The organism is Azospirillum brasilense, assembly GCF_001315015.1.
GTDB classification, from domain to species: Bacteria; Pseudomonadota; Alphaproteobacteria; order Azospirillales; family Azospirillaceae; genus Azospirillum; species Azospirillum brasilense.
This window is the reverse complement of the sequence record NZ_CP012914.1, coordinates 334,738-392,408: the sequence shown is the minus strand read 5'-3', so window position 1 is coordinate 392,408 and position 57,671 is coordinate 334,738. Positions and strand designations below refer to the sequence as shown.

Below are 57,671 nucleotides of genomic sequence, written 5' to 3'. Positions count from 1 at the left end.
TTCGTTACCGAAAGCGTTCGGAACGGGAGTTCCGACCCGTGCTCGATGTCGTAGATCAGCACTTTGAGGCGGTTGGCGACTTTCTGGGGGCGCCCTCCGCGGGCGTGGAGCGCAACCAGCTGGCGGTCAAAGTCTTTGAGACGCTGGTAAGTGATGACCATTCGTGCGTAGTCCTCGCGCCGACCGCAGTGCCTGCGTCCGCCGGTTCCTATCCGGCGCACCCCCCTACGGCTTCTTTTCATCAAAGATTCTGTCAAAAAAAGTCGTGGATATACAAGTGCTTTCATGCACTAGGAGAGCGTGAGGTTGCCTTGTAACCCACGGATTGTATTTTTGTGGGGCTCCGACTGGCCGGCGCGGGCGGATGGTCTTCTCGCCCGGCCGGCCGTCGAGGGAGCTAATGTCCAAGAATCCACGTTCGAGCCGTTTCGCGGATTTCATCGGCGTAAACGGCGCCGAACGACCCGCCGGGGTGGTCGCGTGAGGTCAGCAGGCGGTCGCGGAAACCATGCCTGGTGTACCAGGCTTCCTTGGCTTCCCAGTCGTCGCGATAGCCCTTGTTGGCGAGCATGCCCAAGTGCTCCCAGTACCACGTGCGGCCGCCATGGACGATCGTGAAGTCCGGCAGGCAGAAGTCGTCGGGGTCGGTGGGGGCGCACAAGCGTTGCTCGTACAGCGGCTGCAGCCCGAGCCCCTTGAGTGCCTCGTAAACGATGATCTCGCTCTTCGACCGCATCGGCGTGCCGTCTTCGGCGCGGTGCACCAGGCCTTCCGGCCGGTAGCGCGGCGGCAGCGGCACGTCGGTCCCGACGTCGCCGAGCAGGAGGTCGAACATGTAGGTCGAGCGCCGCGCCGTCTCGGAGAGGGCGGGATTGCGCAGGCGCTCGAGCACCTCGGTGTCCTTCTCGGCCAGCACGATGAGCCTGCCGCGGTAGCGGGTCAGCGCGGTGTACAGCAGCTCACGCGACAGGGTCTGCGCCTTGCGCGGCAACACGAAGATCACCCCGCCGAAGTCGCTGCCCTGCGCCTTGTGCACGGTGAGCGCGTACGCGAGCTCAAGGCTCTCCTCGACCTCGCTCTTGAGGTAGCGGTAGGACGCCTTGGGCTGCGTCGAGAAGTTGACGTGAAGCTTGTCCTGGCCCTTCTCCTCCCCGGGCTTCTTCTTCCACGCCGCCGTGACGATGCCGATTTCGCCGTTTGCCACGAAGCGCATGCCCTCCGTGCCCTCCGGCAGCCACTTCGGCTCGTTGACCCTCTGCATCACCTTGTCGTGGAACACGATCCCCTGGTCGCCCATCGCGCGCGGCCAGCGGTTGGCGTTGTTGGCGTTGGTCAGTTCCCTGCCGCGGTAGCGCTCCTGCACCACGCGGTTGATCTCGCCTGTGCCGAACGGGTGGATGCGGGTGGGCGAGATGATCTGCCACGCCTCCGAGCGCTTCCATTCCTCCTCGCTTATGCCGAGCGAGCGGTCGAACGACTTGGCGTCTCCCGGCGTGATGTTGAGCATGGCGAACGCCTCGTCCAGCTTCGCCAGGAGGCTGCCGTGGTCGTTCCACGTCATCAGCGTCAGGTCGCCGTGGGTGGACGAGCGCGCGACACGGGAAATGACCATGTCGTCGCCGGGCGGACTCTCGTCCCGGTACCCGTTGGCCAGTTGCAGCCCGACGGCCATCCCTCCGGCCCCGTCGGTGCGCATGCAGGTGCCCAGGTCCGCAACGCAGCCCGGATGGGCCTGGCGCAGCCAGCGCAGCATGTCGATGAACGGCCGGCCAGGGCCAATCGGGGGCAGCTGGCAGGGGTCGCCGACGAAGATGAGGCGGGCAATCGCACCGGTGTTGATGGCGCGGAACAGCGCGGCGAGCAGTTCCACCGACGGCATCGAGCTTTCGTCGATCACCACCGTGTTGTAGCTCAACTTGCCCTTCTCGGGGGTTTCCAGGATGCGGTAGTTGGGGCCGAGCATGCCCGCATCGCTGAGCACCTGGTGGATAGTCGCGGCCGGCCGGCCGGTGCTGGTCTGCAGCTTGACGCGCGCCTTGCCGGTCGGCGCGGCGAGCAGGGTGGAGCGTGGCCCCTCGAGCGCGCGCAGGGTGCGCAGGAAGATCCTGAGGATGGACGTCTTGCCGGTGCCCGCACCGCCGGTCAGCACGCTGAGCCGGTTGCGGTACAGCACCTCGAGCGCCATGATCTTCTCGTCGATCGCGGCGTGTTCTCGACCAGTCTGCGGCTCGCCGAATCCGCCCTCCTCCTCGGGCACGGTGAGCAGCGCCCGCCAGTCCGGCCCCTCGGCCGGCAGGTCGGCCAGCGCCCCCACCTGCTTCTTGATCACCTGGGCGATTTCGAGCTCCCAGCGCCGCACGCTCTTGAGAGCCGCGAGGCGGAGGATCGGCCTCTCGCCCTCCGTAGGCTTGGCGGCACCGAGGTCCTCGCGCAGTTCGGCCAGTTCGTCGTCCGCTCCGTCCGCTGCCGCGTCGGCGTCGGCTCGCTTCCACGACTCGGGAGCGGGAGCGTCGCGGAACCAGAGGATCTGCTCGTGAAACGTGCGGTCCTCGCTGCTCCAGATCGTTTCGGCATCGGCGGCGCAGCGGCGCGACTCGGGAAAGAAGCTGGCAGCGCGTTGCACCAGCGTGGGGAAGGGCAGCAGGCTGTCGCCGGCGCTGGCGGCGCGCTGCAGCACGGCGACCATGGTGGCGCGCACGCGGCGGTGGTCGTGCGGCGGCAGCGGCGGGTCCGTGCGGAAACGCGCGGCGTCGCCCTCCGGCAGCATACCCTGGTCGATAACTTCGAGGCTAACCGGGGCGCTGCGCTTGGTGCCGCAATCCTGTTCGAACAGGCGGTACGGGTTCTCGAGAATGGCATCGTTGGTGGCGAGAATGCCGCGCTGCTTGCGCGTATCCTCGTTGAGGATGTCCGCGATCTGGTCGGTCGTCAGCTCGAAGCGCACGAGCAGGTCAATGAGCTTGTGCCGGCTCGGCATCTTGCGCCAGCAGAGGATTGCTTCGGCCAGGCTGTGCGCGTAGTCGGCCTCCGGCTGACGGCGGCCTTCGAACAGGTCCTTCACGTGTTGCCAAGGATCGCGGCCGTTGCGCTCGAGCTGACGCAGGACGGTGGCGTGGTACCCGATTCCTTGAGAGCAGCCGAGCGCGCGCAGCATGGCGCCGATGCCGGGGTAGGCGCCGCGCCCGGACCAGACTTCGTCGAGAGCGCCATCGAGCCAGGCAAGCGCGCCCGCCCAGTCACCATCGACGCCACGCCCCGCTTTGCGGTCGGCCTCCAGACGCTCGACTGTGGTCATGATGGCGAGCAGCGCCGAGACGGCTTGGCCGTCGCTGAGATGTTCGGCGACATACGAGAAGGGAAGAGACAGATCGCGGGGGGGCCGGCAGACGATCCCGTCAACGTCGAGATCGCGATGGAGGTATTCCTGGTACGGAATGCGAACCCCCTCCCGGGGGTAATGGTGGGTGACGCGGCGCGACCACACGGGAAACCGGCCCGGAAACGCGCTGCTCTGGCCGAAGTACGTTGGGTTTGCCACCTCTGCGATGCGCGACACGCCGACCAGCAGGCGGTTGGCTTCGTCGTCAACCGCGTTGCCACGGTTGCAATAGAAGAAGACGAGCGAACGGTTCTTCTCAAGCTTGCCCCAGAACCGCTCGAGCAGTTGGCGTTGGCGCGTGTCCTCTTGCACCCACGTGGCGGAAGGATTCTTGGGCGCTGGGATGAGCAGGTTTTCCGCCTCGCAGATGTCCCGGAAGTTCGACTCGAGCATCCAGCGGTACGGGGTCGGGCACACCGAAAACGCCGGTACGTCCTCCTCGACGCTCGGCAGGTTGCGACCGTCGAGAGGGTCTTGGTGACAAATGACGTATGCGTCTTCGCCGAACGCGTTCGCGTCGCGCTGGCAAGGCGGAAGGTAGCCAGTGACGCGCTTGAGGTCGACGAGCCCACAACCGGCGTGCGGCGCTTCGACGTCGAGCCTACGCAGCGCACGCACGTGCTCGTGCTCCATGCAAGCCGCGTTGGTGTCCGGGTTAGCGCAGAGGCGCCCGTTCCATGCGGTGTCGTGCCACGTCAAACGGGCGGTGAGATGAGTCGTCATGGAGTGGTTTCCAATCAACATCGGCGGCCCGCTTGCCGAGCATGCGTTGAGCCGCCGGGGATGTGGGCGCGCGGCGGCGGACCGGGTCTTCGGTCCGTCGACCGAACAGCGCCTGCAATTCGTCGGCCTAGGCGAGCGGCGCCGGTCCTCCCGACCGGGCTATCGCCGCGTTCAGCGCCTCCCGTGCTGCGGCAGCCTCCTCGGGCGATGGCTGGCGGCAGCGCGCGCAGCCCTGCGAATTGATCTCGTAGGTGGACTTGCCGCACATCGAACAGGACTTGTAATACATACTTTCCTCAACCTGCCGCTGAGGCGGGCTCAGGCGCTTGTCCAGATAGCTGGACCGATACCGCTCGACGATTTCGCCCGGCACGAGGTCCCAGGCATCCTGGTTGCGGGCGATGTTCGAGCGCAGCCGCACGGCGCCGCCGCTGCCGCGCGGTCGGGGGCTTCCAGAATCGCGGTCCTGCGTTCGGACGCCGTTGGTGCGCGTTTGGTCGGCGGCCAAGCCGAACTCAAGGTCATGGATCTCGACCGCCCGCTCGTCGCCGCGCAACGTTGAACGCGCACGCGCCGTGACGATCAGGTCGTGATCGACTTTCACGCTGAGTTCCAGCCGCTCGAAAAGCGGTCGAGCGGTCGCGTCGACGCCGAGCGCAAGGCTTGTGTAGACGTGCCGCGGGTCGGCCGGCTGACACCGCCCCGGCCATTGCGGGCGGGTGAACTGCAGTTTCGCCAGCCCGTCGCGCGGGTCGACGCAGTACAGGCCCAGTTCGTACGGATGAGTCTGATTTTCCAGCGGCAGGAACGTGCCCTCGTGGATGACCGGCACGTAGGTGTCGTCGGCGTGCAAGACCTCGAACGGCTTAGCGAGGCATAGGCGCAGCCCATCGTGGGCGATCCACGCCGCCCCTTCCGCGATGACACGGTCGCCGTTCCCGATGGTGGGCACGCGGGCGAGGCCGAACTTCTCGGTCAGGCGGTTTCGGATCGCCGGCATTTGCACCACGCCGCCGGTGGCGAGGCAGAGGGCGACCGCGGCTTCGGGAACGTTCGCCGAAGCGAGCAGGCGGTCGATGTTGGCCATGCCCTGATCGACAAGGTCGCGCGTCAGCCCTTCCAATTCCTCGCGGCCAACCGCCAGGTCCAGCGTGCGCTCCGGGCCGTCGGAGCGCAAGAAGTTGGCCATAAACACGGTCGCCGAATGGCGCTCCGACAACCGGATTTTGGCGAGCTCGCACTGCCCGATGAGTTGCGCCTCCGCGTTCGGCATTTGGCTGGGCCAGCTGGCAAGTCGGTAAACGTTCGCATGCCGGTCTTTCACATGGTTGACGAGGCGTTCGTCGAAGCGGTCGCCGCCGATGGTGTTGTCGCCCATGTTCTGGATCTGCACCAGCGTCCCGCCGACGAGCTTGACCAGCGTAAGGTCGAGCGTCCCGCCGCCCCAATCGAACACCAGCACGTAGCGGCCTTCCAGTTCGGCCAGCTTTTGTTTGAAGGACGATTGGGAGCGGAGATGGCCGTACAGAGCGGCCAGCGGCTCGTGGACGTACTGGACGATGTGCAGGCCCGCCTTGTAAGCCGCGTCCCGCAGCTCGCGTCGCGCGGCCCCTTTCATGTTCACCGGAATGGTGACGATCGCGCGGTCGAACCCCATGTCCCTCATTCCGGGGAGGCTTGTCGCATCGGTGCGCACGTGCCGCAGGATGTCGGCAACGACGTCGGACGGTTCGCGCGCTACGCCGCCGACGTGAATCGCCGCTCCGGTCCCGAGATAGGATTTCGGCGATCGCACCACATCACCAACCACGCCCGTGGCAATTTCCGTCAGCTGGTCTTTGGCGCGCCGTCCCGCGACAACCTCGGCGCCGTGATACCAGACCGCGGACGGGTGAGGTCGATCGGTCTCGCGGTCGGTCAGCACGGACACGCTGTCGTTCAGCACGATCGCGGCAAGGCTGTTGGTGGTGCCGAAATCTAGTCCGAAGACTTGAGCCATTCGATCTTTCTCCCGATTCGATCGCCTATCGTTTCGACCCGCTCGGCAACGACGTGAACCCGCGGTGGATTGAGGGAGGCCGCCTCCCCCGCGTCCGCCACGAGCGGCATGATTTGCGCCGTCAGAAATCCCTGGATGTCCGCTTTGACCTGGGTCACCCGGTGGCGTCCGCCGACCCGCTCCTCATCGAGCGCTTTCTCGAGCGACGCGACGCGGGATTCGGCTTCCGCGAGGCGGGCGCGGCTGGCGGCCAAGTCCGCTTGCGCGTCCGCAAGGGCCCGCTCGAGCGCCTCCTTGTCCCGTCGTAAGGCCGATGCGGCTTGCTCTTGGCGGGCCGCTTCCGATCGCATGTGCTGCGCCTGAGCGATCCAGGGGCCGATAAAATCGGCCAACGCCTTCAACGTCGCAGCCCGCGATCCAAATTGCGCAAGGAAGCGGTAATTGTTCTGCTGAATCTGCCGCGCTGTTGGATCCTGCTTCGTGTTGTCCGGCGGCTGCACCAGCTCACGCAGCGTGGTGATGACGTGCGCGTAGTCGAGCTGGCGCGTGCGGAACAGCCACAGCGCCGCCGCGAGCAGCAGCGCCATGGCGCGCTTTTCCAGCTTTTTGTCGGCGAGCGCCGGCTTGACGGCATAAGCCACAGCCTGGAAAACGTCGGGGGCCGGCGTCTCGAGGTCGATATCCAAATTGAACTCGGCTGCCAGACGCTGGCGCACCGCTTGACCAACAAACTGGAAGCAGGCGTGCGCCAAGCTGTTGCTCTTCTCGACCAGCGCCCGTTGCGCAAGCCCAAAGCATTTCTGAAATTCGGGGTCGGTCTCTGGCAGCGTGCGAAGCGCGGCTTGCACGTCGTCGGGCTCGAACCCCTTCGGCTTTGCTTTGCGCAGCCCGCTCAGGAAGGGACCCGCCGCCGGCTTCTCCTGGCGGAAATAGTCGTGCAAGGACAGGATCGGCGGCGCGCTGCCTTCGGCTGGCGCTTCCTGTGACGGTTCGGCTGCCTGCCCAACAATCCCGGCTGCAATATCGGGATGGCTCATGGCTCAAGCTCTCTCAATTGACGGTTGGCCCAGCGCGCAAAAGAGCCGTCGTTGGCGAGCATTCGCAGCGCCCGGCGGCTCAGATCCGCATCACCGGCCTGTACGCTGAACACCGCGGAGAATGCCAGCAGTTTCGACCGATCTTGGCTGGAGAGCAAACCGCTCTCGGCGCGTTCGATCAACGCCTGCCTCCGGTGCCGAGGCGCGTGCGTTCCCAGCGCTTCGAAGGCATCGAGCACCTCGTCCGTCAACCGGTCGATCGGGCAAGAGGCGATGCGCCGTCCCCCTGGGCAGTGAGGCCGTGTGGGCAGCGCCGCCTGGTCGCGGGCGAGAGCGGCCAGCGCGGCGAAGGCGGCATCGAGCACCGGCACGTTCGACCGAACGGCATCCCCCTCAAATTGATTGAGGTTGAAGCGAATGCAGGCCGTTACCGTCGCGGCAACGGAGCGGTCGAGCTCGTGCAGCACCGCCAGCGCCGACTTGTACTTTTCCGCAAAACGCTCGAACGGCAGCGTGACCCCGCTCGGCCGCCCTTGGTCCTTGATGAGCGTTCCCAGAACGTAGTCCGCAAGAGCGCTGCCGTACTCGCGAGCCGCGCGATCGCGGGGCAGTGCGTCGCCAAACCGAGTGACATCGGCCACGGTGACGTCGTCGGCGGCAAGCCGTTCCAGGAACAAGCGGTCGACCGCGTCAAGTTCCGCAGCCTCGGCCATCAACACGCTCACCGTGTAGCGGGCGGGCGCCGATGCACCGTCGGCGCGGCGGCCGTTTTCGAGCTCAAGCTGGAAATGCCCATCACGGCTGGCGGCGATGCGGGCGAGCGCGGCATCGATTGCGGCAACCGGCTCCCATTCGCCGTTCCTGCGCAGACGTATCCGCGTGCAGTTCTCGACGGCCAAGTCGCCGGCCGCACAGCGCTGCCGTAGCGTGACCGACGAGGGGGCCAAGCGCCCGCGAACGAACAGGAGCGGACGCTCGATCGGGTGCTCTAAACTGATGTGTTCGGAACGTCGCCGCTCGGACGGAAAGCTGGCCGCGCAGAATGGGCAGGCGAAGGCGGGCGGCTCACGCGCGCCAACCACCAGCGGGTGCGCAGCGTTCTCGAAGTCGACCGCATCGTCGACGATCCAGCCCAGGGTTGGCATTGGCTAGCGTTTCTCCCGCCTGCGAGCTGAGGCAGCTGAGATCAATGTCCGCGCTTAGGCGGTTTGCGTTGGAGAGAGGACAAAGCCGACCGTCCGTGTCTGGAAGTTGCTCATTGTGGGTGAACACCTTGCGCTACACAACGAATGCGAGAGCTTAGGCCTGATAACTTTCTCAAAGCAAGCGCACCTTGAGCCTAAACTTGTTGGTCGGGGATTGCTCCGATGGCCTAGTTCGGCGACGCGCCGCCTTGGCGTGTGTGAGCGCAAGAAAGCGCTTGCAGCGGGAGCGCCTTCCTTCCGAAAGAGGCGAGACCACCCGCATGAAGGCGACAAATCAACGATCACAATGGCACAACACCGGGCGGGGCACCTGCAACGATTGCTTGGAGCAAGACGATAAGCCCCATGGAACGGCCGGTACATCCTCCATCCAATCCTCGGCGCTGTGGGTGGCTCCGGCGCTCGAGCCCGAAGCGGCGGCCTTCGTCAGCAACGCGTACCCGGCGGCGCACGCCTTCGCCATCGTGGTGAGCGGCGATGCGCGCGCCGACCTCGGTAGCGCGCTGCGCAGACCGCTGGCGCACGCCGGTATTCCCGTGGACGACGTGGCCCTCGCGCTCGCCGGCCAACCGTGTCGCTCGCCGCGGCACCGCGCCTGAAGCATTCACGTCGTTCTCAGGCGGTTTTGGCGCGCCCCGTTTGCCTCAGCGCGGCGCCACCTCCAGAAACAGGCGGTGAATCCGATCGTCGAGCGGATGGCCGGCGGGCAGACCGACGTGCGCATCCTGGGCGGCCAGCGCTTCCGCCCATTCCGCGGCGGAGCCGGGGCAGGTCCGGCCAGGCCCACCGCGGTCGCTGACGAAGTGGATGAACAGCAGGCGCGCCGCAACGCCGTGTTCCATAAGGGCATGGAGGACGGCCACGCGGTTGCAGAGCTGGTAGTGCCCGGTGAGCCAATCTCGGTCGTGCGGCACACCGAGCTCCCGCTTCACGCGGTCAAGCGCCCGCTCGATCATCGGGCGCCCACCCTGCGGGCTGGCCCGGCAAGGAGTTGCGCAGATCCTCGAGGTTGGCCTTGGCCTCGACCAGCAGCCATTCCTCAACGCCGTCGTGCGTCGCATGGCCGATGGCGTCCCAAGTGGGTTGGCTGCCCCGCGGCGGCCAGAGGCCGGTCCAGGCCGTGCGCGTGGTGGAATCCTTGGGCAGGAAGTCGAGCCCTTGCCATTCGCCATCGCCCCACGTGCGGGAGGCATCGAATGGTTGGTCGAGCCACACGACACGCTCCGCCCCGATCGCCGCGCAAACGAGCTCATCGAGCAACCGCCGGTGCCGGCCAAGGAAGCGCAGCAGATGGCACTCCATCGACGAGGCGCACAGCGGCCAGAGTGGCAGCGCGCATCTCCGCCATGCCGTGCCTCTCCCTCCGGTGCTGCTCAAGCCATCTTGGGCATATATTACCGCCAGGAGGACAGCGGCTCGATATGCGGTGTTTGCCGAGCACGACGCCCGCGCGCCCTCGCCCGCCGTCACATCCCACTACCTCGCGACCATCGCCGCCCACCTCGCGGGAGGGTCCAGACCGCATGCGCAGACGGCGCCTCCCTCCACCACCGCAGGACTGCCCCATGACCGAGGAACCGCCCCGGCCCACCCCCACCACCGCCCGCCGTCCGTCCGCCGGCCGCGGCCCCACCGTCTGGCTGGTTAGCGGCGTGCTCACCGTTGCCGACACCAGCCTGCCCGCCGCTCTGCACAAGCTCGCCGACCACGCCCAGTTCTGCGCCGCCGGCTTCGCCACCGCCAACATTGCCGGCGTCATCTTGCACGGCCGCCTCAAGCTGGCGTGGAGTCTCACCGTGCCGACGGACGATCAATTGCCGGCGCTGGTCGACACCCCCGATCCGGACACCAGCTACCGTCTGCTGACGATCACAGTCACGCAGTACGCCGGCGACGCCTGAGCGCCCCGTTGTATGGCGGGCGCCGCGTATCCGCCTCGACAATCGGTATCCACGGCGCCGCAGAACCGCGCCGCGCGTCTGCCCTGGTGCCGACGATGGCATCTCCGTGCATTGAAAGGCACGAGCAGTGCTTCCGGTGGCGCCAGCAGCCGCTGGGCTCCCCGCAGCAAGCAGAACTCACCGGAGCGCCGACTCGCTTTCGCTCCGCCTGCAATGAGGAATCGAGAACCATGACTGAAGACAATGGAACCTTGAAGAGACCATCCAGCTATGGCGTCGAACCGAAAACCATCGCAGCCCTGGGCGGTGTCGGTGCCGTCTGCGGGGCGGTAAGCGCCGTCCTGGTCGGTAAAAGCGTCGCCAACATTCTCGGGACGGCGGCGGTTACCGGCTTGGCCTGCGCCATCGTCGGCGTCGTCGTGTCGCTGCACCGGAAAGACTCGGCAGAGATCATCCCGTCCGCCGACCGGGAGGGGCGGCTGAAAGATGCGGCTTGAACTGCCTTTGTTCGAGGTTGGGCAGGGCCACTGCCCGATGTCGCAAGCCGTAGCCAAGCCGCTGCCAAGTGACTAAGCCACGACGGGCGGGCGCGAAAGCGCCCGCTTGCGCTGAGCTGTTGCGCAAAAGGCGTGTTCCTTGGCGCTCAAGGACGTCGCCACTTCAAGTGATCTACGCTTTTTGGAAATGCAACAAGTTAATTCGCGGAAAAATCCCTCCCCGATATCACGGTCACTTTCCGCGTAATTTCCTCGATAAACGCAGGGATTTTATTACATACAATAATGGGTTATAAGTAATATATTAAATAGGTACCTATTATGCTATAGGCAAAGAAGCCTCATAGCATAATCTTGGAGAACTTCATGTACATAACCTACACCTACGACCCAGAGATCCTCAGCTGCATCAAACAGCGATTGGATTTCATGCTGGCACATCATTGCAAGGTTCTCTTCGTTCGCTTCGACGTGCGGTTTCCTCTGGGGACCGGCCATGTGGGCCGGAACACTGAGATGTCGCAGTTCATGAAGAGCTTGAAGGCGCACTACAAAGCCCAAGACATCACGCTTCATTACATCTGGGCGCGCGAGCAGGACAGCAGCGACGCGCCACACTATCACGTGGTGGTGCTGCTGAACGGCTCCAAGGTCCAGCACCCCATGGGCGTCTGGAACAAGGCGGCGGAGGTGTGGTCGGACATCACGAACGGGCCGCGTGCGCTGGTCCAGCAATGCCGCCCAATGGACGGAGGAAACAGTGGGAACTGGGGCATAATGATCCGGCGCGTCTCCGGGACGGCGGCCGGGGCCGACCTCATCGCCCAGCAGCATGCGTTTCAGCAGGCCTACACCGCCGCTTGGGGCTGGGCGTCGTATCTCGCCAAGGAGGTCACGAAAGGCAGCGCACCCTACCGCGTGCGCGAGTTCAGCGCGTCGCGTCTGCCGGTCGGGATCATCACCCCGCCGACCCACTGCGTCTTGCCAGCGCTCAACGGAATGAATGGCAGCACGCTTTCTTGGTGAAGCAGATTCAGCCCATCTGTGGTCGGCGGTTGGGCTCCCTCCCCGGCACGAGCGGAAGAGGCATCCCGCGGTTATCGTCGGACAGTCCTTTCGTCGTGAAACAACGTCAGAATCTGATCCGGTGTTGGAGATGCTCACGGCACTCCGCGTATGCGGACGGCCGCACCCCGCCGACCGCACCGCGGTTCGGTACGCCCACCTGAGTCAGAACTCCTTTCGGCGGGGCGCCGGCCACGTCTCAGTTGGGGTTCCGCAAGCTAAGGCTACTCAAGCCGTGCCTTCGGCGCCCCGGCATACACCGCGCCTGTGGCCGCGAACACGCGGCCGCATGGTGCAAATTTCTTAAGCCGGACAGCGTCAGAAGCGAGGCCTTGGCGTTCCGGCACGGGCGCGCGACGGCGCGTCGAGGGAACTCGCCGTAAGCCATTGACAAAAAAAGAATAAACCGATTCCGATCCCCGCGCTTGCGCACAGTTTGGGCGATTTGCGCGCGGCGACGGCCCTATTTTGGGCGCTTCGGCGGAGTTTTTGGGCGTTCGAGCGTTGGTTCTGGGCGGAAACACGCCGCCAACCAACCGGCCCACAAAGTCGACGGACGGCTGCACCCTCGGCATGGATCACGATCTGCAGGTGACGCTCGGTGGCATCAACCCGACCGCTTGATGGCCCTTCATACGGTTGAGCGATCTTCTGATTGGCGCGCGCCCGCGCCGGCGTGGCGCCCTGACGCATACGAACTTTCGGAACGCGGTCGACATCCACCGTGACTGGAGTGGCGAGCGCGCCAGCACGCTCCGCAGCGCGCCGGCGCTTGCCCCCGATTGTATCAACGGAGGATGATGTCCTTTTCCGCAGTCGCCGACAGACGATAGCGTGTTCCCCGCCCACTCCCCTCCTTGAGCACCATCTCCGCAGTCTCAAGCGGTTTGAGTACCGACCTTGCGGTGGACGCCGATACCTGTAGCGTATCGACGATCTCCGAGATGGTCACTCCAGAGCCCCTGCGCAGGTGGCATTCCGCGAGGCGGCGAAGGATGACACCGGCGCGGTGTTCGAAGCGAGTAAGGTAGGCGTCATTGAGGCGGCTTTCGGAAGGGTTCGGGCAGGCGACCCACGGCTTGTGCTGCTCATCTTCCGGAAGAACAGTCCACCACCGGGAACGCCCGGTCTCCTCGTCGCGATCCCAGTACAGGCGGAACGACGCCATCGATTTGCCATAGGTCGCGTCGTCGCGGTGTTTTTCAAACGTGACCAGCACCCCGTTGCGGGCGTCGGGAAGCGCTTCCAAGCGCAAGACGACGTCCACGTCGGCTTCGATCTGGCTGGTGCCGCGCTGCTTGCCGTCCTTGCCCGCGTGGTGCAGCAGCAAGACGGCCTTGCCGCGCCGCTTGAGAGGCTCGAGCCTACTCTTAATCTGGCGCCAACGCGGCTCGTCGTTCCGGCCGTTGGTGGCGTTGGTCAGATGGTCGATCACCACCAGGTCCGCCTCCTCGACCAGAGGCTCAAGGACACGCCACGCGTCCTCGGACATAAGGTTGAACTCCGCAGGCCCACCGCCGGGCGGCGGGTACAGGCTGATGGGCGGGGTGACGTCAGCGGACCCAATGGATGCCCACACGTCTTTAAACCGGTGGGCGATGGCGAGTTCCATCTCCGTCCCGATGAACAGCACCCGGCGCGGCTTTGGGGCGCACAAACGATCGCCGGGCAACGAGAGGCCGCCGGCCACCAGAGTGCTCAGCACCGTTGCGAACTGGGTTTTCCCGACCCCCGCCGGTCCGTAGAGGAGCGCCACCTGTCCCGGCATTACCACGCCGTCGAGCAAATACTCCGAGGAAACGAGCGGCAACGGATCATTGAAGTGCCAAGCCTCAACGCGAGGTCCCTCATCGGCACGGTTCATCCCGAACTGCGTGGCGGCAATGTCACGCAGTTCATTAATGCCAATCGTGCGCGTGGACAGCAGGGAGCCCGGGTCGACCACGCTTTGCGCCGACGACGGTTCCTGAAAAAGGAACAAAATCCGGGCTGCACCGGCGGCGAGGAGTTCGTCGTGCACATCGAGTGCATCGCGCACCCCTTCTTCGCTCCTCCACGTTAGAACCAGGGCATGCCGCCCGGCCAGCGCGCGCCAGTTCGTGTGCTCGGGGCGCGTGCCCGCCACCGCCTTCGGCCAAGCTACGGCCACCGCGGAGGGAACTCCGGACGCGTCGCACAGACGCGCGTTCATGCTGTCGGCCAAGGCAAGATTGTCGGCGATGACAACAACCATCGTGGAATGGCGGAGAGCTTTTTCGATGCCGAAGGGGCACACGCGGGTGTTGGAGCGAAGGATTTGCCAAGCCTGGGCCGGAGGATCCTCATCCTTCCGACACAGCGTGAACGACAGGGTGAACGGCAGAAGCAGGCCGCTCGTGGACCTTACAGTCCACTCGGCAATCACCTGTTGGAGGCGGCCCCGCTCATCCCGCAGATAAAAGATTGTGTGGGGGATCCCAACAAACGGCGCGCACCCGACGCTCTTGCCAGGCCAAGGGGCGCAGGAATCGAAGCCAACGAGGTCGATATCGGGGCTCGATTTCGACGCAAACTCCGCTTGGGTCCAGCCGCGGCGCACCGGGTCGAGCCGAATGGTGGGGTTCTCAGCGTCCATGCCGAGGCGCCGAGCCACCTCGGAGGTGGTTTCCTGAAGTGAGGCGTTGGGGGAGAACTGGGCCGCGATCTCGCGTTGAAATGCAACGTCCTGGGATGCCGCCCACATGGGCAGGCTTCGCAGGAAGGTGGCGAGGTCCAGCGGGGTTCCTCCACTGCATTGCGGGATGCCATTCGGCGCCCGGACTTCCCAGGAACCGGGCGCAATCGGATCTCCGTAAATGCTTGGCCGGCGCCAATGTCGGCGGATGCACACGGGGCCGAGCCGATAGACGGCCTCGCGGGCATCATGCGAAAGGATATGAGTTCGCTCAAGCATGAGGTGCTGAAGCCCCAACCCGGTCGACAGTTTGAGCCACATGGCCAGATTGAAGACGTCCTCTTGCGCAACCGGTGCACGGTTCGAACGCCAGGTCGATTCCGTTTTCGACGTCATCGTCCGACCTCCCCGTTCTGCAGGCGGGACAGGAAGTCAGCGATGTCGGCAGCCAGAAACAAGGTACGGCGGCCACATTTGGTTGCCTTGAGGTCGCCGGATTTCATGAATTCGTAAATGGTCGTGCGGCTTATCGGTATCAGCGATGTGAGTTCCTTGACGCTGACCGCAGGCTTGTCGAGGCCGACGATTTTGCAGCTTCCATCAAGATCCCGGTACGACTGTCCAACCCCATTGCAGAGATCTGATTTTATCCGACCTTGGGAAGCGGCCTTTGAACTGTACATGGTGTATGGCTCCGTCATCTGTTCGCGATGACACGCCATTCTTCACACAAGTCCGCCCGTGGCTATGGGAATATGTAAGGCGATTTTTCCCTCAACGGGCGCTGGGGGCGCGGAATGCAGCCTCATGCCGGCCGTCCAATGGCAGCGAACGCCATGGCTGATCCAGCGCCCCACTTGATCTCGGCGTTATTGTGTGTCCACGCCAGGGTTCTGGCCGAGGCCACTATGCGTCTTCGTAACGCTCGCGGCGAACGGTCTTGATCCAATCCACCACGCTTGTCTGGGACAACCCGCGCACTGCCACGCCCTCCACCAAGAGGCCTCGAGCCTCCAAATGGTCTTTTGCAATCATGGACGCGCAATAAATGAAATTGTATGACTTTGTCGTGTGAAGATGATTGTCAAAAAATATCGCGTAGGTGTCCATGAGATCAGAAACCAAAGTTGGGTAAAATGGATCGGCTCTTCGCCCCGTCTTCTTCGTGTATTTTCCTGCCAGAGAGTCCGCCGCAGCGTATATAACATCAAGATTGCGGCAAAACTCAGGCAAATCGAAAGGCTCCTGGAATTCATCCCGAGCTTCTTTTGTAATCTGCCAAAAGGCAAAACTCAACAGCTCCGCATTCTCTGCGCTCTTTATAGCCGCAACAGCTTCCCGTTTTTCATTTTCATGAAGCTTTTCCAACTCTTTCTCGTGCGGGCCGATCTGGCGACCGACAAATTTCTCCCCAGTCAGCTTCTCCAATCTATCCGTAAATTTAGTGACAGCATCTCTTATGGAAATGAGCGTATCCCTCAGCTCACGCGCGGACCTGGCGTCAGCGTAGCCCTTGATTGCCTGCAGGTAAGTGTTGACCGCTTCCTCTATTCGAACGCGGGCTTCCATTGGCAGAACGGCACCAGGGCCATGGGAGCTCTGGATTGCCTTATTAAGGTTTTCCCACTCTTTGTCTTCGATGTTTTCATACAGAAAAAAAGTGTGGTTCTCATAAATTTTTTGGGTCATCGCCTCGCCACCGGGATTGAGAGTTAGCACTGCGAGCAGTGGATATCAGCAATTCCCGCAAGGCAAGCACATGCTCTGGATAGAGGACTCCGCGGAAGCAGCGATAGCAGCGTGCACGGCCGGCGTGGTCCGGGCGTTGGGATGGGTCTGGTCCATGGCGGCTCCTCCATGGAAGCCACGGAGGCTGCGACTGCCGCCTTGGTCAAGGATCCCCGGCCCGTGCTCCCGGTCCAACCCTGGCCCTACGGGCCACCGCCCCGCGGGCGGCGATGCGGGTGACCGGGATCAGCGCGCCGGGGGGCTGGGGCTCGTCATGGCGGCGACCGACCGTTGTGTGCCCTTGCCCCACTTGGTGTGGCGCGCCTGCCGGGAGACGCCCGGGATCACCCGCCGCCATGGTTCTACCCCCTCCGGTGCAGCGGACGCCGGCACCGATCGGTGGCATGCTGGTCCATCCCCCACCGGCGGGAAGGCTGGATGATGGCGGCGCACGCAAACGTCAAGCAAGCGGCTTACGACGCCTTGGTGCTCCGGCGAAAGGCCTGCACGGCCTGCACGCCGCACCTGACCAACCCGGCGCGGCACCAAGCTGGCCGGTACGACAGCGACCAGATTGGTCCGTGGACCCTCTGGCAAGGCAATCTGTCGGCCGACGTGCTGGTGGTCGGTGAGGATTGGGGCGGCGTTGACACGCTGGAGGATTACGAAGGCCGCGATCCCGCCGACTTGGGCAAATTCCAGACCAACAAATCTCTTGTCGCGCTGCTCGCGCACCTTGGCGTTCCCATCGGGGCGCCGCAAACGGGCGGTCCCAACGTGGCGTTCTTCACCAACGCCGTTCTGTGCCTGAAGCCCGGCAACGCCACGGCAAACAGGGTGGGAAACCCAGCGTGCTTCGCGACCTGCGGCCGAAACTTCCTGAAGCCGACGATCACGATCGTCGCCCCGAAGCTCGTGGTCACGCTCGGCAAGAGGGCTCTGGGCGCGGTTCTTTCGGCCTTTGGCAAGGGCGAGGCGTTTTGGAAGGCCGCGGCAGCGACCCCGGTTCCGGCCCCTTACAAGGTGGGCCAGAAGCCGACGCTCTTTGAGCGGGCCGTCACCATGCCCGAGCCGTTTTGGCTGGAGCCGGGGATCGCCTTGGGAGCGGTGTACCATTGCGGCAGCAAGGCCAACATGAACCGCAAAGGGCGCCAGGAGGGCGACTGGGCGCGCATGCGGCCGTGGCTCATCCAGAAGCGAGAAACACCCCGTGAGCCCCGCCAGAGCCCCACAGGCTTCGCGCCCGAAGGAGCCATGGAAACGACCGAACGGACACCCCAGGGGGGCGGCGTGGCCGACGCTGCGAGCATCGCCTCACCCGTGGCTCAAAAGCCGGCAAGCGGCGTCCGCCCTCTGACGATGGTGGAGGCCAAACAGGGCCTTGCCGCCATGTACGGTGTCGACGTCGCCCAGATCGAGATCACGATCCGGGGATAGCCCGGCGAAACGGGCACGCCACCGCCCTTCACCGATGATGGTGCCGCGATTCCGCCGCCTGGGCGGTGCGTTTCTCCCCTGACGTGGTAGCGACACCCACGACCTCCGAGCGCGCCGCCGTCCATTTCGCGCTTCGGCTGTCCCAGCCATTTAAAAGTCGATGCGCATTCGTACTTTCAAGCACAGGCGGACATCATCCACGGCATCTTCGCAGGCATGCTCACCACGCCCACACGTGCAGCGCCCAGGGAGGCCGCCGACGCGATCCTCGCCGGGACGCTGTTCCTGGACGTGGAGGTCGATCGGGCCGAACAGCCGCGCGCCGTCGGCGCCGTGCTGGGTGACCGGGTGTTCCGCTGGGAGGGGCACCGCACGGCCGCGCTTGCCCGCTTGGCGGAGCTCGACGCGTTCGCCCGCGGGGCGGAGCGGATCGCCGGCCACAACATCCTGGACCACGACCTGCCGATTCTGCGCGACGCCGTGCCGGGCCTCGGCGTTCTGGCGCTGCCGGTGGTCGACACGCTGATGCTGTCGCCGCTGGCCTTCCCGGGCAATCCGTACCACCGGCTGATCAAGGGCTACAAGCTGGTCCACGACGCGGTGAACGACCCGGTGGCCGACGCCCGGTTGTGCCGCGACGTCTTGCGCGATGAGCTGTTTGCCTTCGCCCTCCTCGCGCGCACCCAGCCGGAGGTGGCCGCCTTCCATCGCTTCGCCTGGAGCGACGATCCCTGGCGGGGCATGGCCGACCTCCTGGCCGCCCTTGGCGCGCCGGGGCTGCCCACGCCGGCCGCCGCGCTGGAGGTGTGGGCGCGCTGCGCCGGTGCCGACGTCTGCGTCGGCGCCGTGGAGCGCCTCGACGCCCGCCAACTGGAGGCGGCGGCCGGCCGCCCGGCCTTCGCCTACGCCTTGGCGTGGCTCACCGTCGCCGGCGGCTCCTCGGTCGTGCCGGCGTGGGTGCGGCGGCGGTGGCCGGACACCGCCCGGCTGCTGGCGCACCTGCGCGACACGCCGTGCGGCAGCCCGCGGTGCCCCTGGTGCCGCTCGGCCTTCGACGCCGTGCACTGGCTGACGGCGACCTTCGGCTTCGACGCGTTCCGTCCCGAGCCCGCCGCGCCGGACGGCGGCAGCCTGCAGCAACGCATCGTCGAGGCCGGGCTCGCTGGCCGGCCGCACCTGGCGGTCCTGCCGACCGGCACCGGCAAGTCGCTGTGCTTTCAGGTGCCGGCGCTGGCCCGGCACAGCCGCACCGGCGTTCTGACCGTGGTCGTCTCGCCGCTGCAGGCGCTGATGAAGGACCAGGTCGACAACCTGGAGGCCAAGACCGGCCGGCCTGCGGCCGCGGCGCTGTACGGCACGCTCACGCTGCCGGAACGCGGCGCCGTGATGGAGCGGGTGCGCAAGGGCGACGTGGCGGTCCTCTACGTCTCGCCTGAGCAGCTGCGCAACCCGTCGGTCGCCCGCACGCTTGCGCAGCGCGACATCGCCACCTGGGTGTTCGACGAGGCGCACTGCCTGTCCAAGTGGGGCCACGATTTCCGCCCCGACTACCTCTACGCCGCGCGCTTCATCGCGGAACTGGCCGAACGCCAGGGCGTCCCGCCGCCGCCGGTCTCCTGCCTGACTGCCACCGCCAAGCACGAGGTGGTCGCGGAGATCATCGCGCATTTCCGCGAGCGCCTCGGCCAGGAGCTGGCCCTGTTCGTCGGCGGCGTCGAGCGGCCCAACCTCGCCTTTGCCGTGGAGGCCGTTGACGAGGCGGACAAGACCAACCGCATCGCCGAGCTGTTGGCCCGGCACCTTCCCCGCGGCGATTCGGTCGCGTGCGCCGTGGTCTACGCCGCCACCCGCCGGCGCACCGAGGAGATCCGCGACGACCTGACGGCGCGCGGCTGGGACGCCGCCGCCTACCACGCAGGCCTGCGCGCTCCCGAAAAGCTCGAAGTGCAGGAGGGCTTCGTCGCTGGAACCATCCGCGTGGTGTGCGCCACCAACGCATTCGGCATGGGCATCGACAAGGACAGCGTGCGGCTCGTCGTGCACGCCGACGTGCCGGGCTCGCTGGAGGCCTACATGCAGGAGGCCGGGCGCGCCGGCCGCGACCGGCGGCCGGCGACGTGCGTCCTGCTGTTCACGCCGGAGGACCTGGAGAAGCAATTCCGCCTCGCCGCCTTGTCCGAGCTGACCCGCCGCGACGTCGCCCAGGTGCTGCGCGGCGCGCGCCGGCTCGCCAAGGCACTCGGCCGGACCGAGGTGGTGGCGACCACCGGCGAGCTGATCGCCGACCCGGACCTCGACCTTGGCTTCGACGCTGAGGACGGCGACGCCGACACCAACGTGAAGACCGCGCTGTCCTGGCTGGAGCGCGCCGGCTTGCTCGAGCGCAACGAGAACCGCACCTGGGTGGTCACCGCCCGGCCGCGGCCCCTGTCGGTGGACGAGGCGCGGCAGACGATCACTGCGCTCGCGCTGCCGCTGCGGACCACCCAGCAGTGGATGGCCGTCTTTCGCTGCTTGGTGGCCGCCGGCGCCGATGCCGGCGAGGAGCGCTCGCTCACCATGGACGAGCTGGCCCGCCTGCCGGCGCTGGCCGAGGAAACCAACGGCGCCCCCTATCTGGCAACGGCGCGGGTGCAGGCGATCCTCGCCGCGATGGCGCGCCACGGCTTGATCGAGAGCGGCACGGTGCTGACCGCGCTCGTCCGGCCGGCCGGCAGCAGCGCGTCGCGCCGGGTCTTCGCGCACTTGGTCGAGATCGGACAGGCGCTGCTCGACCTGCTGCGCGAGGAGAACCCGGACGAGGCGCCGTTCACGCTGGAACTGCGCGCGGCCAACCAGCGGCTGCAGGACCGCGGTTGCGTGGACGCCCAGCCCGACCTCGTGCGGCGCCTGCTGAAGACGCTGAACGAGCCGGAACGCGCCGGCACCGGCGGGGCGCGGCTGCGCCTCACGGTGCGCGCGCATGGCCGCTACAGCGTGGCTCCGGTCGGCGGGTGGAGCGCGGTGGTCGCCGCCTTCCGGACGCGGAGCGCGGTCGCCAGAATCCTTTTGGACCATCTGCTCGGCAAGGCCAAGGCGGCCGAGACGGGCGGGCGGTCCATCGTCCCCTTCACCCTGGAGGAGCTGGCCGAGGCGGTCGGGGCCGACTTGCTGCTGGCCGCCGACTGCCCCGACCCGGTCGCCGCCGCGCAAGCGGCGCTGCTGATGCTGCACGACTGGAAAGCGATCATCCTGCAGGGCGGGCTGTCGGTGTTCCGCCAGGGCTTGACGCTGCGCCTGCCCGAGGCGGCGCGCGCGCGGCGCTACACCGTCGCCGACCACGAGCCGCTCGCCCGCCATTACCGCAGCCGCGCCTTGCAGATCCACGCGATGGGCGAGTTCGCGCGGCTTGGGCTCACCGACACGCGCCGCGCGCTGGCCTTCGCCGCCGACTACTTTTCGCTTCCCGAGGACCGCCTCGTCGCCCGGCATTTTCCCGGCCGCAAGACCGAGCTGGCCCGGCCGGTCACGCCGGAGACCTTCGCGCGCATCGTTACCGACCTCCGGAATTCCGCGCAGGAGGCCATCGTCACCGCGTCACCGGGGAGCAACCTGCTGGTGCTGGCCGGGCCCGGGTCGGGCAAGACGCGGGTCATCGTGCACCGCTGCGCCTGGTTGATGCGCGTGCGGCGCGTGCCGGCGCGGGCCATCCTGGTGCTCTGCTTCAACCACACGGCCGCGCTGGAGGTCCGCCGCCGGCTGCGCGATCTGGTCGGGGAGGAGGGTGCTTGGGTGGACGCCCACACCTACCACGCGCTCGCCTTGCGGCTGATCGGGGCGAGCTTCGCCGAGCGGGTGGAGCGCGGCGCCGACGCGACGGCGCGCCGCGGCCTCGACGGCGTTGTCCGCGACGCGACCGCACTGCTGCGCGGCGAGCGTGATCTCCCCGGCCTCGACGCGGAGGAGATCCGGGAACGGCTGCTGGCGCGCTACCGCTACATCCTGATCGACGAATACCAGGACATCGACGAGGACCAGTACAACCTCGTTTCGACCATCGCCGGCCGGCAGGAGAAGGAGCCCGAGGCGCGCATCACCCTGCTGGCGGTCGGCGACGATGACCAGTCCGTGTACCGGTTCCGCGGCGCCAACGTCGGCTTCATCCGCCGCTTCCGCGAGGATTACGGCGCGCAGGTCCACCATCTCGTGGAGAACTACCGCTCCACCGCCGCCATCATCGCGGTCGCCAGCGCGGTAATCGCCGCCAACGCCGAGCGTATGAAGCCCGATCACCCGATCCGCATCGACGGCGCCCGCGCCGGGCAGCCGGACGGCGGGCGCTGGGCGGCGCTCGACCCAGCGGGGCGGGGCCGCGTGCGGCGGCTCGCGGTGGACGACGCGGCCCACCAGCTCGGCGCGACACTCGCCGAGGTCCGCCGCCTGCGCACGCTGGCCCCGGAGACGGCGTGGAGCGCGGTGGCCGTGCTCGCCCGCACCCGGCACGACCTGATGCCCGTCCACGCCCTGTGCGAACAGGAGGGCCTGCCGTGCGCCCCAGCCTACGATCGCGACGGGGAGCGCTTTCCGCTGCACCGTCTGCGGGAGGTGTCGGCTTTGCTGGAGCGGATGGGGCGGGCCAAGGCTCGGATCACCGACGCCTGGCTGCGCACGCAAGTCGCGGCCGCGCAGGCCGACCTGGGCCCCTCCCCCTGGTGGCGGCTCGTCGCGGAGCTGCTCGATCAATGGGCGGTCCGGCAGGGCGGAGCACCGGCCGAGCCGGAGCGGGTGCGCGAGTTCCTGTACGAGGCGCTGGCCCAGCGGCGCCGCGAGCGCTCGACCGGCAGCGGGATCTTCATCGGGACGCTGCACGGCGCCAAAGGGCTGGAGTTCCGCCACGTCCTCATCCTCGATGGCGGCTGGGGCCACGCGGCGACGCGCGAGGAGGCCGAGGAGGAACGGCGCCTGTTCTACGTCGGCATGACCCGAGGGCGCGAGACCCTGTGCCTGGTGCGCCGCGGCGACGCGGGGCATCCGCACCTGCCGCTGCTGGACCGCCTCGACCTTGACCGGACGGAGGCGCAGGCCGCGGACCGCGCCGACCCGGCGCTGCTCAACCGCCGCCGCCACGTCATCGGCCTCAGCGACCTCTACATCGGCTTCGCCGGCGGACTGCCGCCGGGCGACCGGACGCACCAGGCCCTGGCGACGCTCCGGCCGGGCGATCGGGTGAGCCTGGACGCACCGGCGGGCACCCAACGGCGCGTGAGCGTGCGGACCGCGGACGGCGTCACCGTGGCGCGTCTGTCCACCGCCGCCAGCGAGCGGTGGGCCCGCCTCGCCCCGTCCATCGCGAAGGCCCGGGTGCTCGCGATGGTCAAGCGCTACCGAACCGATGCCGCGGAGGAATGGCGCGATCGGATGCAGGTCACCGCGTGGGAAATCCCGGTGCTCGAAGTCTGGACCGACGACGCCCGGTGATGTCGATTTAGTACCCCATCGCGGGCTCGTCAGCCGAACGGTCAACGCAGCTCTGTTGTCATCGCCCGTTCCGACGGCGGACCGCTCACCGCACAAACGTTCGTTCAACAAAACCCGCTAAGTTTGTTTATAAAATAAATACATATCGGAGTATGCAGCAAAACGCCCCCGTATATTGTACACACGCCACCATACCACCAACAGATATCGTCCCACATGGGCGTTGATATTTCAAAGCCACTCGTTCAACCTTAAAGAAACACTTAAGCGGCATGGACGCCTGGAGCCCGCTCCTGTGTGAGAGGGCAGAATGTATCCTTTTTCAGTTGGAGGTTAACCGCTCGGCCACTGACGAGTTGGAGAAGACTGTGCAAGCCGCGCATGCACATGTTCACGCCGACACGCCAGCTCCTTTGGTCGAGCGCCTTTGGCCACGCTGACAAGCCTTTTCCGCGAGCCGGTTTCGGCAATCACAACCACTGAAGGGCCGGCTTGAGCCGCTCTAAGTCGCAGCACAAGCCAACAGGGCGCCCTCAACGGCTCTCCGGAACGCGCCCTTAGGATGGCGAGCACGCTAAAAGTGGGGAGGAACCATGAGCAAAGCCGCTGTCAACGAGCGCCCTTCCAAGGGCAAAAGCGTCAAGCCGCACACCCCGAAAGAAACGGCGCCGCCCGTTCGCATCCTCAACTGCATCCCGTCGCGCGACACCGAGCGCGATTGGCAGGTCGCGCATGCCGAAGGCGCCGGGCTCCTGCGCGCGCAAGCGATTCCGCCGGCAAAGGACCTGCGCGAGGCTTGGTGGACGGTTGGCGACCAAGGATCGACCGGATCGTGCGTCGGCTGGGCGGTGGCCGACTCCCTGCTCCGCTGGCACCTCGTCAAAGCCGGCCGCGTCGCGCGCGACGCCATCCTGTCTCCTCGGTTCATCTGGATGGCCGCGAAGGAATTCGACGAGTTTGTCACCGCGCCGACAACCTTCATCGAGGCGGAAGGCACCAGCCTGAAGGCCGCTCTCGACGTCGCGCGGAAGTACGGCGCGGTGCCGGACGCCCTGTTGCCCTTCGGGTCCGGCGCGCTTTACCCAGGCGATGAGAAAACGTTCTACGCGACCGCATCGACGCTGAAGATCAACAACTACATCAACCTCGACCGCACGGCCGGCGCCTGGCGGCGCTGGCTGGCCTTCAACGGGCCGATCTTGACGCGCTTGGACGTCGACCAGACTTGGGATGACGCCACCAGCACGGGCGGGGTTCTGCAAACCTACCAGCCGATGACCGCCCACGGCGGCCACGCCGTCGCCCTTGTCGGGTACGACCAGGACCGCTTCATCGTTCGCAACAGTTGGGGCCGCGAGTGGGGCGACGGTGGCTTTGCCTATGCGTCCAACGCCTACGCAGCGGCGGCTTTCACCGAGGCGTACGGCGTCACCGTTGCATGATCCACGGCGTCACTCGACGCGGCCAAATCACGCAGATCGGACGCCGCGCGGCGTGGGAGGATAGACGATGAGAACACCGCTCGTTCGCGTGGTCATGCCCTCGATTTACACGAAGGACGGCCTACCGGTGCCGCTGCCAAGCCGGATGGCGGTCGCCACGCCGGACACGCGCCGAGCGCTGCTGTCTCTCCGCGCCGCATTGCAGGCCGCAGGCGGCGATCTCATCCTCTCCGACCTGTTCCGCAGCTACGATATGCAGTTGCAATCCCACAACGATTACGTCACGGGCAAGAAAAGCGCGTTCAGCCCTCCGCCGGGTGGGAGCATGCACGAGGCCGGCCGGGGGTTCGACCTCGACTTAGCAGCGCTTAGGATCAAGCTTTCCGATTTCTGGGACTTGGCGAACGAACTTGGCGTCTTCCCGATCATTCCGAAGCCCCTCGCCAAGGCGAGCGAAGCGTGGCATTTCGATGTCCGCGGCAGCCACGCTCTTGTCTACGACTACTACCGGGCTGGACAGGGAGGCAACATGAAGCCCTACACCGCTATGGCGGCGAGCGCCATCCTGGCCGTCGGCATACGGGTCGACGCCTTCGGCGACCGCCAGGACGAGGCTTTCCTGCAAAGTGGCTTGGTTCGGCTTGGCTACGGCCTCGGAAGCATCGACGGCAACATCGGGGCGAAGACCCACGCGGCGCTGCAGGCGGCCGGCATTCCCATTGGCCCCGTTCCAGACATGGTCACGGCGGTCGAGCACCAACTGCAGACGAAATTTCCCATTGAATTTGAGCCTCCGGAGTTGATGGTCATCGACCGGCGCAACGTGCGCCAAGTTGCGTGACGGTTTGTCCCTGCTACGGGCCACAGAAGCCGACCCCACCTTCGTCGCCGGCTGGCTGTGCAAAGCAAAGAAAGCGGTTTATCCTCGCGCTAACCGCCACAGGAAAGCACCTCAAATCTTCCATAAATTGCGGCCTTCTGAGCACAAAAGCCCCGTATATACCTGCAGTTTTGCACACAATTTGGAGATAACGATCCAAGCAAAATTTCCATGCCGAGAACACGGACAAAGGTATAGACTATGGCATTTCATCTCGAGCAGTTTCTCCAGAAAAAACGCTGGCCACCAAGCACCAGAATTTCGAAATAACTTGTAGTATTCCATGGCGTTCTCCGCGCAAGAAGCGAGGCTTGCTTTCAAATAAGGAGTAGTTAGCTCGAAGAATCCTTCCATCATCACATTGAAACAGCACGAAAAATGCTACACAGGCCCATCCCTCGCGATATTGGTAAAGGTAAGGAGCCGTGGGAGACATAACCCCGTTGGTCGTGGCAATTCCGCACCGGTCAACAGGTTTAACTACACAAAAGCCTGTCACAGATGGGGCAAAAGATGAGCCTTATTCTTAACGTAACCGGGCATGAAGCCAACATGTTGAAGCTTGCGTGGAGCAGCCAAGACTGGGCGCTTGCCCCGTACACGGTTGGAAGAGAGCTGGTGGAGTCACAAAGCGCAAACATCCGGCACATACTTTGTGAGCTCTCCTATCATTACGGGCACCACCCAAGCCCCGATTACACGCCATATTTCAAAAGATTGGTTGATGCAGGTCAAAAGTTGTCCACGGCTCTTTTTACCTCTGTCGGAGCCGGCGAGGAAGCTGCCGCACAAGCGGAGTTGATTGTTTCCGACATAAGAGAACGTCAACGCCTAACGGTATACTCAGATGCAACCGCGCATATTCCATGGAATTTCATATGCCGTGACATCGGTAAGTGGGAAGAATTTGCGCCAAGTGGGAATTTCGAAGATTTTAGTGACTTTTGGTCAAATCTATTCAGCATAACCGTAAGGTTCAACAAAACCGATTTCCTGCCAGACAAACCGCTAGAGCGGTCGAGTTTTAAGGTCCTTTATATCTTAAACAAAACCCATTACCAACAAGCACGAAAGCATTTGAACGAAGAAGAACAGGAGTGCTTGGACCGACTTCTCGAGATCGACGTCGGCAATGTCACTGACTGGGATTCCGGTCGCCAAAGGTGGCGGCAGATATCAAGCAATAACAGCTTGCTTTATATATTTGGTCACTCGGATGGAACAAGCATCGTTCTCGACGAGGACGCTGACCCTCACGACACCAAGTACCGCTTAGATGCGGCAGGTCTGATGCAGGTTTTTAGAAAACGCGAACGGCAAAGATCGGCAACCATCTGCTTTTTCAATGGCTGCCATACTGCCGCCGGAAAGATGGATAACAGCTTTTTGCCGATTACGTCGACACCCGGGTTCTATGGGTTTATCGGCACGGAAGCTGAGGTTTCGAACATTTTTGCAACCCGATACGGAATAAATTTCATGAAACGTGTTTGTGAGGAAGGCATGTCCGTTCAAGAGGCATACGATAGCCTCAAAACCGATCTCTTCCCGCAATCTCTTCTATATTCGTGCTTTGCGCATGCGAAATATCGTGTTGAGTCCTCAAAGCAATCGTGACAGGAGGCTTAGTCAATGAGCCATAGCCTCAAGCTACGACAGCCCGGAAAAAGCTTTTTCATTTGGCCTTCAGAACCTTATAAGGGCCTGAACTACTATACCGGGATGGATGCACCGTTATTTACCGAGAGAGAGGACGAGGTAGAGGACTGCGCAGTGATACTCGGCGAGTACAGCACTCGGCTTCTGCTTTTGCACGGAAGAACTGGCACGGGAAAATCGTCATTTCTTCGTGCCGGATTGGTTCCTAAGCTCGAAGAGCAGGCGTCCCGGTTCTACTTCCTCCGAGAAAGTGGAAATCACATCGATCCGATTTTTGTCCGTTGCACAAACGATCCTATTTCCCGCCTTCAACAAGCACTAAGGCGCGCGTACTATGGTGACCCGATATTAGCGGGTGTTGGAGATGATTGCAGGCGCAGAATGGCAGATGCGCTCTGGCCTGGCTTCATACAGAGCAAGAAAGAATTAGCTGATAGCGTTCTCCAAGCCATTTCGGCTGTGAGCTCAATGTTGCCCCAAACATTGGTGTTGGTCATAGACCAATGCGAAGAAATATTCACGTTACAAAACCTAGCAGATCCACAAAGCCGCAGAAGCGCATTCGTGTATTTCCTGGAGGAGTGCTGCCTGAGAAGTTTTGATGTGAAAGTAATATTGGCACTCAGAACGGAGTATTATGGACAGTTCTGCGACTCTTTCAGAGTTAATCCAACTCTTCGCATCACGTCTTCTCCACGTGTCGGATTTGAGCAGTTCATGCTGCTTGGTCTGCACGATAAAAAGTCTATTGTATCTGTCATACTAAGGCCGACCAGTGATGTACAAATCGGAGCTTATGGTTCCCCGAAAAATGTTTATGAATTTTCTTACGCGCCGGGTGTAGCCGACAAGATAGCAGAAGACTTACTGGTGACCTACGGCGAATCAAGCATCCTTCCCGTTTTGCAAATAGTATCCAAAGATTTGTACAAGAGGGCAAAACTAGAGGGAGGGGACTGCCTCGTAACAATGGCAAAATACCGCAACCTTGGAGGAGTCGGCGGCAGCCTTGATAACTATATCGATGAGGCGCTAAAGGAAGTCCTTTCCAATACTGCAAGCGGCGTCATCGACTCGCAGCAAATTACGAAGTGGCGGCGCGTACTGTCTATGCTCGTCGCGCGCCACGAAGGGGGGGCAATCACGAGCATAATTGAGGATGAAAAGGAGCTTATCAGCATCAGCAGACAAGAGGGAATTACAGGTGACCATCAGAAAATTCTCGAAGCCCTGTCTGATGATCAGTGGCGGCTGCTTAGGCAGATTGTCACTTTCGATGAAGACAGTGAGCAGGACGGCGATCATCGCTCGTGCGTTGAAACGCGACGTGATTACAGCCTCGGCCACGACGCAATTGCAATAGCGCTGTACCATTGGAGTGAAGCTGAGGCGAAAGTCGAGCGCGAACGCACTCTCCTCGAAGAGCAAGCAGCGCTTGAGCGCAAAAAGATTGAAGAGAAGTCAGCGGAAGAGCTGAAAAGGGTTGAGCGTCGAAACAACGAGGAAATGGAGCGTGCAAAAAGACAATTTAGAGCTTTAAAGTGGACGACGGCATGGGTTGGAACAGTTCTTGCGCTCCTGTTGTTGATCGTTTTTTGGCAAGCAACAGCAAAAAGGAACGAATTTGTGAGAAAAGCGGTCAGCATCTCCCAAGCTGACCAGACTCCAGACTTTAGGCGTCGCATACTGTTGTTGCTCACCTCGCTGTCGAGAGCGGATGGGCTTTGGAAGGTGCTGGTACCGTCTGGGCAGACGACGGAAAGACTTAGGTCTATTCTGCTGAGTTCGCCAGTGTCTGGTGGTGCATTCGAAGCGATCGGCCTGAGCAAGGATGGTCGCCAGCTGGCCCTACTCGATAAAAGTGGTGCAGTGAAAGTTCAAATAATGGGAGAACGCGACAGTGTAATTGCGGGACAGATTCCAAGCGATATGCTCTCCGCAAACATGCGTTGGCATTCTCCAGCGGTCGGGTTTGTCCATGGGTTCGATAAACCGGTCGCTGTGGCAAATGGACGCTTCGCATTCTGGAGCGAAGGGAAATACAGGTCCGTCTTGCTTGGCCAAATTATGCCTAGCTGGGGAGTCGAACCGTCCAGACCGTTTGTTGAGATCGCGGCTGGCAGCATCAGATTCACTTATTGGCTCCGTAGCAATGGAGCCGACGACGAATATCGAATTTACGTCGTTCGCCCCCAAATCACATCCGATGATTCTATCAAACCAATGGAAAATTCTACGCCCATAATTATTCCGGTAACAGCCGGATCGTCGTGGCCTGCACTTGCGGCGCGCTCCAGTTTGGCTGCTGTTATTGCGCGGCCAAGCAGAGGGAGCGCGGCGCAGCGTCAGTTGGAGATTATTGATCTTCAATCTGGGAGACTGGATGGTCCACTGGTTTTCGACTCGGATGGCCCTAGGAGGGATGGAGCCACAGAAGTCGACCCTCCGCGGCTTCTTGCTATTGCAGAGGATGGCCGCGGGATACTGGTGCGCCGTGAAAGAGGATTGCTGAACATGTTGCGCTACGAGGACGGGGTAATTTCACCAGCTTCGAACATCGAGCTGCCCGAGAACTTGCAGGAATTTTGGCGACCTCGAGGCTTCTCCACAAGCCTGGTCGGAGCCGCAGTCAAAGCGAGCGACCGAACCGAGGCCTGGAATTTCGCTTGGCTTAGCCCGAGTCGCGTTGTGCATGTTCATGTCGATGATGAACGCATTGTCGACACTCGAGAGCTTCTAAGTGGGTTGGACGGAGGAACAAGAATTTCCTACAGCGACGACGGAAATTACATCGTTCTAATAAATCGGGGTTGGGCGTCCGAATCTCATTACAGAGTATGGAACCTGTCTAAAGACCGTGAAGTTGCAATAAATAGAATTGTAGACAGTGGAGTTTATGACGATATTTTCCATGAGTCCTGCGAGGTTGCCCGTATCGCTGGTGATCCAACATTTTCAAAGCTCGAAAGGGCGATTTGGGTGGGTGATGATCCGACGGATCCATGTTTGTCATACAAACGCCAAGGGAGACAATAATGCCAACGCTTGCCGATCGCATCAAAACACTATTTGATACCATAGGCACTGGCAAGATGCCCGTGCCAGAAACCTTGGTCATTCCTCCTAAGCATTGTGAGCCTGCTACATCAGCCGGATATGAAATACGCCAGAACCGCGACTATTTTCAATTTAAGATTGATGAACTTTTTCTCGCTTCCGGTCGTGAATGGTGGGCGACTTACGATCCGATGGTCGTTGTCCTAATCAATTTCCTGTACGGCGACAAAATGATTGCCGTGCCAGCTGTTGTCGGAACGCAGTTGTTCGGTCAGCCTAGGGATATGGTGCCCCACGGTGCAGTACTGCACGATACGCACATTACAGGCCCCCATCCGTTTCGTGGTGGACGCATTTCTGTGAGCATTATTCTGTATAAGGTCAAAAGAAATGACTATGCTCGAAATCTTATGAAATTCATGGAAAATGTTTCAGGACTTCTCGCGGTTGGCGCCAGTGTCGAGATGGCGGCGAAGCTGGGCAACATCGTTGTCGACGGCCTCGAGTCCATTTTGGACCTTGGAGATACAACTCCGATCGTTGGTCACAGGTTCGAAATCGATACCTCGAGTGTTCGCGGCTTTGTCGCAAACTATTACTCCTTGATCAATTCCGCAGGGTCGGATGTATCAAAATTGCGTGTGGTTGATGGAAGGCTGCACCTTCAATCCGATGATGGAGGCTTCGAAAAGTTCATGAGCTCTGATTACGTGCTTTACAGTTTTTCTGGGATGGAATCTCGCAATGACGTGAGTTCCTTACCTTTTCATAAACTAAGAGATCAAGCACTTGAAGCAGCCATGATGGGTGACCAGGAGAACTATCAACGAGCAAAAGCGCTTCTTCTAACGCTTTTCCAACAGATGGTGCTCAGCCCTGATCTCTGCAGGCATCAAGTCCAATCTTTGTTTGAACAATTCAAAACAGAGTTGATGATCAAACATAAAGAAGCCACTGATGTGTTAACAATGTCTTCCAAGAAGGAAACGGCAAAGCCGGTTTCGAAGTTCATCGAGGTGAACCGAGCTCTTAATGAGCTTAGCCTTTGATCATCGCTGCGACTGAACACTTCGGTGGCGGGCTCAGGATCAGGCAAGCCGGACACCGGCATGGCGGCCGTCCTGCCCTCGCCACGACGCAATCACCACGCACTGCCCGCCCACTTGCCGTGCACCGCGGTCCTGCTCGGTATTGCCAAGAAGAACTGTCATTGCTGCAGCAGGACCTTGCATGAGACTGGCGCCGACGTGTCTGAAATGCTCAACATGATCCCGACGCAGTTCCCCGTGAGGGTGAGCCGGCGCCCACGTTACGGCTGCCCCCAATGTGCGAGCGCCATGGTGCAGGCGCCGACTCCCGATCATTCCCTCACCGGCGGCTTGGCCACCAAGGCGCTGGTCGCCCACATCCTTGTGCCGAAATGCGTGGCCGGTGATTATGGGCAGGTCGTCGGCGGCACTGCGGAGTTTTCCGACTCCGCCAGCATTTATCGGTCTGCTGGACTGCGCATAGCCGGAGGCTCTGGAGAAACGGCGTCAGTTGGTCGGGCGGTCGTCACCTTGGCCCGTCGATGTTCGGCAATGGCAGTCGATCCAGAGCGCGTTCCTCCATCAACCGATCGGACTCGATGTACATGCGCTTGGCCGTCGGCTCTCAGGGCCCAGCCACAGCGCGGTTACGGTGATGCCGATCCCGGACTGCAGCAGATGCATGACTGTCCGCCGACGTGCCGCGGTATTCACGAACGTTTTTCCGTACCGCTTCCGTACGGTGCATTTGAGGGGAATTGTTGGGCGCTAAGCCCTTGAAAAGCTTGGAGCGGGTGAAGGGAATCGAACCCTCGTCGTAAGCTTGGGAAGCTTCTGCTCTACCATTGAGCTACACCCGCGCGCCGCATGTTTATAGGCGACGCTTTCGCCGCTTTCAAGCGGTTCGAGCATGCCACAGGCGGGATTCGGCAAGTTCCCGCGGGGACGCGGCGAAAACCGACACCAGCGGCGAGATCAGTCGCGGAAACAAGGCGGTGCCGCCGGCCTCCTGCCGAACGTCCTCGTTCGCGGGCACGCCGTAGCCCTCGTCCACCGTCGGGACGGTCACCATGCCGGCGGCGCCGGCCAAGGCGCCGGGGACCAGTTCCAGGCCGAGGAAGCGGTCGAGATCCACCGGTCCCGGCAGGGCCATGTCCAGCGTCAGCTCCCGCGTGAAGCCGAACCGCGCGTAATAGGGCGCGTCGCCGACCAGGATCACCGCCCGGTGACCCAGCGCCGCCGCCTTGTTCAGGCTCATCCGGATCAGCTTGCTGCCGAGCCCGCCGCCCTGCAGCCGGTCCGACACGGCGATCGGGCCGAGCAAAAGTGCCGGCACCGTGCCGCCGATGGTCACCGGCCAGTAGCGGATCGTGCCCTCCAGGATCTCGTTGCCCAGTTCGTCATGCTCGATGGCGACGAAGCCGAGCTCCGGGATCGGGGCCACGCCCTCCCGCAGCTTGTAGGCGGTCTTCTTGAAACGATCCGGACCAAAGGACCGGTCGAGCAGGGCTTCGATCGCCGCGTCGTGCCGCGGCTCTTCCAGGGAGATCATCATGTCAAGGGGCTTCCCGGCAGAAAGACTGTGGTCGGAGGCGGATCGCGCCGCCGCGCCGGGGGAGCGCCGGATCAGTGCCGGCGGAGACCCGAAGCGTCCGCACGCGACCCAAGGACGGCCGCACCCGCGCGCTGCGCGGCGTGGCTTCGTCGTCGGATGCTGATGCTGTGCGGACGAGACATGGGCAAGGCTCTTCGGCCGTTGCAGGGACCTCGCATATACCACCGGTGGACAGGGGGTTCAAGCGATCGTGAAAGGGCCGGAACCGGACCCTCGCGCATGGCTTCCCGGTGTGTCCTGCATGCATCGCCGGGGCACCCGTCCCGCCGCTTCCGGGCATCCGGAGGGGGTGTCCCCCGCTCCACCACTGGACAGGGGCTTTCCCCCGCCCCTATTCTCAGGATCGGGAGTGCCGCCATGTACACGAAAGTCACCCGCGCGATCCGCGTCACCGTCCAGCCGGTCTTTCTCGACGAGCAGTCCATGCCCGCCGAAAGCCGCTATGTCTGGGCCTATCACGTCCGGATCGAGAACGAAGGCCAGGAAACCGTCCGGCTGCGCACACGCTATTGGCACATCACCGACGCGCTGGGGCGCGTGCAGGAGGTCCGCGGGCCGGGCGTGGTGGGCGAACAGCCGGTGCTGGAGCCCGGCGGCAGCTTCGAATACACCAGCGGAACCCCGCTTCCCACGCCATCCGGCATCATGGTCGGCTCCTACCGGTTCGAAACGGGCGGCGGTGAGGCCTTCGACGTGGCGGTTCCCGCCTTTTCGCTGGACAGCCCGCACCAGCCCCGCCAGCTGAACTGACGCCGGTCGTCCAGCGGTTGCCAGTGAAAGTCTGCCCGCCCCGCCCAACCAATCGCCGCAGCGCGGGCTGAAAGACCGAGCCCGGCGCCTTGACTGTGGGGCCTTCGAACCCACTTGCGCCATATTCCGCCCTGCCGCCTGCCCGCCTTCGCGAAGATCCTGGTGATCCGGGCAAGCTGCGGGTCGTATTCATACCTGACAGGCTGGCTCCGGCATTGTGTGCCGCGGCGACGGGCCGCATATGACCAGAACCTGTTTGACCGCGACCTGTCTGACCAGGAAATCGAAAGGCTTCGCCCCGTGACGGCTTCCAAGACCCCGCACGCCGACAACGTCCTCCGCGGCCCCGGCCACCCCACCGGCACCAGCCATGGCGAGACCGCGCGCCCCACCCGTGCCGAGGCCGAGGATGCCGTCCGCACGCTGATCCGCTGGGCGGGCGACGATCCGGCGCGCGAGGGCCTGGTCGGCACGCCGGACCGGGTGGTCCGTTCCTACGAGGAGTTCTTCGCCGGTTACGCCATCGACCCGGAAGAGATCCTCGCACGCACCTTCGAGGAGACCGACGGCTACGACGAGATGGTCGTCCTGCGCGACATCCGGTTGGAATCCTACTGCGAGCACCACATGGTGCCGATCATCGGCAAGGCGCACGTCGCCTACCTGCCCCGTCAACGGGTCGTCGGCATCTCCAAGCTGGCGCGTCTTGTCGAGGCCTATGCCAAGCGCCTGCAAATCCAGGAAAAGATGACGGCGCAAATCGCCAACGCCATCGATCAGGTGCTCCAGCCCGAAGGCGTCGCCGTGGTGATCGAGGCGCAACACCAATGCATGACCACCCGCGGCGTGCACAAGACCTGTGTCACCATGGTGACCAGCCGGATGCTGGGCGCCTTCCGCAGCGACCCATCCACCCGGCGGGAGTTCCTGTCGATGATCGGCAACCCCGGCTCGCGTGCCGAATGAGGCGTCGTCGCGCTAATCCGCGCGGATGCCGTGTTGGCGCAACAGGCTGTAAAGCGTCGGGCGGCTGACCCCCAGCAGGCGCGCCGTCGCCGACAGGTTGCCGCCGGAGCGGGCCAGCGTGTCGAGCAGGGCACGCCGCTCCGTCTCGTCGCGCAGGACGCGCAAAGTCGGCGGGGCGTCCCCGATGGCCAGCCGGCGCCCTTCCAGTTCCAGGTCGGCGCGCTGGAAGGCGCGCTGCACCACCCCCGCCAGCTCCTGCGCGTCGATCGGTTTGCCGCACACCTCGTGGGCGCCGCGGGCCACCGCGCGCACCGCCAGCACCCGCTGGTCGTGCGGGGCGAGCGCGATGACCTTGATCGACGGCGCCTCGCCCAGGATCAGCGACAGGGCGTCCAGGCCGTCGCCGCCTCCGTTTGGCGATTCCGCCAGTTGGGCCAGATCGACCGACAGGGCCACCACCGGGGGCCGGTGCGCCCGCACCGCCTCCAGCGCGTCCGCCACGCCGCCCGCGGCGACGATCCGGCACACCGGCAGGGCGTCCTGGACCCGGCCTTCCAGGGTGGGATCGTCATCGACGACAAGCAGCGTGCGTGGGACCATGATTCTCCAACTCTCCGACCGGGAAGCGGGCCGGCGGTCAGAATCGCGGCAGGCGGCCCGTCTGTCCAAGGCGCGTTGGCATGAACACCGACGCAATTTGGGCAAAATTGCGTCGTCGAAAGGGGTGCACCGCGGCGTTGCGCCTTCCCCTCGGTCCCCCTCTCCCCCTCGCCGGGGCGGTCTGCTAAGCTCCCGGCGTGAAAGGGCGAATCCGCGCCCGGGGGAGCAAGGTCGAGATGGCGGCGAAGGTCACACCGGCGGTGAACGCGGCGAAGGCGGCGGGAATGGCCCACCGCCTGATGGAGTATGAGTACGACCCCTCGGCGGACGCCATCGGCCTGCACGCCGCGGCGGCCATGGGGCTGGACCCGGCGGTGGTCTACAAGACGCTGATCGTCCAGCTGGAGCCGAAGGCGCTGGCCTGCATCGTCATCCCCGTCGCGGCGAAGCTGGACCTGAAGGCGCTGGCCGCCGCCGCCGGGGCGAAGAAAGCCGATCTCGCCGATCCCACGTTAGCGGAGCGCACCACAGGCTACATGGTCGGCGGCATCAGCCCGCTGGGCCAGCGCAAGATTCTGCCCACCTTCATCGACGCCAGCGCCGAGACCTTGCCGGAGATGGTCGTCAACGGCGGACGGCGCGGCCTGCAGATCGCCCTGGCCCCGGCGGATCTCGCCCGCGCAACCAAGGCCGTGGTGCGGCGGATCGTCGTGCAGTAGGCGAAACGGGCGGAAGCCGTCAGCGCCGCGCACCGGCCCACAAGGTGCCCAGCCCGGCGGCGGCGATCAGCCCCCCGCCCAACAGCACCGCGGGCGACGGACTCTCGCCCCACCACACGAAGCCGATGGCCGCCGAGGCCGCGATCCCCAGATAATCGATGGGCGCCAGCACCGCCGCGGGCGCCCGGCGGAAGGCGGCGGCGTTCAGCAGGATGGCCGCCCCCGCGGCGAGGCCCAGCAGCAGGAAGACCGGCAGGTCCGCCGGCTCGGGCATCCGGAAACCGGTCAGCAGGGCCGCCGGGGCGGTCAGCAGGCACCCCGCCAGCACGAAGACCAGCCCGGTGGCCGCCGGCCCGTCGGCCTGGGCCGTCCGCCGGGTCGCCAGGATGCAGACCGCGTTGAGGAAGGCCATGGCGAGCATGGCAAGGCTCCACGGCTCCAGCCGCGTCGGCGGGGCGATCAGGAAGACGCCGGCCATCCCCAGCGCGACGCAGACGGCGGAAGCCGCCCCCGCCCGCTCCCCGATGGCCGGGCCGGACAACAGCACCACGAACAGGGGCGCGGCATAGGACAGGGCGACCAGATCGGCGAAGGGCAGATGCTGGGTCGCCGCGTAGAAGATCAGCGCCGCCCCGACGCCGCTCAGCGCCCGCACCGCGTGGCCGCCGGGGCGGGTGACGGACAGGGCGCGCCGTCCGGCCATCGCGACGGCCGCCGGGGCGACCACCAGCAACGACAGCAGGAAACGCAGGAACAACACCTCCGCCGCGCCGTAGCGGGCGCCCAGTTCGCGGGCCAGCGCACCGGCGGTCAGCACCAGGGCGAGCGACGCCGCCATCAGCAGCGCCGCCCCCGCGATGCCGGGCCGCCTTTCCGCGCTCCTCCGAAAGGGCAGAGTCCGCTCAGCGGGCGGAACGCTCAAGCGTCGCGCACTCCCTCAGGAACTCCTCGCGCAGATCGCGCGACTCCAGCAACTCGCCGTGGAAGGAGCTGTTGACCATGCGGCTGTCATGGCCGGCACGCACGCCGCGGTGGGTTTTGCACATGTGCACGGCGCTGATCCGCACGGCCAGCCCGCGGGGCCGGGTGGCCTCGACGATGAAGTTGCCGATCTGCTTGACCAGTTCCTCCTGGATCTGAAAGCGCGCGGCGAAATGGTCGACGATCCGGTCGTACTTGGACAGGCCCAGGATGTTGCCGCCTTTGGCCGGCAGGATGCCGATGAAGGCCGTGCCGTAGATCGGCATCAAATGGTGCGCGCAGGTGGAGCGCACGGCGATCGGGCCGGTGACGATCAGATGGTCGAATTCCTCGGCGTTCCTGAATTCGGTCAGCGCCGGCGGTGCGGTGAAACGGCCCTTGAGAAGCTCGCGCACCAGCATCTTGGCGACACGGCGCGGCGTGTCGCGGGTGTTGTGGTCGTTGCGGTGATCGATCCGCAGCACGTCGAGCAATTCTTCGACCTTCCGCGCCGCGGCGTCGATCATGGCCGCCTCGCCCGCGGCGTCCAGCGGCGTGTCGAGCGCCTCGTTCGACCGGCGCGCCTCCATCGCCTCCTGCACGAGGGCGAGAACATTTGCCTGCACCGTCATAAAACCCGATCCCTTCTTCGTTGCTTATCCCCGGCGAGGCCCACGCCGGGTGTACTCATGCCTGGCTTGCCGGGTCCGGACGCGGCGCCAACCCGCCGACCCGTTCCGCCGGGAAATGGAGAGAGGCCCGAAGGCCGCAACCCGCCGCGCCTTCCAGCCGCAGCCGGCCGCCATGCGCCTCCATCAGGCTCTTCACGATGCTGAGCCCCAGCCCCGACCCCTGGAAACGGCGCGTCGCGCCGTCCTCCGCCTGATAGAACGGCTGCGCGGCCTTTTCAATCTGCTCCGGCGTCATGCCGATGCCCTGGTCCTGCACGGCAATGACGAAGCCGCCCTGCGGGTCCAGCCACGCCTGCACGTCGATCGCCGACGGGGCGGTGCTGAACTTCACGGCGTTGGACAGCAGGTTCAGCATCATCTGCCGCACCGCCCGCTCGTCGGCCTGAAGCACCGGCCAGACCGCCCCCGCCGCCGTCCGGATCGTCCGGCCCCGCCCGGCCTGGGTCCCCAGCACCGTGGCGATGGCGGTGCCCACCACCTTGCGCGGATCCACCGAATCGAAGGTCAGGTTGGCGTGGCCCGATTCCATCTGGGCAACCGTCAGGATGTCGATGACCAGACCCAGCATGTGCCGGGCACTGGTCAGGATGTAGCCCGCATACTGTGCGTGCTCCCGCTGGGCGTTCTCCCGGCGGGTGGTTTCCTTCGTGCTGCCGGGCGGGGGGGCGGGACGGCGGCCACCGCCGCCGATGTCGCCATCGTCGCGGATCAGTTCCGAAAAACCGATGATCGCGTTCAGCGGGGTGCGCAGCTCGTGGCTCATGGTCGCCAGAAAGCGGGTCTTGGCCTGGCTGGCCTCCTCCGCCTGGGCGATGGCCGTTTGCAGGGCACCGGCCATCGCCTCCATCCGGTCGTGCGCCTTCCGGATGGCCCGGTTCTGGATCAGCAGCACCGAGATGAACAGAATGCCGCAGACCGCCAGACCGGCCGACAGCATGGAGAACAGCCCATGCAGATAGAGCAGGTGATCGTGCCCCTCGTCCACCAGCTCCCCGCCGAACTGGGAAGCGACGGACGCGAAGGCGTTGAGTTCGCGGTCGACGGGCTCCAGAACCGCCAGGGCGGCCAGAGCCTTGTCCGCTGGCGGCAGCGGCCCGGCCAGGATCGTGCCGACGGTGTTCAGCGCCTCCTCCAGCCGCACCACCGTGCGGCGATGCTGCGGGTAGCGGTCCATGAAGAGGGAAGCCTGCCCCCGCCCCAGCACGGCGATGCGGTTGCGCACGATGTCCAGGCGGAGCTGCACTTCTTCCGCGTCGACCTTGGCCCCCGGAAGTGCGCTGGCCAGGATGCGCTGCTCCAGCCGCGTCACCTCGCCCACCGTCTGGCTGGCGGCCCAGGCGAAGTTGTAGGGCGCGGCCCCCCGCAGCGCCTCACCGTAATTCACCACCAGCAGCGAGAGATAGGCGGCGGCCAAACCGAATCCGCCGGTCAGGATGGCCAGCCAGAGCCCAATGCGGCGCGTGCGGTCCTCCGACGCCCAGCCCAGCAGGCGGGACAGCCGCGATCTCTCTTTCGGCGCGGTCTCGGTCGGCGGAGTCACGGGGAGTGCCTTCACTTCACGGTCAGACGGGCAACCTGCCAGACCGAGCGTCCGAAATATTTCTGCCGGTTGGCTTCCGGATCATGGTCGAAATCATAAACGATGAACAGCGGTCCCTTGTCGCTGACCGGCATGTAGGCCCCGTCGCGCTTCAGCGCCAGGATCACCTTGCGGTTGCGGACATCGTCCATGGGGATTTCGCCGGTGTAGTCGTTCAGCGCCGTCGCGGTCAGCGTCTCGCCGCGCGCCTCCACACGCTCCATCAGGCGGGCCAGCGGCACCCCCTCGAAGGTCACCGGTTCCTTGTACCAGGGGGTGGCGGTGGTGAAGGACACCATGCCCAGCGCCTCCAGCATGGGACGGTCGAAGACCGCAGCACCGTCGCGGTTGCTCACCCCGATCTGGCCCGACACGATCAAAATCGGCTTTTCCGTCGGCTCCGGCAGCGTCCCGGCACTGGCCGCACCGGCAAGTACAAACAACGCCAGGGCGATAAGACGGCAAACAACTCTATCCACCATATCGGCTAACCGTCCGCTATTCGGCCATGCAACCTTTATCATGATTGCTTTCTGCGAACGATCCAACGAAAATTCTGTAAAAATCAGCCCCTCAATTTTCACATACGGAAAGGCGTATCGAAATCCGTTCATATTTGGCTCGTGAAATGATCAGCCTGCAACGATTTGGCATCATCGTTTCTCTCCGACTTTTCACATCTTTCCCATGCACATCCCGACCGACGGAACGCTTATGGACGCATTGATTCCGGTTTCCTCCGCACCCCTGCCACCGGCCGGCTACATCCTGGGAATCGGAACGAATGTGGAGCCCGATCTGAACGCGGCGCGGATCGCCGCCCGTCTGGCCAACCTGTTCGGCTCGGTCCTGCTCAGCCGCTTCTACCGCACGGCCCCGGTCGGCATGACGAGCGCCCATCCCTTCGTCAACTACTGCGCCTATGTGCCGAGCACGCTGGAGCCGGCCTGCTGCAAGGGGCTGTGCGTGGAGATCGAGCTGGCGCTGGGCCGCGACCGCGCGCACCCCTGCTGCAAGACGCGCGACCGCCCCGCCGACATCGACCTGATCGGTCGGGTGGGCCGCGCCATCCCGCTGGACGGCTTGGCGGCCCTGCGTCCCGATGCCTATCTGGCCGCCCCCTTCGCGGAGATCACCGCGCTTCTGACCGGGCGCCCCGTCCCACCGCCGCGGGGCGAGCTGTGCATCACCGCCACGCCGGGTTGCCGGGGCGGCTCCCCACGGTTAGGCGAGGCGCCGGCCACCGTCCACCGCGACGACGGCGCCGGTCTGATAGTGGTTCTGGAGGACGGCCTCCACCGCCATGCCGATGGCCTCCACCCCGCCCTCTTCGCCGAGCAGCGTCTCTGACAGCACGCGCGCACGCGCGTCGGGACCGTGCCATTCCTTGAACAGGATCGGACCCGGTTGGACGACGTTGACCTTCACCTTGGGGGCCAGACGCTTGGCGAAGGACAGCGCGAGGTTCTGAAGCCCGGCCTTGCTGGCGCAATAGGCGTCGAAAGCGGGGTTGGGGTTGTCGGCGTAGATGTCGGTGATGTGGACGATGTCGGCCCGCCGCGCCGAACAGGCGCCCAGCAGCGGCGCCAGTTCGCGGTTCAGCACGAAGGGCGCGCGCACATGAACGGCGTGGAAGACGTCGAGCTGCCGCAGCGCGTCCGCGGTGTCCGACGCCGTCACCTCGAAAGCCGAGGCGTTGTGGATCACCGCCCGCAGGCTTCCCGCCACGGCCCCCACCGCCGCAGCCAGCCGCGGCCCGCCGTCCGGATCGGCCAGATCGCCTTGCAGGCAGACCGCCCCGGCGGCGCGCAGCCGCTCCACACCTTCGGTGTGCGTGCGGTAATGGGCGACGACGGGGTGCCCCAGCGCCATCATCCGCTCGGCCAGATGCAGACCAACGCGGCGGCCGGCACCGGTGACGAGAACGGCGTCCTGCAACAGGGATGCGGTCATGGGAAGGCCCTCCATCGGATTGCGGGGTCAGCAGACTGCGGACCCGGCCGCGGAAGGAGGTGGTGACCCCGGCTGGACTCGAACCAGCTGCCTACGGTTTAGGAAACCGTCGCTCTATCCAGATGAGCTACGGGGCCACGGCGCAGAACATAGCGGCTCCGCCGCGACTTGCCAACCGTCCGTCTCCGGCCCGTTCGGAGGCCCTGCAAGCCGGCATGCCGAAAAGGTCACCGATGCCAACCGCACGGTGCATGGCGCGGCCGGCGAATCCGCTGGGCATGGGCACGCCGCTGCGTATACTGCGCCCATGGCACGCATGCTTTACCTGCGCGACATCGAGGTCGATGTGCACGTCCGCTGCCGCGCCTGCGGCCACGAGGGCGTGCTGCCGCGCGCGGACATGAACCGGCGCTTCGGCCCCAATTATCCGGTTTTGTCCATCGCCCCCCATTACCGCTGTTCGCGCTGCAATTCCCGCGACACCGAAAGCCGTCCGGCGCCCCCGCCCTTCTCGACGCCCGTGACGGCAGCGACCATGCAGGAGGACGCCCCGTCCTTCGCCGGGCCGCTGGCCGCCCTGCAAGGGCTGCTCGACGCGGTGCGGACCCGCGGCGATGCGATGGACGAGCCGGAGGCGGAGGATGCCGCGCCAGCCATGCGGGCGCCCGCCCCCGCACCCTCGACCGTTCGGGTCGAACCCGCCGCGCTGGATCCGGACTTGGATCTGGAACTGGAGCGGCTGGCGGCGGACGGTGGCGCCGCTCCCGAGTCGGGCCGGCGCCCGCTGTGGGAGCCGGTGTCGCTCGCCGACCTTGCCGGCCACGACGATGCCGCGGCGGACGACGCGGAGCGGAACGACGACGGGACGGACTTCGACGACGACGAGGATTGGAGCCCGCGCCGCTGGACTCTTCTGGACCGGGACGCCGATCAGCATGACGGCGGGGACGACGAAGCGGACCGGGTCGAGGCCATCGCCCCGCCGCCGACACCGCCCATCCGGTCGAGCCGCCCGACGGTTGCCGACGATCCGGACGACGACGCCTCCCGCTCCTTCGACCGCACCATCGCGGCGCTGCGCAGCATCTTGGACGGCCGTGGCGACGGCACCCGCGCGGAAGAGGCTGCGTCTCCGCCGCCTGCCCTGCCGACAGCCTTTTCGATCACGGACGCCATCGATCAGCCGGGCGAAGACGCCCCCGACGACGACCCCGATGAGGCGGAGCCGTCCAACGACGACATCCTGGGCTTCGCCATCCGCGACCCGGACAAGGCCCCGCCCCCGTGGGAGCGCCCCCGGGAGCGCCCCCGGGAGCGCGACCTCGCGCCCTCCGGAAGCGAACCACTGGACCGCACCATCGCCGCCCTGCGCAGCATGGTTCAGAAGGCGGCCGCCGACCGCGACGAGGACGAAGACGAGCAGGACCGCGACGGCGGCGTCGTGACTCCGCTGTTCGGCCGCTCGCGCAAGCCGGCCGACAGTGGCGATGCCGACACTGGCGATATTGATGTTGATGACGGTCCGGAAGAGGACGGCGCGGAGGATCGGAAAGCCGACGCCGATGACGCCTTCTGGAACCGCGAGGATGTGGATGGGGACGACGGGCCGGACGAGGAGAGCCTCCCCGTGCTGCGCAAGTCCGCCCAGGAACAGGACATGGAAGAGGCGTTGCGCGCCCTGCGCGCGCTCGTCGAGGCGGAAAGCGATCTGGACGACCCGCCCCACCCTGCCTGGAAAAGCGAAGCGCCCACCCGCTCCGACGCGGACGCCTTGCCCGGCTTCAAGCCGCTGCCGCGCCGCGCGGCGGAGCCGGAAGCGGAACCGGACGATGCCGACGAGCCTCTGGACCTCGTTGAGCCGGTCCCTGTGAGCGCGTCGGAAAAGCCCAAGCCCGACGCCGTCAGGCAGGCGAAAGGCAACGAGGCGGGAAAGAAAACCGCCAAGGACGATTCGGGCACGCTCGGCAAGACCCTGGCCGCGCTGCGCAACATGCTGGAGTTGGACGGCAAGCAGGGGCGCTGAGGCCCCGCTTGCCGTCCCTCCGAATCAGCCGTTCTCCGCCAGCACCGTGCCGGCCAGATAGAGCGAGCCGCAGATCAGCACGCGGGCCGGCCCTTCGACCCGCCGCGTCATATCCTCCAGGGCGCTGCCCACATCCGCCGCCGCCGCGCTGTCGGCGATGCCGCAGGCGCGGGTGGCCGCGGCGGTGTCCTCCGCCGTCAGCGACGCCTCCTCGCCGGGAATGGCGACGGTGCGGGCGGCGGAGACGAAGGGCGCCAGCGGACCCAGGAACTCCCGCGGCTCCTTGCTCGCCAGCATGCCGTAGACCAGCAGCAGCGGCCGTTGCGGCTCCTCCTCCGCCCAGCGTGCGGCCTGGACGGCCAGAACCTCGCCCGCCGAGTCGTTGTGGCCGCCGTCCAGCCACAGGTCCCAGCCGGCGGGCAAGGCCTCGGCCAGGGGGCCGCGGGTCAGCCGTTGCAGGCGGGCGGGCCAGTGCACGGCGGCGAGGCCGCGGCGCACCGCCGCGTCGTCGACCTTGACCGGCAAATGGTCCAGGCAGGCCAGCGCCACCCCGGCGTTGAGGATCTGGTGCGCTCCGGCCAGCCCCGGCAGCGGCAGCTCGATGCGGCGGCGGTCGCTTTCGAAGCGGAAACCGCCCGCGGTCGGGGTGACCGACCAGCCGGGAACCGGCGCGCCCACCGTCTCGGCGCGGATGGCCAGGGTGCGGGCCGCCTCCTCCGCGGGCTGCGGGAAGATCACGGCGGGGACGCCCGGCTTGAAGATGCCGGCCTTCTCGCCCGCGATGGCCTCCAGCGTGTCGCCGAGGAACTGGCGGTGGTCGTAGGAGATGCGCGTGATGGCGGTGACCGCCGGGCGGTCCACCACGTTGGTGGCGTCCAGCCGTCCGCCCAGCCCGGTTTCCAGCAGCACCACGTCCGCCGGCTCCCGCGCGAAGGCGAGCAGGGCGGCGACCGTCGTCACCTCGAAGAAGGTGATCGGCCCGCCGCCGTTCGCCGCCTCGCATTCCTCCAGCAGGGCGGCCAGCCGGTCGTCGTCGATCAGCGAGCCGGCCAGCCGGATGCGCTCGTGGAAGCGCACGAGGTGCGGCGAGGTGTAGACATGCACCCGCAGCCCCGCAGCCTCCAGCATCGCCCGCAGGAAGGCGAGCGTGGAGCCCTTGCCGTTGGTGCCCGCCACATGGACCACCGGCGGCAGGCGCCGCTCCGGATGGTCCAGCGCGGCGAGCAGCCGGTGCACGCGGTCCAGCGACAGGTCGATGACCTTGGGGTGCAGCCCCTTCAGCCGGTCGAGAACCGGATCGGCGAGCGACTCAGCGAGCGGCATGGCGGGATCAGGCCGGCTGCTCGGAGCCGGTCCTCTCGGCGCCGGCCTGGGCCGGCGTCTCGTCGGCGGCCTCCGCCTGGCTACGCGGCTCCTCCGCCTGGACGGCCGTGGCCGGCAGCGCTTCCGGCGCCACGGCCAGGACCGGCTGCATCAGCAGGGTCAGGACGCGCGACAGGGTCGGGCGCAGGTCGCGGCGATGGACGACCATGTCCACCATGCCGTGCTCCTGCAGGTATTCGGAGCGCTGGAAGCCCTCCGGCAGGGTCTCGCGGATCGTGCTCTCGATCACGCGGGCGCCGGCGAAGCCGATCTGCGCGCCCTTCTCGGCGATGTGGATGTCGCCGATCATCGCGAAGGAGGCGGTAACACCGCCGGTCGTCGGGTCGGTCAGCACCACGATGTAGGGCAGGCCGGCTTCCTTGACCATCTCCACCGCGATCGTGGTGCGCGGCATCTGCATCAGCGACAGGATGCCTTCCTGCATGCGCGCCCCGCCCGAGGCCGGGACGACGATCAGCGCCGCCTTCTGGGCGATGGCGGTGCGGGCGGCGGCCAGGATGCCCTCGCCCACCGCGATGCCCATCGAGCCGCCCATGAAGCCGAAGTCGAAGGCCGCGACGACCGCCGGCTGCCCGCCGATCAGGCCGGAGCCGACGACGATGGCGTCATGCCGGCCCGTCTTGGTCTGGGCCTCCTTCAGGCGGTCGGTGTAGCGCTTCTGGTCGCGGAACTTCAGCGGATCGACCACCGACTTCGGCAGCTCGACCGACTGGTAGTCGCCCTCGTCGAACATCGAGGCCAGCCGCTTGATCGGGTCTAGCCGCATGTGGAAGCCGCAATGCTGGCAGACGTTGAGGTTCTCCTCCAGATCGCGGTGGAAGAGCATCGCCTCGCAGCTCGGGCACTTGTGCCAGAGGTTGTCGGGAACCTCCTTGCGGGCATAGAGGGCGCGGATCTTGGGGCGGACGTAGTTGGTAAGCCAGTTCATCGCATTCTTCCTGATATCCCGCTCAGCCGGCGCTCGCAGCCCGGCGATCTAGGCCCGACGCACTCAGACGCGCGCGCCGCGCACGCCGCCGGCCAGTTCCCGGACGAAGCCCAGCACATCCTCGGCCAGACCCGGACGGGCCTTGCCGTCCGCGTCCAGCCCGCCGGCGAGCCGCGTGACGATGGCCGAGCCGACCACCGCCGCGTCGGCGACGCGGGCGACCTCGGCCGCCTGCTCCGGCGTCTTGATGCCGAAGCCGACCGCCACCGGCAGGTCGGTGTGGCGCTTCAGCCGCTCCACCGCGGCGCCCACCGCGGCGTTGTCGGCGCTGGCAGCACCGGTGATGCCGGCGATCGACACGTAATAGACGAAGCCCGAGGTGTTCTGGAGAACCGCCGGCAGGCGCTTGTCGTCGGTGGTCGGCGTCGCCAGGCGGATGAAGTTCACCCCGGCCTTCAGCGCCGGGATGCACAGCTCCTCGTCCTCTTCGGGTGGCAGGTCGACGACGATCAGCCCGTCCACCCCGGCCTCGATGGCGTCGGCCAGGAAGCGGTCCACCCCATAGGCGTGGATCGGGTTGTAATAGCCCATCAGGATCACCGGCGTGTCGGCGTCCGTTTCACGGAAGCCGCGCACGAGGTCCAGCGTCTTGCGCGCCGTCGTCCCGGCGTGGAGCGCGCGCAGGCTGGCCGCCTGGATCGCCGGGCCGTCGGCCATCGGGTCGGAGAAGGGCAGCCCCAGCTCGATCAGATCGGCGCCCGCGGCGGGCAGGCCGTGCAGGACGGCGCGGCAGGTCTCCAGGTCCGGGTCGCCCGCGGTGATGAAGGTGACGAGGCCGGCGCGGCCCTCCGCCTTCAGCGCGGCGAACCGCCGGGCGATGCGGCCATTGTCAACGGACTTGTCGTTGAGGGCGCTCACAGCTTCACTCCCAGATGCTGGGCGACGGAGAAGATGTCCTTGTCGCCGCGGCCCGACAGGCAGAGCACCATCAGGTGGTCCTTGGGCAGTTTCGGGGCGCGCTTCACGATCTCCGCCAGCGCGTGCGCCGATTCCAGCGCGGGGATGATGCCCTCGGTGCGGGCGCAGAGCTGGAAGGCGTCCAGCGTCTCCTGGTCGGTGGCCGAGACATACTCGACGCGCCCGATGTCGTGCAGCCAGGAATGCTCCGGTCCGACGCCCGGATAGTCCAGGCCGGCGGAGATGGAATGGCCTTCCAGGATCTGCCCGTCCTCGTCCTGCAGCAGGTAGGTGCGGTTGCCGTGCAGGACGCCGGGGCGCCCGCCGGTGATCGAGGCGGCGTGGGCCAGCGGCCCCTTGTCGATGCCGTGGCCGGCGGCCTCGACCGCGACCATCTGCACCGACGGATCGTCGAGGAAGGGATGGAACAGGCCGATGGCGTTGGAGCCGCCGCCGACGCAGGCGACGAGGCTGTCCGGAAGACGGCCCTCCAGCTCCTGCATCTGCACGCGCACCTCGTCGCCGATCACCGACTGGAAGTCGCGGACCATGGCGGGGTACGGGTGCGGGCCGGCGGCCGTGCCGATCAGGTAGTAGGTGTCGGCGACGTTGGTGACCCAGTCGCGCAGCGCCTCGTTCATCGCGTCCTTCAGCGTCCGCGCGCCGGAGGTCACCGGGACCACCTCGGCCCCCAGCAGCTTCATGCGGAAGACGTTGGGCTGCTGGCGGGCGATGTCGGTCTCGCCCATGTAGATGACGCAGGGCATGTCGAACAGCGCGCAGACCGTGGCGGTCGCCACACCGTGCTGGCCGGCGCCCGTCTCGGCGATGATCCGCTTCTTGCCCATGCGGCGGGCGAGCAGGATCTGGCCGATGCAGTTGTTGATCTTGTGCGCGCCGGTGTGGTTCAGCTCCTCGCGCTTGAAGTAGATCTTCGCGCCGCCGAGCTTCTCCGTCAGGCGTTCGGCGTAGTAGAGCGGGTTCGGGCGGCCGACATATTGCTTGAGCTGCTCGCGGATCGCGCCCTCGAAGGCGGGATCGGCCCGGGCCTCGCGGTAGGCTTTCTCCACCTCAAGGATCAGGGGCATCAGCGTCTCGGCGACGAAGCGTCCGCCATAGATGCCGAAATGCCCGCGCTCGTCGGGACCGGAACGGTAGGTGTTGGGTCTGGTCATGGCCTGGGAAACTGCCTGAAGCGGGCCGCGCGGCGCCCGGAAGGCGCCACCATAGCGGCGGATCGCCCGGATTTGAAGCGTTCGCCGAACCTTTCGCCGAACATGCCCACAAGATGGGAAAAGCCGGCGCGAAGGCAATCCGGCGGGGCGGCATGGCAGAGCGCCGCCGCCCTCATCCTCCCAGCGGCGGGGCGTAGTGCAGGCCGCCGTTCATCCACAGCCCGTTCATCCCGCGGTCGATGCCCAGCGGCGAGGCGGCGCCCAGATGGCGGTCGAAGATCTCGCCGTAGTTCCCGACCTGCGTGACCACGCGGAAGGCCCAGCCGTCGTCCAGCCCCAGCCCCCAGCCGACCCCGGCGGTGGCCCCGAGGAAGCGGCGCACCTCCGGGTCCTGGGCCTCCTCCTTCAGGCGGGCGGCGTTGGCGGTGGTGATGCCCTTCTCCTCGGCCAGGACGGTGGCCAGGAACACCCAGCGCACGACGTCGAACCACCGCCGCTCGTCCGGACGGACCATCGGCCCCAACGGCTCCTTGGAGATCGCCTCCGGCAGGATGACATAGTCCTCGCGCTCGGGGGCCTTCAGCAGGCGCTGGGCGTGCAGGCCGATGCGGTCGCTGGTGTAGAGGTCGCAGTGATGGTTGAAGAAAGCCGACAGCGCCCCCTCGGTCGAGCGCACCGGCTTCAGGCGGAAGCGCAGGCCGGTGCGGGCCATCCAATCCTCCAGGTTGCGCAGGGTCGTGGTCTGCTCGATCACGCAGACCGAGGCGCCGGGCGGCAGGTCGGACAGGCGGGCGATGCCCTGGGCGCGGTGCGCGATGAACCCCTGGCCGTCGAACAGGTAGACCGCCGGGAAATCGATGCCGAAGGTGGCGTCGCGCTGCAGGGTCCAGGTCGTCCCCTCCATCACCACGTCCACCTCGCCGTTGCGCAGGATGGCGAAGCGGTTCTCGGAGTTGGTCTCGACAAACTCCACGCGGTCGGCCTTGCCGGCGACGGCGGCAGCCAGCGCCCGGCACATGTCCACGAAGAAGCCGCGCCAGTTGCCGTTGTCGTCCACCGCCGCCAGACCGGCCCCGCTGGACGAGACGCCGCAACGCAGCAGCCCGCGCTCCCGCACATCCTCCATGGTTTCGGCCCGCGGACCGCCGGATGGCGCGGCCAGCGCCGCCGCCAGAACCGCGGCAACCACCGCGGCGCGCGCGAAAGACCGGACCAAGCCCATCGACCATCCCTCTTTGCCGCCGGCACCTTTGCCACCGGCGGTCAGCATTGGTCCGGCAACCGGCGCGGGTCAAGCCCGCCGGGCACCCGCTTGCCCAGCGTCCGATCGCGGCGCGGGGGTGTGAATTGCGCCCGGTCGATTGCCCGTGTTATCTCAAGCGGACGACAAAAATCGAGGGACGGGCATGCGGCTTCCCCGGCTGGGCGTGGCGTTTCGCATCCTGGCGGGTCTGACCGTGATCGCCGGCCTGACCGCCGCCACCGGCGTGGTGGCCGTCTCACTCTTCGGCCGCTTCCATGAGGGGTTCGAGCAGATCGCCACGGCCAAGGTGCCGGGCCTCGTCAACGCTTCCCAACTGGCCCAGCAGAGCGGCACGCTGGCCGCCAACGCCCCGGCCCTGGTGGCAGTGCAGAGCCAGTCGGTGCGCGAATCGGTGATGGCCCGGCTGAGCGATCAGATCGCCCTGCTGGAAGACCTGATGACCCGGCTGCGCGACCGCGGCACCGACGTGGCCGACGTGGTCGAGCTGCAGCGCCGCAAGAACGAGCTGATCGCCAACCTGATGACCCTGAACACCCAGGTGGAGCGCCAGCTCGCCGCCGCCGCGGAGACGGGTGGGCTGGTCGGCCGCCTGATGCATCTGGCCGAACGCGTCCGCAACGCCGAGGAAGCGCTGCGGGACAAAACCACCACCCCCAGGACCCTGGAGGAGTGGGGGGAGGCCCGGGACGTCGAACGGCGAATCGACCTGTGGACGGCGGAGGCCCAGCACGCCATCCTGCTGATGCTCGCCGCCTCCCGCGCCGACCACGAGGCGCGGGTGGACCGGCTGCGGCAGGACTACCGCGCCGCGATGGACCGCGCGGCGGAGGTCGTGGCCGCTTTGCCCTCCGGCGCCGCCTTCGACCTGGAGCCGCTGTACCGGGAGCTGGAGGCGCTGGGGCTTGGGGAACACAACCTGTTCAACAGCCGCCTGACCGAAATCGGCTTGGCCCGCGCCATCAAAGGCTCCATCGCACGCAACCAGAACGTCTCCGACCGGCTGGTCGGCGCGGTGTCGGACCATTTCCTGGCCATCGAGCAGGACATCGCCGCCCGCTCCGGCGAGTTCGAGCGGGTGATCCGCGACGGCAAGAACGCCATCCTGGCGATGGCCGTGGTGTCCATCCTCGGTGCCCTCGGCATCTTCCTCTACATCCACCGCAACGTGGTGCGGCGGCTGCGTGGGCTGCAGACGGCCATGGCCGCGTCGGCCGCCGGGCGGTCCGTCGCCATCCCCACCCATGGGCAGGACGAGATCGCCGACATGGCGCGCGCCCTGCACTATTTCGTCGCCACCATCCGTTCGCGCGAACACGCCCTGTCGGACAGCGAGCGCCGCCTGCGCGCGATCCTGGAGCAGAGTCCGGTCGGCGTATCGATCGGGCGTCCCGACGGCTCCGTGGCCTTCGCCAACGCCCGCGCCGCTGAACTGGCCGGGCTGCCGCCGGACGCCTTTGTCGGGCGCCGCCACGCGCTGGCCCTGCCCGGCGCCACCCTGCAGGGACGTGCCCTCCCGCAGGAGGGCCCCGGGCTGGTCGCCCGCGACGTCGAGGTGGCGGTCGACCGGCCCGACGGCAGCCGCGTCTGGGCGCTTCAGACGCTTCAGCGCACGGAGTTCGAGGGGGAACCGGCGATCCTCGCCTGGAGCTACGACATCACCGGCCGCAAGCGCGCCGAAGAGGACCTGCGCCACGCCAAGGACCAGGCGGAGGTCGCCGCCCGGTCCAAGTCGGAGTTCCTGGCGACCATGAGCCACGAGATCCGCACCCCGATGAACGGCGTGCTGGGCATGCTGGAGCTGATCGCCCTGAGCCCGCTGGACGCGGAGCAGACCGAACTCGTCACCACCGTGCGCGACAGCGCGACGGCGCTGCTGCGGATCATCGACGACATCCTGGACCTGTCCAAGATCGAGGCGGGCAAGCTCGACCTCGACGAGATGGACCTCGACCCGCGCGAACTGGTGGAGGGGGTGGCGGAGCTGCTGGCTCCGCAGGCCCACCAGAAAGCGCTGCTTCTCGTCTGCGACCTCGACCGCAAGGTGCCGGCGGCGGTGCGCGGCGATCCCGGACGGCTGCGCCAGATCCTGTTCAACCTGACCGGCAACGCCATCAAGTTCACCGACGCGGGCCGGGTCGTCCTGCGCACCCGGCTGGAGCCGTCCGACGCCGGGTCGGACCGGCTGCGCCTGCGCTTCTCGGTGGAGGACACCGGCATCGGCATCAGCGCCGCCGGGCAGGCCCGCCTGTTCCAGCCCTTCAGCCAGGCCGACAGCTCGACCACCCGCCGCTTCGGCGGCACCGGGCTGGGGCTGGCCATCTGCGCCCGCCTCGTCGAGATGATGGGAGGGCGCATCGGGGTCGAATCGGCCCCGGGCTGCGGCGCCACCTTCTGGTTCACGGTCGATCTGCTGGCGGGCGATCCGCGAACGGTGCCCGGCGACGACACCGACCTGACCGGCCTGTCGATCATCGTGGCCGAGCCGGACCCGGTGCAGCGCGCCGTCCTGATCCGCGCGCTGGAGGACAAGCGGGCCGCCGTCGCCGACGCCACGACGGCGGACGAGGCGGTGGAACTGCTGACAATGGCCGACGCCGACCTGCTGGTCCTCTCCGACGGCCTGCTGGAGCACCATCCGGACGACGCGCCCGGCGCGCCCAACCCGCGGCTGTCGGCGCCGGCGGTTCTGGCCCGCATCGCCGCCGCCGGGGTCCGCCCTCCCCCGACCCTGCATCTGATCGACGGGCGGGAGCAGCCCGGCGACTGCCCGCCGGAAAGCGGCGAGGACGGTGCAACGCCCGCTGGACAACCGCCGCGCCACGACCATCTCGGCCGCCCGATCCGCCGCGATGCCCTGTTCCGCCGCCTGACCGCCCTGGCCGGACGCGCCGTCTCCCCGCTTCCCGTGACGGAGGACAGTCCGCCAGCCCTCGACATGGCGGCCCTCGACATGGCGGACCCCGATGCGGCCGCGCCCCCGCCGATCATCCTGGTGGCGGAGGACCACCCGACGAACCAGCAGGTGATCCTGCGCCAGCTCCGCCAGCTCGGCTTCGAGGCCGACCTTAGCGGCGACGGGCTGGAGGCGCTGACCGCCTGGCGGTCACGGCCCTACCGGCTTCTGATCACCGACTGCCACATGCCGCGCATGGACGGCTACGAGCTGTCGCGCCAGATCCGCAGCGCTGAATCAGTCTTCAAATTGGCACCCGATCCGCGTCCTCGCACCGCCATCATCGCCATGACCGCCAACGCCCTGGCCGGGGAGATGGAGCGCTGCACCGACGCGGGCATGGACGACTACATCGCCAAGCCGGTGACCCTGAAGCAGCTCGCCGCCGCCCTGAACCGGGCGCTGGGCGAGGGCAGCGTCGCGGCTCCCGACGATCCACCCGCGGCGGAGCCCGCCGGGACGGCGGAGCAGACGCTGGACCTCGACCATGTCCGCACCACCTTCGGCGGGCTCGACGCGGCGTCGCTGGACATGCTGGATTTCTTCCTGGAAACCACCCGCCCGCTGCTGGACGAGGCCGCCGCCGCCCTGGAACGGAGCGACCTGGAGGCCGTCCGCGGCACCGCCCACACGCTGGCCGGGGCGGCGCGCACGGCGGGGGCCAACCGGCTGGGCCGCGCCGCGTCCGCCCTGGAACTCGCCGCCCATCGCGGCGATCCGGACGGGACCGGGCACGCCCTGACGGCGGTGCGCACCGCCTTCCCGGCGGTCGAAGCGGCGATCCGCGCCCTGCGGATCGGGGAGGCGGTGTAGCTGGGAGAAAGGGCCGCACCACCCCGAAAGTGGCACCACCCCCGGCCCGCCTTGCTCCGCCGGGAGGCGTGGACTAGTCTCACCCGCGTGAGTGTCCTGACCCGATCATACGCCTTTGCCGCGCTGGGGCTGGCGGTGGGAGTCGGCCTGATGGCCGGGCCCTCCGGCTCGCCGGCTGTGCTGGGCTTTGCCGGTGTCCTCGGCGCCGCCGGATTCGGCGGGCTGTTCTGGACCGGCAAGGAGCGCCGCCGCAGCGACCGGCTGGCGGCCGACGTGGCGCGTCTGGAGGCCCTGCTGGCCGCATCCCCCCATCCCTGGTGCGCCTGGAACGCCGAAGGCGCCGTCAGCGCGGCGCCGGGCTGCGCCGGATTTCTGGGGACGGAGCCGGGCCAGGACATCGCGAGCGCCTTCGCCGACAGCGACGCCCCCCGAGTCGCCGAGGCCGTCCGCCGCCTGCGCGGTGGGGGCGAGGACTTCCGAATCGAGGCGACGACCCGCAGCGGACGGCGCCTGTTGCTGAACGGGCGGCGGGCCGCCGGGCATCAGAACGCCGGGCATCAGAACGTCGTCTGGCTGGAGGACATCACCGACCGTTGCGCCGAACAGGAGGGACTGACCCGCGGACGGCACGACGCCGAATCGGCGCTGGCCGAGCTGCGCGCGGCGGTGGACGCCCTGCCGCTGCCGGTGTGGCTGCGCGGCGCCGGGCAGACGCTGTCCTGGTGCAACCGCGCCTACGCCCGTGCCGTGGATTCCGACCCTGCCGCCGTGCCGGACAGCGGCAAGGAGCTGAGCGACGCCGGGCGCGCCCTGGCGCAACGCGCGCTTCGCAGCGGGGTCGCCCAGTCGGAGCGGGTTTCCGCCGTCATCGGCGCCGAGCGGCGCCTGCTGGAGGTCACCGAGGCCCCCCTGCCCGCCCCGGACGGCGGCGGCACGCTGGTCGTCGGCTACGCGCTGGACGTCACGGCGGTGGAAGAGTTGCGCGGCGAGCTGAGCCGCCACCTCGCCGCCCACGGCGAGGTGCTGGAGCGGCTGGGCGCGGCCATCGCCATCTTTGGCGCCGACACGCGGCTGACCTTCTTCAACCAGGCCTACGCCCGGCTGTGGGACCTGGAGGAGTCGTGGCTGCGCAGCCAGCCCACCCACGGCGAGATCCTGGAGGAGCTGCGCACCCGCCGCCGCCTGCCCGAATACGCCGACTACCAGAGCTACAAGCGCGAGCGGCTGAGCCGCTACACCCGCCTGCTGGAGCCGGTCGAGGAGCTGATGCACCTGCCGGACGGCACGACTCTGCGCAGCCTCGCCGCCCCGCACCCGCTGGGCGGGCTGATGCAGATCCTGGAGGACGTGACCAACACGCTGGCCCTGGAATCCTCCTACAACACGCTGATCGCCGTGCAGCAGGAGACGCTGGACAATCTGGCCGAGGGCATCGCGGTGTTCGGCGGCGACGGGCGGCTGAAGCTGTCCAACCCGGCCTTCGCGCGCGTCTGGGACCTCGACGACGAGGACCTGCTGGGCGAGCCGCACATCTCCGGCCTGTTCGAGCGGATGCGGCCCTTCCTGGAGAATGGCGGCGACTGGGACAGCCTGAAGGACGAGATGATCGGCGCGACGCTGGAACGCGCCGTGCGCTCGGGTCGGCTGGAGCGGGCCGACGGGTCGGTGGTCGAGTTCTCGACCCTGCCGCTGCCCGACGGGGCGGTGCTGAACAGCTATCTCGACGTCACCGACAGCGCCCGGCTGGAGCAGGCGTTGCGCGCCTCCAACGCCGCGCTGGAGGCCGCCGACCAGTTGAAGAGCGAGTTCATCGCCAACGTCTCGCACCATCTGCGCAACCCGCTGAACGGCATCATCGGCTTCGCCGAGGTGCTGGCGAACCAGTATTTCGGGGAGCTGAACCCGCGCCAGATCGAGTATGTGAAGGGCGTCCTCAACGCGGGCGAGCGGCTGCTGGAGCTGATCGACGACGTCGTCGACATGACCAGCCTGGGGGCCGGGGTGACCACGCTGGACCGCGCCGTCGTGGACGTGCCCGACCTGCTGGAGACGGTGGGCGAGCTGACCCGCGAATGGGCGCGGCGCGAGGGGCTGCGCCTCGACCTCGCCGCCCCGTCGTCGCTGGGCGAGGCGGAGGGCGACGCCCGGCGGCTCAAGCAGGCGCTGTTCACCCTGGTCGTCGGCGCCATCCGCCACCCGCCGGCGGACCGCCGCATCCTGCTGTCCGGGGAACGGACCGCCGGGACCATCGTGCTGACCGTGGGCAGCGGCGCCGGGCCGGGCGAGGCCGCCCTGCCCTCGCGCTACGACCGCAACGACCCGCGCGGCGCCGCGGCGCTCGGCCTGTCGCTGGTCCGCAACGTCATGGAGCTGCACGGCGGGCGGCTGGAGGTCGAGGAGTGGCCGGGCCACGGCACCCGCTTCCGCTGCGTCCTGCCGCTTCCCCCCGCCTCCGGTCCAAAGCCCTCCTGATCCGAAGCCGTCAGCCCTGGCCGCGCCTCACGTCCCGGAAGGGTTCGGCGCTCCCGCCATGCGGCGAGGTGACGGATTCCGCGACCGACACCGGGCGGTCGGTGGTGATCAGCCGCGCGCCGCGCTGGTAGGTGGCCCAGCGCCACAGCCACTGCATGGTGACCAGCATCCGCTTCTGGAAATTCACCAGCAGATAGACGTGGATGATCGCCCACAGCACCCAGGCGAACCAGCCCTTCAGCTTGCGCGTTCCGAAATCGAAGACGGCGGCGCTGCGCCCGACGATGGCGGTGTTGCCGCGGTTGCGGAAGCGGAAGGGTTCCAGCGGCTGACCGCGCAGCAGGCTGGCCTCCAACCCGCCGCCGAGATGCTCGCCCTGCTGCTTGGCGACCTGGGCCAGACCGGGCAGCGGCTTGCCGTCGTCGCCGGCCAGCGCCGCCGTGTCGCCCAGCGCGTAGACGTCGGGCACGCCCGGCACCGCCATGTCGGCGTCGACCGGGATGCGCCCGCTGCGGTCGGTCTCCACCCCCAGCCAGGAGCCGGCGGGCGAGGCCTTGACCCCGGCGCCCCACACGATGGCCCCCGCCGGGATGAAGCGCCCGCCGACCGTGGCGCCCTCCGGCGTGATGCTCTCCACCGCCTGTCCGGTCAGCACGACGACGCCCAGCTCCTCCAGCTTGCGGCGGGCGTATTGGCCGAGGTCTTCCGGGAAGGTGGACAGGATGCGCGGCCCGGCCTCGACCAGCAGGACGCGGGCGGTGCGCGGGTCGATGCGGCGGAAGTCGCGGGCCAACGTAAAGCGGGCCAGTTCGGCCACCGCCCCGGCCATCTCCACGCCGGTGGGACCGCCGCCGACCACGATGGTGGTCATCAGCGCCTTCTGCCGGGCCGGGTCCTCGCTCATCTCCGCCTGCTCGAAATTCATCAGCAGCCGGGCGCGGATCCGCCGGGCGTTCTCGATGGTCTTCAGGCCGGGGGCGATCTCCGCCCAGTCGTCGTGCCCGAAATAGCTGTAGGAGGAGCCGGTCGCCAGCACCAGCCGGTCGTAGGGGACGAAGCTGCCGTCGGCCAGTTCCACCCGCTTGGCCGTACGGTCGACCCCGGTCACCTCGCCCATCACCACGTCGATGTTGGGGTGGCGGCTGACGATGCGGCGGATCGGCTCGGCGATGTCGGCGGGCGACAGGGCGGCGGTCGCCACCTGATAGAGCAGCGGCACGAACAGGTGATAGTTGTTGCGGTCGATGATGGTGACGCGGATGTTCGTCCCGCCCAGGGCCTCCGCGCAGGCCAGCCCGCCGAACCCCGCCCCGACGATCACGACATGGGGGCGGAGGTCCACGGGCGAGGGGGTGCGGTCGATCTGCGGCACGGCGGCAACCTCCGGTGACGTTGATCCTGCACCGTTAAACGCCGATGCGCCGCCGATGTTGCGGTGCATAATCCCTTCTCCCCCCTGGAGAGAAGGCTGGGGAGAAGGTCAGGATGAGGGGGCGGCCGCAGGCCGGAAAGGCTCTGCAATGAGGCTGCGTTTCCGCCCTTCGGACGCCCCCTCACCCAACCCTCTCCCCGGAGGGGCGAGGGCTTTGACGCACCCTGCCATCACCGCGGCAGGGTCACCGTCACCCGCAGCCCACCTTCCGGGCGGTTGGACAGCGCGATGTCGCCGCCATGGCCGCGCACCACCGTGCGGGCGGTGGCCAGACCCAGCCCCACCCCGCCGGTGTCGCGGGAGCGCGAGCGCTCCAGCCGGTAGAAGGGGGCGAAGACCTTCTCGAACTCCGCCTCCGGAATGCCGGGACCGCCGTCCTCGATCTCCACCCGCAATTCCCCATCCACGGGCCGCAAGCGCACGGTGAAGCCGCCGCCATAGGCGATGGCGTTGTCCATCAGGTTGGCAAAGGCGCGGCGCAGAGCCACCGGGCGCCCGTCCACCGTCGCGTGCGCCGGCCCCTCGTAGGCCGCCGCGTGCCCGGCGTCCGCCCGGTCGTCGCACAGGCTCTGCAGCAGGTCGGCGAGGTCGAGCGGGCCGCGCGGCTCGTGCTTGGCGTCGTCGCGGGCGAAGGCCAGCGTGGCGTTGATCATCGCCGCCATCTCGTCGAGGTCGGCGAGCATCTTGCGCTGCATCTCCGGGTCCTCGACCAGTTCGGCGCGCAGGCGCAGGCGGGTCAGCGGCGTGCGCAGGTCGTGGCTCATCGCCGCCAGCATCTGCGTGCGGTCGGCGACGAAGCGGGCCAGACGCGCCTGCATCCGGTTGAAGGCGCGGGTGGCGGCGCGCAGCTCCTGGGGGCCGGCTTCCGGCAAAGGCGGCGCCTCGCCGTCCACGCCCAGCCGCTCCGCCGCGTCGGCGAAGCGCGCGATGGGGGCGGTCATGCGGCGCGCCGTCCAGACCGAGACCAGAGCCACCGCCCCGACGATGCCGGCCATCCACAGCGCGAAGCGCAGCAGCCGGAACGGCCCCTCCAGCGGGTCGCCGCCGACGAAGGTCAGCCAGGACCCGTCCTTCAGCCCCACCGACAGCCGGACGTCGGCGCCCCAGCGATGCTCGTCCACCGGGAAGGGGCCGGGCATGGGGCGCTCCCGCCGGACCTCGACCACCACGGCGCGCTCGGGATCGTCCAGCTCGCCGCGGATGGCCCGGCGCAGCCGGTCGAAGGGAAAGCCTTCGCGCTGGTTGGCGAAGCGCGGAGTCTCGGGATTCCAGTCCACCCGCAGCACGGGG

Annotated in this window: 42 protein-coding genes, 2 tRNA genes and 1 pseudogene (2 of these 45 only partly in view); 19 read left to right on the top strand and 26 right to left on the bottom strand. The window is 66.6% G+C overall.

Annotated elements, in window-relative coordinates; all coding sequences use genetic code 11:
* The 5 genes from AMK58_RS01805 to AMK58_RS01785 form a co-directional block, all read right to left on the bottom strand.
* Positions 1 to 161, bottom strand: the 5' end (the start) of a protein-coding gene (locus AMK58_RS01805; RefSeq protein WP_051141022.1) for a UvrD-helicase domain-containing protein. 2,527 nt of this gene lie to the left of the window's left edge; 161 of the gene's 2,688 nt are visible here — the first part of the coding sequence; its start codon is at positions 159 to 161; the stop codon falls past the left edge of the window.
* A 236-nt stretch (positions 162 to 397) separates the two neighbouring features.
* Positions 398 to 4,102 (bottom strand): ATP-dependent DNA helicase, encoded by a 3,705-nt coding sequence (locus AMK58_RS01800; RefSeq protein WP_158283123.1) that lies wholly within the window; start codon positions 4,100 to 4,102, stop codon positions 398 to 400.
* A gap of 127 nt (positions 4,103 to 4,229) precedes the next feature.
* Complete coding sequence (locus tag AMK58_RS01795; RefSeq protein ID WP_035683422.1) at positions 4,230 to 6,101, bottom strand: Hsp70 family protein; 1,872 nt, start codon at positions 6,099 to 6,101, stop codon at positions 4,230 to 4,232.
* On the bottom strand, positions 6,080 to 7,138 hold the full coding sequence (locus AMK58_RS01790; protein ID WP_059398534.1) for a hypothetical protein: 1,059 nt from the start codon (positions 7,136 to 7,138) through the stop codon (positions 6,080 to 6,082). The genes AMK58_RS01795 and AMK58_RS01790 overlap by 22 nt, the downstream gene beginning before the upstream one ends.
* A complete protein-coding gene (locus AMK58_RS01785; protein WP_035683425.1) occupies positions 7,135 to 8,283 on the bottom strand; it encodes a hypothetical protein in 1,149 nt (382 codons plus the stop codon). Before AMK58_RS01785 ends, AMK58_RS01790 begins: the two co-directional genes overlap by 4 nt.
* 320 nt (positions 8,284 to 8,603) lie before the next feature.
* Here AMK58_RS01785 and AMK58_RS01780 point away from each other — a divergent pair, with 320 nt between their 5' ends.
* Positions 8,604 to 8,942 carry a hypothetical protein gene (locus AMK58_RS01780; protein ID WP_137165162.1) on the top strand — a complete coding sequence of 113 codons (339 nt, stop codon included), beginning with the start codon at positions 8,604 to 8,606 and terminating at the stop codon, positions 8,940 to 8,942.
* A gap of 45 nt (positions 8,943 to 8,987) precedes the next feature.
* On the opposite strand, the gene AMK58_RS01775 is transcribed toward AMK58_RS01780, so the two are convergent.
* Positions 8,988 to 9,299: a hypothetical protein gene (locus tag AMK58_RS01775; protein ID WP_035683428.1), complete on the bottom strand. Its 312-nt coding sequence runs from the start codon at positions 9,297 to 9,299 to the stop codon at positions 8,988 to 8,990.
* Positions 9,280 to 9,645: a hypothetical protein gene (locus AMK58_RS01770; protein ID WP_059398532.1), complete on the bottom strand. Its 366-nt coding sequence runs from the start codon at positions 9,643 to 9,645 to the stop codon at positions 9,280 to 9,282. Before AMK58_RS01770 ends, AMK58_RS01775 begins: the two co-directional genes overlap by 20 nt.
* Before the next feature lie 263 nt (positions 9,646 to 9,908).
* Here AMK58_RS01770 and AMK58_RS01765 point away from each other — a divergent pair, with 263 nt between their 5' ends.
* The 3 genes from AMK58_RS01765 to AMK58_RS01755 all read left to right on the top strand — a co-directional run bounded on the left by AMK58_RS01765 (position 9,909) and on the right by AMK58_RS01755 (position 11,767).
* Positions 9,909 to 10,244 (top strand): hypothetical protein, encoded by a 336-nt coding sequence (locus AMK58_RS01765; RefSeq protein WP_059398531.1) that lies wholly within the window; start codon positions 9,909 to 9,911, stop codon positions 10,242 to 10,244.
* 230 nt (positions 10,245 to 10,474) lie between these two features.
* Positions 10,475 to 10,741: a hypothetical protein gene (locus AMK58_RS01760; protein WP_035683433.1), complete on the top strand. Its 267-nt coding sequence runs from the start codon at positions 10,475 to 10,477 to the stop codon at positions 10,739 to 10,741.
* A 366-nt stretch (positions 10,742 to 11,107) separates the two neighbouring features.
* Positions 11,108 to 11,767, top strand: coding sequence for a YagK/YfjJ domain-containing protein (locus AMK58_RS01755; RefSeq protein WP_059398530.1), 660 nt, complete (start codon positions 11,108 to 11,110; stop codon positions 11,765 to 11,767).
* An 826-nt stretch (positions 11,768 to 12,593) separates the two neighbouring features.
* Here AMK58_RS01755 and AMK58_RS01750 read toward each other — a convergent pair.
* From AMK58_RS01750 to AMK58_RS01740, 3 genes are all read right to left on the bottom strand, one after another.
* Positions 12,594 to 14,855, bottom strand: a complete 2,262-nt coding sequence (locus tag AMK58_RS01750) for an AAA family ATPase (RefSeq protein WP_079285283.1) — start codon at positions 14,853 to 14,855, stop codon at positions 12,594 to 12,596.
* A complete protein-coding gene (locus tag AMK58_RS01745) occupies positions 14,852 to 15,142 on the bottom strand; it encodes a helix-turn-helix domain-containing protein (RefSeq protein WP_104675371.1) in 291 nt (96 codons plus the stop codon). Before AMK58_RS01745 ends, AMK58_RS01750 begins: the two co-directional genes overlap by 4 nt.
* A gap of 223 nt (positions 15,143 to 15,365) precedes the next feature.
* The gene (locus AMK58_RS01740) at positions 15,366 to 16,148 is read right to left on the bottom strand and encodes a hypothetical protein (protein WP_035683438.1); all 783 of its coding nucleotides are present in this window, start codon (positions 16,146 to 16,148) and stop codon (positions 15,366 to 15,368) included.
* Between the two features lie 477 nt (positions 16,149 to 16,625).
* Here AMK58_RS01740 and AMK58_RS01735 point away from each other — a divergent pair, with 477 nt between their 5' ends.
* The 8 genes from AMK58_RS01735 to AMK58_RS31900 all read left to right on the top strand — a co-directional run bounded on the left by AMK58_RS01735 (position 16,626) and on the right by AMK58_RS31900 (position 31,927).
* On the top strand, positions 16,626 to 17,624 hold the full coding sequence (locus AMK58_RS01735) for a uracil-DNA glycosylase family protein (RefSeq protein WP_035683439.1): 999 nt from the start codon (positions 16,626 to 16,628) through the stop codon (positions 17,622 to 17,624).
* 216 nt (positions 17,625 to 17,840) lie between these two features.
* Positions 17,841 to 23,081: a RecQ family ATP-dependent DNA helicase gene (locus AMK58_RS01730; protein ID WP_059398528.1), complete on the top strand. Its 5,241-nt coding sequence runs from the start codon at positions 17,841 to 17,843 to the stop codon at positions 23,079 to 23,081.
* Between the two features lie 593 nt (positions 23,082 to 23,674).
* On the top strand, positions 23,675 to 24,523 hold the full coding sequence (locus AMK58_RS01725; RefSeq protein WP_079285285.1) for a C1 family peptidase: 849 nt from the start codon (positions 23,675 to 23,677) through the stop codon (positions 24,521 to 24,523).
* 67 nt (positions 24,524 to 24,590) lie between these two features.
* Positions 24,591 to 25,364, top strand: coding sequence for a D-alanyl-D-alanine carboxypeptidase family protein (locus AMK58_RS01720; RefSeq protein ID WP_059398527.1), 774 nt, complete (start codon positions 24,591 to 24,593; stop codon positions 25,362 to 25,364).
* A gap of 552 nt (positions 25,365 to 25,916) precedes the next feature.
* On the top strand, positions 25,917 to 27,020 hold the full coding sequence (locus tag AMK58_RS30210; protein ID WP_137165161.1) for a hypothetical protein: 1,104 nt from the start codon (positions 25,917 to 25,919) through the stop codon (positions 27,018 to 27,020).
* 15 nt (positions 27,021 to 27,035) lie between these two features.
* Positions 27,036 to 30,098 (top strand): nSTAND1 domain-containing NTPase, encoded by a 3,063-nt coding sequence (locus AMK58_RS30205; protein ID WP_137165160.1) that lies wholly within the window; start codon positions 27,036 to 27,038, stop codon positions 30,096 to 30,098.
* The gene (locus AMK58_RS30200; protein WP_137165159.1) at positions 30,098 to 31,168 is read left to right on the top strand and encodes a hypothetical protein; all 1,071 of its coding nucleotides are present in this window, start codon (positions 30,098 to 30,100) and stop codon (positions 31,166 to 31,168) included. The genes AMK58_RS30205 and AMK58_RS30200 overlap by 1 nt, the downstream gene beginning before the upstream one ends.
* Before the next feature lie 60 nt (positions 31,169 to 31,228).
* The gene (locus AMK58_RS31900) at positions 31,229 to 31,927 is read left to right on the top strand and encodes an IS66 family transposase zinc-finger binding domain-containing protein (RefSeq protein WP_079285286.1); all 699 of its coding nucleotides are present in this window, start codon (positions 31,229 to 31,231) and stop codon (positions 31,925 to 31,927) included.
* A 6-nt stretch (positions 31,928 to 31,933) separates the two neighbouring features.
* Here the strand turns inward: AMK58_RS31900 and AMK58_RS01710 are convergent.
* Both AMK58_RS01710 and AMK58_RS01705 read right to left on the bottom strand, forming a co-directional pair.
* Positions 31,934 to 32,007: transfer RNA gene (locus AMK58_RS01710), tRNA-Gly, on the bottom strand.
* A gap of 35 nt (positions 32,008 to 32,042) precedes the next feature.
* Positions 32,043 to 32,702, bottom strand: a complete 660-nt coding sequence (locus tag AMK58_RS01705) for a GNAT family N-acetyltransferase (RefSeq protein WP_035669510.1) — start codon at positions 32,700 to 32,702, stop codon at positions 32,043 to 32,045.
* Positions 32,703 to 33,119: 417 nt separating this feature from the next.
* Here AMK58_RS01705 and apaG point away from each other — a divergent pair, with 417 nt between their 5' ends.
* Positions 33,120 to 33,512, top strand: coding sequence for a Co2+/Mg2+ efflux protein ApaG (gene apaG, locus AMK58_RS01700; RefSeq protein WP_014238636.1), 393 nt, complete (start codon positions 33,120 to 33,122; stop codon positions 33,510 to 33,512).
* A gap of 300 nt (positions 33,513 to 33,812) precedes the next feature.
* Complete coding sequence (gene folE, locus AMK58_RS01695) at positions 33,813 to 34,478, top strand: GTP cyclohydrolase I FolE (protein WP_035669512.1); 666 nt, start codon at positions 33,813 to 33,815, stop codon at positions 34,476 to 34,478.
* A 12-nt stretch (positions 34,479 to 34,490) separates the two neighbouring features.
* Here folE (AMK58_RS01695) and AMK58_RS01690 read toward each other — a convergent pair whose 3' ends face one another.
* The gene (locus tag AMK58_RS01690) at positions 34,491 to 35,078 is read right to left on the bottom strand and encodes a helix-turn-helix domain-containing protein (RefSeq protein WP_035669515.1); all 588 of its coding nucleotides are present in this window, start codon (positions 35,076 to 35,078) and stop codon (positions 34,491 to 34,493) included.
* Positions 35,079 to 35,314: 236 nt separating this feature from the next.
* On the opposite strand from AMK58_RS01690, the gene ybaK reads away from it, so the two are divergent.
* Positions 35,315 to 35,797 carry a Cys-tRNA(Pro) deacylase gene (gene ybaK, locus AMK58_RS01685; RefSeq protein WP_035669518.1) on the top strand — a complete coding sequence of 161 codons (483 nt, stop codon included), beginning with the start codon at positions 35,315 to 35,317 and terminating at the stop codon, positions 35,795 to 35,797.
* A gap of 19 nt (positions 35,798 to 35,816) precedes the next feature.
* Here the strand turns inward: ybaK and AMK58_RS01680 are convergent, their stop codons facing one another.
* The 4 genes from AMK58_RS01680 to AMK58_RS01665 are packed head-to-tail and all read right to left on the bottom strand — an operon-like array spanning position 35,817 to position 39,402.
* Positions 35,817 to 36,719, bottom strand: a complete 903-nt coding sequence (locus tag AMK58_RS01680; protein WP_137165158.1) for a DMT family transporter — start codon at positions 36,717 to 36,719, stop codon at positions 35,817 to 35,819.
* Positions 36,700 to 37,389 carry a GTP cyclohydrolase I gene (gene folE / locus AMK58_RS01675; RefSeq protein ID WP_059398525.1) on the bottom strand — a complete coding sequence of 230 codons (690 nt, stop codon included), beginning with the start codon at positions 37,387 to 37,389 and terminating at the stop codon, positions 36,700 to 36,702. Before folE (AMK58_RS01675) ends, AMK58_RS01680 begins: the two co-directional genes overlap by 20 nt.
* Positions 37,390 to 37,444: 55 nt before the next feature.
* Complete coding sequence (locus tag AMK58_RS01670) at positions 37,445 to 38,989, bottom strand: sensor histidine kinase (RefSeq protein ID WP_051139992.1); 1,545 nt, start codon at positions 38,987 to 38,989, stop codon at positions 37,445 to 37,447.
* 11 nt (positions 38,990 to 39,000) lie between these two features.
* Positions 39,001 to 39,402, bottom strand: a complete 402-nt coding sequence (locus AMK58_RS01665; protein WP_236778157.1) for a putative pterin-binding protein — start codon at positions 39,400 to 39,402, stop codon at positions 39,001 to 39,003.
* A 313-nt stretch (positions 39,403 to 39,715) separates the two neighbouring features.
* On the opposite strand from AMK58_RS01665, the pseudogene AMK58_RS31195 reads away from it, so the two are divergent.
* Positions 39,716 to 40,099: pseudogene (locus AMK58_RS31195) on the top strand (2-amino-4-hydroxy-6-hydroxymethyldihydropteridine diphosphokinase); the annotation flags it as partial.
* A 153-nt stretch (positions 40,100 to 40,252) separates the two neighbouring features.
* Here the strand turns inward: AMK58_RS31195 and AMK58_RS01660 are convergent.
* Together AMK58_RS01660 and AMK58_RS01655 are read right to left on the bottom strand one after the other, a co-directional pair.
* Positions 40,253 to 40,981, bottom strand: coding sequence for an SDR family NAD(P)-dependent oxidoreductase (locus AMK58_RS01660; protein ID WP_035669524.1), 729 nt, complete (start codon positions 40,979 to 40,981; stop codon positions 40,253 to 40,255).
* 60 nt (positions 40,982 to 41,041) lie between these two features.
* Positions 41,042 to 41,118 (bottom strand) — tRNA-Arg (locus AMK58_RS01655).
* A 170-nt stretch (positions 41,119 to 41,288) separates the two neighbouring features.
* Between AMK58_RS01655 and AMK58_RS30195 the strand changes: the two genes are divergently transcribed.
* On the top strand, positions 41,289 to 43,004 hold the full coding sequence (locus AMK58_RS30195) for an ICP22 family protein (RefSeq protein ID WP_059398524.1): 1,716 nt from the start codon (positions 41,289 to 41,291) through the stop codon (positions 43,002 to 43,004).
* A gap of 24 nt (positions 43,005 to 43,028) precedes the next feature.
* Here the strand turns inward: AMK58_RS30195 and AMK58_RS01645 are convergent, their stop codons facing one another.
* The 5 genes from AMK58_RS01645 to AMK58_RS01625 all read right to left on the bottom strand — a co-directional run bounded on the left by AMK58_RS01645 (position 43,029) and on the right by AMK58_RS01625 (position 48,663).
* On the bottom strand, positions 43,029 to 44,327 hold the full coding sequence (locus AMK58_RS01645) for a bifunctional folylpolyglutamate synthase/dihydrofolate synthase (RefSeq protein WP_035669528.1): 1,299 nt from the start codon (positions 44,325 to 44,327) through the stop codon (positions 43,029 to 43,031).
* Between the two features lie 7 nt (positions 44,328 to 44,334).
* Positions 44,335 to 45,315: an acetyl-CoA carboxylase, carboxyltransferase subunit beta gene (accD, locus tag AMK58_RS01640; protein ID WP_035669530.1), complete on the bottom strand. Its 981-nt coding sequence runs from the start codon at positions 45,313 to 45,315 to the stop codon at positions 44,335 to 44,337.
* A gap of 63 nt (positions 45,316 to 45,378) precedes the next feature.
* The gene (trpA, locus tag AMK58_RS01635) at positions 45,379 to 46,233 is read right to left on the bottom strand and encodes a tryptophan synthase subunit alpha (RefSeq protein ID WP_051139993.1); all 855 of its coding nucleotides are present in this window, start codon (positions 46,231 to 46,233) and stop codon (positions 45,379 to 45,381) included.
* A complete protein-coding gene (gene trpB / locus AMK58_RS01630) occupies positions 46,230 to 47,447 on the bottom strand; it encodes a tryptophan synthase subunit beta (protein WP_014238652.1) in 1,218 nt (405 codons plus the stop codon). The genes trpA and trpB overlap by 4 nt, the downstream gene beginning before the upstream one ends.
* Before the next feature lie 172 nt (positions 47,448 to 47,619).
* The gene (locus AMK58_RS01625) at positions 47,620 to 48,663 is read right to left on the bottom strand and encodes an amino acid ABC transporter substrate-binding protein (protein ID WP_158283121.1); all 1,044 of its coding nucleotides are present in this window, start codon (positions 48,661 to 48,663) and stop codon (positions 47,620 to 47,622) included.
* Between the two features lie 190 nt (positions 48,664 to 48,853).
* Between AMK58_RS01625 and AMK58_RS01620 the strand changes: the two genes are divergently transcribed.
* Both AMK58_RS01620 and AMK58_RS01615 read left to right on the top strand, forming a co-directional pair.
* Positions 48,854 to 52,477: an ATP-binding protein gene (locus AMK58_RS01620; RefSeq protein WP_059398522.1), complete on the top strand. Its 3,624-nt coding sequence runs from the start codon at positions 48,854 to 48,856 to the stop codon at positions 52,475 to 52,477.
* A gap of 87 nt (positions 52,478 to 52,564) precedes the next feature.
* Positions 52,565 to 54,949: a sensor histidine kinase gene (locus AMK58_RS01615; protein ID WP_059398521.1), complete on the top strand. Its 2,385-nt coding sequence runs from the start codon at positions 52,565 to 52,567 to the stop codon at positions 54,947 to 54,949.
* Between the two features lie 10 nt (positions 54,950 to 54,959).
* Here the strand turns inward: AMK58_RS01615 and AMK58_RS01610 are convergent, their stop codons facing one another.
* Both AMK58_RS01610 and AMK58_RS01605 read right to left on the bottom strand, forming a co-directional pair.
* Positions 54,960 to 56,321: an NAD(P)/FAD-dependent oxidoreductase gene (locus AMK58_RS01610; protein WP_059398520.1), complete on the bottom strand. Its 1,362-nt coding sequence runs from the start codon at positions 56,319 to 56,321 to the stop codon at positions 54,960 to 54,962.
* A 230-nt stretch (positions 56,322 to 56,551) separates the two neighbouring features.
* Positions 56,552 to 57,671 carry the 3' portion of an ATP-binding protein gene (locus AMK58_RS01605; protein ID WP_059398519.1) on the bottom strand. It continues 260 nt past the right edge of the window, so the window shows 1,120 of its 1,380 coding nt (coding positions 261-1,380); the start codon falls outside the window, past its right edge — the gene reads right to left on this strand; the stop codon is at positions 56,552 to 56,554.

Excerpts from the sequence above, each read along its gene's own strand:
- AMK58_RS01800 (WP_158283123.1), bottom strand. The coding sequence starts at position 4,102 with ATGACGACTCATCTCACCGCCCGTTTGACGTGGCACGACACCGCATGG.
- AMK58_RS01795 (WP_035683422.1), bottom strand. The coding sequence starts at position 6,101 with ATGGCTCAAGTCTTCGGACTAGATTTCGGCACCACCAACAGCCTTGCC.
- AMK58_RS01790 (WP_059398534.1), bottom strand. The coding sequence starts at position 7,138 with ATGAGCCATCCCGATATTGCAGCCGGGATTGTTGGGCAGGCAGCCGAA.
- AMK58_RS01785 (WP_035683425.1), bottom strand. The coding sequence starts at position 8,283 with ATGCCAACCCTGGGCTGGATCGTCGACGATGCGGTCGACTTCGAGAAC.
- AMK58_RS01780 (WP_137165162.1), top strand. The coding sequence starts at position 8,604 with ATGAAGGCGACAAATCAACGATCACAATGGCACAACACCGGGCGGGGC.
- AMK58_RS01775 (WP_035683428.1), bottom strand. The coding sequence starts at position 9,299 with ATGATCGAGCGGGCGCTTGACCGCGTGAAGCGGGAGCTCGGTGTGCCG.
- AMK58_RS01770 (WP_059398532.1), bottom strand. The coding sequence starts at position 9,645 with ATGGAGTGCCATCTGCTGCGCTTCCTTGGCCGGCACCGGCGGTTGCTC.
- AMK58_RS01765 (WP_059398531.1), top strand. The coding sequence starts at position 9,909 with ATGACCGAGGAACCGCCCCGGCCCACCCCCACCACCGCCCGCCGTCCG.
- AMK58_RS01760 (WP_035683433.1), top strand. The coding sequence starts at position 10,475 with ATGACTGAAGACAATGGAACCTTGAAGAGACCATCCAGCTATGGCGTC.
- AMK58_RS01755 (WP_059398530.1), top strand. The coding sequence starts at position 11,108 with ATGTACATAACCTACACCTACGACCCAGAGATCCTCAGCTGCATCAAA.
- AMK58_RS01750 (WP_079285283.1), bottom strand. The coding sequence starts at position 14,855 with ATGACGTCGAAAACGGAATCGACCTGGCGTTCGAACCGTGCACCGGTT.
- AMK58_RS01745 (WP_104675371.1), bottom strand. The coding sequence starts at position 15,142 with ATGTACAGTTCAAAGGCCGCTTCCCAAGGTCGGATAAAATCAGATCTC.
- AMK58_RS01740 (WP_035683438.1), bottom strand. The coding sequence starts at position 16,148 with ATGACCCAAAAAATTTATGAGAACCACACTTTTTTTCTGTATGAAAAC.
- AMK58_RS01735 (WP_035683439.1), top strand. The coding sequence starts at position 16,626 with ATGATGGCGGCGCACGCAAACGTCAAGCAAGCGGCTTACGACGCCTTG.
- AMK58_RS01730 (WP_059398528.1), top strand. The coding sequence starts at position 17,841 with ATGCTCACCACGCCCACACGTGCAGCGCCCAGGGAGGCCGCCGACGCG.
- AMK58_RS01725 (WP_079285285.1), top strand. The coding sequence starts at position 23,675 with ATGAGCAAAGCCGCTGTCAACGAGCGCCCTTCCAAGGGCAAAAGCGTC.
- AMK58_RS01720 (WP_059398527.1), top strand. The coding sequence starts at position 24,591 with ATGAGAACACCGCTCGTTCGCGTGGTCATGCCCTCGATTTACACGAAG.
- AMK58_RS30210 (WP_137165161.1), top strand. The coding sequence starts at position 25,917 with ATGAGCCTTATTCTTAACGTAACCGGGCATGAAGCCAACATGTTGAAG.
- AMK58_RS30205 (WP_137165160.1), top strand. The coding sequence starts at position 27,036 with ATGAGCCATAGCCTCAAGCTACGACAGCCCGGAAAAAGCTTTTTCATT.
- AMK58_RS30200 (WP_137165159.1), top strand. The coding sequence starts at position 30,098 with ATGCCAACGCTTGCCGATCGCATCAAAACACTATTTGATACCATAGGC.
- AMK58_RS31900 (WP_079285286.1), top strand. The coding sequence starts at position 31,229 with ATGGCGGCCGTCCTGCCCTCGCCACGACGCAATCACCACGCACTGCCC.
- AMK58_RS01705 (WP_035669510.1), bottom strand. The coding sequence starts at position 32,702 with ATGATGATCTCCCTGGAAGAGCCGCGGCACGACGCGGCGATCGAAGCC.
- apaG (WP_014238636.1), top strand. The coding sequence starts at position 33,120 with ATGTACACGAAAGTCACCCGCGCGATCCGCGTCACCGTCCAGCCGGTC.
- AMK58_RS01690 (WP_035669515.1), bottom strand. The coding sequence starts at position 35,078 with ATGGTCCCACGCACGCTGCTTGTCGTCGATGACGATCCCACCCTGGAA.
- ybaK (WP_035669518.1), top strand. The coding sequence starts at position 35,315 with ATGGCGGCGAAGGTCACACCGGCGGTGAACGCGGCGAAGGCGGCGGGA.
- folE (WP_059398525.1), bottom strand. The coding sequence starts at position 37,389 with ATGACGGTGCAGGCAAATGTTCTCGCCCTCGTGCAGGAGGCGATGGAG.
- AMK58_RS01660 (WP_035669524.1), bottom strand. The coding sequence starts at position 40,981 with ATGACCGCATCCCTGTTGCAGGACGCCGTTCTCGTCACCGGTGCCGGC.
- AMK58_RS30195 (WP_059398524.1), top strand. The coding sequence starts at position 41,289 with ATGGCACGCATGCTTTACCTGCGCGACATCGAGGTCGATGTGCACGTC.
- AMK58_RS01645 (WP_035669528.1), bottom strand. The coding sequence starts at position 44,327 with ATGCCGCTCGCTGAGTCGCTCGCCGATCCGGTTCTCGACCGGCTGAAG.
- accD (WP_035669530.1), bottom strand. The coding sequence starts at position 45,315 with ATGAACTGGCTTACCAACTACGTCCGCCCCAAGATCCGCGCCCTCTAT.
- trpB (WP_014238652.1), bottom strand. The coding sequence starts at position 47,447 with ATGACCAGACCCAACACCTACCGTTCCGGTCCCGACGAGCGCGGGCAT.
- AMK58_RS01620 (WP_059398522.1), top strand. The coding sequence starts at position 48,854 with ATGCGGCTTCCCCGGCTGGGCGTGGCGTTTCGCATCCTGGCGGGTCTG.